Annotated in this window: 62 protein-coding genes and 1 tRNA gene (2 of these 63 running past the window's edge); 28 read left to right on the top strand and 35 right to left on the bottom strand. The window is 60.8% G+C overall.

The window, feature by feature from the left end; translation table 11 throughout:
- A protein-coding gene (locus BS630_RS11000; RefSeq protein ID WP_077977429.1) for a hypothetical protein crosses the window boundary here: on the top strand, positions 1–354 show its end. Its footprint begins 1,074 nt before the window's first position; 354 of the gene's 1,428 nt are visible here — the last part of the coding sequence; its start codon lies off the left edge, out of view; it ends in the stop codon at positions 352–354.
- A 372-nt stretch (positions 355–726) separates the two neighbouring features.
- On the top strand, positions 727–2,271 hold the full coding sequence (locus BS630_RS10995; protein ID WP_077977428.1) for a putative bifunctional diguanylate cyclase/phosphodiesterase: 1,545 nt from the start codon (positions 727–729) through the stop codon (positions 2,269–2,271).
- A 337-nt stretch (positions 2,272–2,608) separates the two neighbouring features.
- On the opposite strand, the gene BS630_RS10990 is transcribed toward BS630_RS10995, so the two are convergent.
- Complete coding sequence (locus BS630_RS10990) at positions 2,609–3,511, bottom strand: alpha/beta fold hydrolase (protein WP_077977427.1); 903 nt, start codon at positions 3,509–3,511, stop codon at positions 2,609–2,611.
- Between the two features lie 183 nt (positions 3,512–3,694).
- Here BS630_RS10990 and BS630_RS10985 point away from each other — a divergent pair, with 183 nt between their 5' ends.
- Entirely contained in the window at positions 3,695–4,276 is a 582-nt protein-coding gene (locus tag BS630_RS10985) for a TetR/AcrR family transcriptional regulator (protein WP_077977426.1), read from the top strand.
- Between the two features lie 26 nt (positions 4,277–4,302).
- Here BS630_RS10985 and BS630_RS10980 read toward each other — a convergent pair whose 3' ends face one another.
- From BS630_RS10980 to BS630_RS38415, 5 genes are all read right to left on the bottom strand, one after another.
- A complete protein-coding gene (locus BS630_RS10980) occupies positions 4,303–5,397 on the bottom strand; it encodes an alkene reductase (RefSeq protein ID WP_077977425.1) in 1,095 nt (364 codons plus the stop codon).
- 26 nt (positions 5,398–5,423) lie between these two features.
- Complete coding sequence (locus BS630_RS10975) at positions 5,424–5,942, bottom strand: DUF2147 domain-containing protein (protein ID WP_245310402.1); 519 nt, start codon at positions 5,940–5,942, stop codon at positions 5,424–5,426.
- 58 nt (positions 5,943–6,000) lie between these two features.
- Positions 6,001–7,005: an NADP-dependent oxidoreductase gene (locus BS630_RS10970; protein WP_077977423.1), complete on the bottom strand. Its 1,005-nt coding sequence runs from the start codon at positions 7,003–7,005 to the stop codon at positions 6,001–6,003.
- Positions 7,006–7,038: 33 nt separating this feature from the next.
- Entirely contained in the window at positions 7,039–7,902 is an 864-nt protein-coding gene (locus tag BS630_RS10965) for an alpha/beta fold hydrolase (RefSeq protein ID WP_077977422.1), read from the bottom strand.
- 128 nt (positions 7,903–8,030) lie between these two features.
- Positions 8,031–8,159 carry a hypothetical protein gene (locus BS630_RS38415; RefSeq protein ID WP_276508026.1) on the bottom strand — a complete coding sequence of 43 codons (129 nt, stop codon included), beginning with the start codon at positions 8,157–8,159 and terminating at the stop codon, positions 8,031–8,033.
- 156 nt (positions 8,160–8,315) lie between these two features.
- On the opposite strand from BS630_RS38415, the gene BS630_RS10955 reads away from it, so the two are divergent.
- Genes BS630_RS10955 through BS630_RS10945 form a run of 3 tightly spaced genes read left to right on the top strand, consistent with a single transcriptional unit; the run spans position 8,316 to position 9,629 of the window.
- Entirely contained in the window at positions 8,316–8,897 is a 582-nt protein-coding gene (locus BS630_RS10955; RefSeq protein ID WP_077977421.1) for a TetR/AcrR family transcriptional regulator, read from the top strand.
- Entirely contained in the window at positions 8,894–9,256 is a 363-nt protein-coding gene (locus tag BS630_RS10950) for a nuclear transport factor 2 family protein (RefSeq protein ID WP_077977420.1), read from the top strand. The genes BS630_RS10955 and BS630_RS10950 overlap by 4 nt, the downstream gene beginning before the upstream one ends.
- Complete coding sequence (locus BS630_RS10945) at positions 9,249–9,629, top strand: TfoX/Sxy family protein (RefSeq protein ID WP_077977419.1); 381 nt, start codon at positions 9,249–9,251, stop codon at positions 9,627–9,629. The genes BS630_RS10950 and BS630_RS10945 overlap by 8 nt, the downstream gene beginning before the upstream one ends.
- A 92-nt stretch (positions 9,630–9,721) precedes the next feature.
- On the opposite strand, the gene BS630_RS10940 is transcribed toward BS630_RS10945, so the two are convergent.
- The gene (locus BS630_RS10940) at positions 9,722–10,462 is read right to left on the bottom strand and encodes an SDR family NAD(P)-dependent oxidoreductase (RefSeq protein ID WP_077977418.1); all 741 of its coding nucleotides are present in this window, start codon (positions 10,460–10,462) and stop codon (positions 9,722–9,724) included.
- An 81-nt stretch (positions 10,463–10,543) separates the two neighbouring features.
- On the opposite strand from BS630_RS10940, the gene BS630_RS10935 reads away from it, so the two are divergent.
- Positions 10,544–11,212, top strand: coding sequence for a TetR/AcrR family transcriptional regulator (locus BS630_RS10935; RefSeq protein WP_183594485.1), 669 nt, complete (start codon positions 10,544–10,546; stop codon positions 11,210–11,212).
- 291 nt (positions 11,213–11,503) lie between these two features.
- Here the strand turns inward: BS630_RS10935 and BS630_RS10925 are convergent, their stop codons facing one another.
- The 10 genes from BS630_RS10925 to BS630_RS10880 all read right to left on the bottom strand — a co-directional run bounded on the left by BS630_RS10925 (position 11,504) and on the right by BS630_RS10880 (position 20,875).
- Positions 11,504–12,541, bottom strand: coding sequence for a 4-hydroxyproline epimerase (locus BS630_RS10925; RefSeq protein WP_077977416.1), 1,038 nt, complete (start codon positions 12,539–12,541; stop codon positions 11,504–11,506).
- A gap of 15 nt (positions 12,542–12,556) precedes the next feature.
- On the bottom strand, positions 12,557–13,267 hold the full coding sequence (locus BS630_RS10920) for an SDR family oxidoreductase (protein WP_077977415.1): 711 nt from the start codon (positions 13,265–13,267) through the stop codon (positions 12,557–12,559).
- A 9-nt stretch (positions 13,268–13,276) separates the two neighbouring features.
- A complete protein-coding gene (locus tag BS630_RS10915) occupies positions 13,277–14,527 on the bottom strand; it encodes an NAD(P)/FAD-dependent oxidoreductase (protein ID WP_077977414.1) in 1,251 nt (416 codons plus the stop codon).
- Positions 14,528–14,689: 162 nt separating this feature from the next.
- Complete coding sequence (locus BS630_RS10910) at positions 14,690–15,967, bottom strand: alpha/beta hydrolase (protein ID WP_017958782.1); 1,278 nt, start codon at positions 15,965–15,967, stop codon at positions 14,690–14,692.
- 712 nt (positions 15,968–16,679) lie between these two features.
- Positions 16,680–17,576 (bottom strand): aldo/keto reductase, encoded by an 897-nt coding sequence (locus tag BS630_RS10905; protein WP_077977715.1) that lies wholly within the window; start codon positions 17,574–17,576, stop codon positions 16,680–16,682.
- 310 nt (positions 17,577–17,886) lie between these two features.
- Positions 17,887–18,522, bottom strand: coding sequence for a TetR family transcriptional regulator (locus BS630_RS10900; RefSeq protein WP_077977413.1), 636 nt, complete (start codon positions 18,520–18,522; stop codon positions 17,887–17,889).
- Positions 18,523–18,534: 12 nt separating this feature from the next.
- A complete protein-coding gene (locus BS630_RS10895) occupies positions 18,535–19,212 on the bottom strand; it encodes a class I SAM-dependent methyltransferase (protein WP_065282021.1) in 678 nt (225 codons plus the stop codon).
- A gap of 324 nt (positions 19,213–19,536) precedes the next feature.
- Positions 19,537–19,839, bottom strand: coding sequence for a hypothetical protein (locus tag BS630_RS10890; RefSeq protein WP_077977412.1), 303 nt, complete (start codon positions 19,837–19,839; stop codon positions 19,537–19,539).
- Positions 19,840–19,993: 154 nt separating this feature from the next.
- Positions 19,994–20,365: a cell surface protein gene (locus BS630_RS10885; RefSeq protein WP_077977411.1), complete on the bottom strand. Its 372-nt coding sequence runs from the start codon at positions 20,363–20,365 to the stop codon at positions 19,994–19,996.
- A gap of 189 nt (positions 20,366–20,554) precedes the next feature.
- Positions 20,555–20,875 (bottom strand): hypothetical protein, encoded by a 321-nt coding sequence (locus tag BS630_RS10880; RefSeq protein ID WP_026264847.1) that lies wholly within the window; start codon positions 20,873–20,875, stop codon positions 20,555–20,557.
- 198 nt (positions 20,876–21,073) lie between these two features.
- Between BS630_RS10880 and BS630_RS10875 the strand changes: the two genes are divergently transcribed.
- Entirely contained in the window at positions 21,074–21,772 is a 699-nt protein-coding gene (locus BS630_RS10875; RefSeq protein ID WP_077977410.1) for a class I SAM-dependent methyltransferase, read from the top strand.
- Between the two features lie 89 nt (positions 21,773–21,861).
- On the opposite strand, the gene BS630_RS10870 is transcribed toward BS630_RS10875, so the two are convergent.
- The gene (locus BS630_RS10870; protein WP_077977409.1) at positions 21,862–22,449 is read right to left on the bottom strand and encodes a hypothetical protein; all 588 of its coding nucleotides are present in this window, start codon (positions 22,447–22,449) and stop codon (positions 21,862–21,864) included.
- Between the two features lie 387 nt (positions 22,450–22,836).
- Here BS630_RS10870 and BS630_RS10865 point away from each other — a divergent pair, with 387 nt between their 5' ends.
- A complete protein-coding gene (locus tag BS630_RS10865) occupies positions 22,837–24,309 on the top strand; it encodes a hypothetical protein (protein WP_077977408.1) in 1,473 nt (490 codons plus the stop codon).
- A 73-nt stretch (positions 24,310–24,382) separates the two neighbouring features.
- Here BS630_RS10865 and BS630_RS10860 read toward each other — a convergent pair whose 3' ends face one another.
- Positions 24,383–24,679 carry a hypothetical protein gene (locus BS630_RS10860; RefSeq protein ID WP_077977407.1) on the bottom strand — a complete coding sequence of 99 codons (297 nt, stop codon included), beginning with the start codon at positions 24,677–24,679 and terminating at the stop codon, positions 24,383–24,385.
- Positions 24,680–24,708: 29 nt separating this feature from the next.
- Positions 24,709–24,891: a hypothetical protein gene (locus BS630_RS10855; protein WP_017958768.1), complete on the bottom strand. Its 183-nt coding sequence runs from the start codon at positions 24,889–24,891 to the stop codon at positions 24,709–24,711.
- A gap of 196 nt (positions 24,892–25,087) precedes the next feature.
- Here BS630_RS10855 and BS630_RS10850 point away from each other — a divergent pair, with 196 nt between their 5' ends.
- Both BS630_RS10850 and BS630_RS10845 read left to right on the top strand, forming a co-directional pair.
- Positions 25,088–25,609: a hypothetical protein gene (locus BS630_RS10850; RefSeq protein WP_077977406.1), complete on the top strand. Its 522-nt coding sequence runs from the start codon at positions 25,088–25,090 to the stop codon at positions 25,607–25,609.
- 177 nt (positions 25,610–25,786) lie between these two features.
- Positions 25,787–26,032, top strand: coding sequence for a DUF982 domain-containing protein (locus BS630_RS10845; protein ID WP_012755837.1), 246 nt, complete (start codon positions 25,787–25,789; stop codon positions 26,030–26,032).
- A 308-nt stretch (positions 26,033–26,340) separates the two neighbouring features.
- On the opposite strand, the gene BS630_RS10835 is transcribed toward BS630_RS10845, so the two are convergent.
- Positions 26,341–28,212 (bottom strand): adenylate/guanylate cyclase domain-containing protein, encoded by a 1,872-nt coding sequence (locus BS630_RS10835; protein ID WP_077977405.1) that lies wholly within the window; start codon positions 28,210–28,212, stop codon positions 26,341–26,343.
- A gap of 432 nt (positions 28,213–28,644) precedes the next feature.
- Between BS630_RS10835 and BS630_RS10825 the strand changes: the two genes are divergently transcribed.
- Both BS630_RS10825 and BS630_RS36425 read left to right on the top strand, forming a co-directional pair.
- Positions 28,645–29,592 carry a hypothetical protein gene (locus tag BS630_RS10825; RefSeq protein WP_077977403.1) on the top strand — a complete coding sequence of 316 codons (948 nt, stop codon included), beginning with the start codon at positions 28,645–28,647 and terminating at the stop codon, positions 29,590–29,592.
- A gap of 151 nt (positions 29,593–29,743) precedes the next feature.
- Positions 29,744–29,968, top strand: coding sequence for a hypothetical protein (locus tag BS630_RS36425; protein ID WP_143529422.1), 225 nt, complete (start codon positions 29,744–29,746; stop codon positions 29,966–29,968).
- A 183-nt stretch (positions 29,969–30,151) separates the two neighbouring features.
- Here the strand turns inward: BS630_RS36425 and BS630_RS10815 are convergent.
- The 3 genes from BS630_RS10815 to BS630_RS10805 form a co-directional block, all read right to left on the bottom strand.
- Positions 30,152–30,228: transfer RNA gene (locus tag BS630_RS10815), tRNA-Arg, on the bottom strand.
- 122 nt (positions 30,229–30,350) lie between these two features.
- On the bottom strand, positions 30,351–31,871 hold the full coding sequence (locus tag BS630_RS10810; protein WP_077977401.1) for an ATP-binding protein: 1,521 nt from the start codon (positions 31,869–31,871) through the stop codon (positions 30,351–30,353).
- Positions 31,872–32,029: 158 nt separating this feature from the next.
- A complete protein-coding gene (locus BS630_RS10805; RefSeq protein WP_077977400.1) occupies positions 32,030–34,027 on the bottom strand; it encodes a methyl-accepting chemotaxis protein in 1,998 nt (665 codons plus the stop codon).
- A 417-nt stretch (positions 34,028–34,444) separates the two neighbouring features.
- Between BS630_RS10805 and rpmH the strand changes: the two genes are divergently transcribed.
- The 8 genes from rpmH to BS630_RS10765 all read left to right on the top strand — a co-directional run bounded on the left by rpmH (position 34,445) and on the right by BS630_RS10765 (position 40,127).
- Positions 34,445–34,579: a 50S ribosomal protein L34 gene (gene rpmH / locus BS630_RS10800; RefSeq protein ID WP_003545006.1), complete on the top strand. Its 135-nt coding sequence runs from the start codon at positions 34,445–34,447 to the stop codon at positions 34,577–34,579.
- A gap of 19 nt (positions 34,580–34,598) precedes the next feature.
- The gene (gene rnpA / locus BS630_RS10795; protein WP_077977399.1) at positions 34,599–35,000 is read left to right on the top strand and encodes a ribonuclease P protein component; all 402 of its coding nucleotides are present in this window, start codon (positions 34,599–34,601) and stop codon (positions 34,998–35,000) included.
- Positions 35,000–36,790 (top strand): membrane protein insertase YidC, encoded by a 1,791-nt coding sequence (gene yidC, locus BS630_RS10790; protein ID WP_077977398.1) that lies wholly within the window; start codon positions 35,000–35,002, stop codon positions 36,788–36,790. Before rnpA ends, yidC begins: the two co-directional genes overlap by 1 nt.
- Positions 36,791–36,944: 154 nt before the next feature.
- Positions 36,945–37,598, top strand: a complete 654-nt coding sequence (gene yihA, locus BS630_RS10785) for a ribosome biogenesis GTP-binding protein YihA/YsxC (RefSeq protein ID WP_020048239.1) — start codon at positions 36,945–36,947, stop codon at positions 37,596–37,598.
- A 266-nt stretch (positions 37,599–37,864) separates the two neighbouring features.
- Positions 37,865–38,074: a cold-shock protein gene (locus BS630_RS10780; protein WP_017958759.1), complete on the top strand. Its 210-nt coding sequence runs from the start codon at positions 37,865–37,867 to the stop codon at positions 38,072–38,074.
- Positions 38,075–38,206: 132 nt separating this feature from the next.
- The gene (locus BS630_RS37930; protein WP_027666179.1) at positions 38,207–38,431 is read left to right on the top strand and encodes a hypothetical protein; all 225 of its coding nucleotides are present in this window, start codon (positions 38,207–38,209) and stop codon (positions 38,429–38,431) included.
- Between the two features lie 117 nt (positions 38,432–38,548).
- On the top strand, positions 38,549–38,824 hold the full coding sequence (locus tag BS630_RS10770) for a hypothetical protein (RefSeq protein WP_025392943.1): 276 nt from the start codon (positions 38,549–38,551) through the stop codon (positions 38,822–38,824).
- Between the two features lie 226 nt (positions 38,825–39,050).
- Positions 39,051–40,127: a sensor histidine kinase gene (locus tag BS630_RS10765; protein WP_077977397.1), complete on the top strand. Its 1,077-nt coding sequence runs from the start codon at positions 39,051–39,053 to the stop codon at positions 40,125–40,127.
- Positions 40,128–40,187: 60 nt separating this feature from the next.
- Here the strand turns inward: BS630_RS10765 and BS630_RS10760 are convergent, their stop codons facing one another.
- The 3 genes from BS630_RS10760 to BS630_RS10750 form a co-directional block, all read right to left on the bottom strand.
- Positions 40,188–40,742 carry a fasciclin domain-containing protein gene (locus BS630_RS10760; protein ID WP_011650236.1) on the bottom strand — a complete coding sequence of 185 codons (555 nt, stop codon included), beginning with the start codon at positions 40,740–40,742 and terminating at the stop codon, positions 40,188–40,190.
- A 121-nt stretch (positions 40,743–40,863) separates the two neighbouring features.
- Complete coding sequence (locus BS630_RS10755) at positions 40,864–41,583, bottom strand: anti-sigma factor (RefSeq protein ID WP_077977396.1); 720 nt, start codon at positions 41,581–41,583, stop codon at positions 40,864–40,866.
- Positions 41,580–42,119: a sigma-70 family RNA polymerase sigma factor gene (locus BS630_RS10750; protein WP_025392940.1), complete on the bottom strand. Its 540-nt coding sequence runs from the start codon at positions 42,117–42,119 to the stop codon at positions 41,580–41,582. The genes BS630_RS10755 and BS630_RS10750 overlap by 4 nt, the downstream gene beginning before the upstream one ends.
- A 143-nt stretch (positions 42,120–42,262) precedes the next feature.
- Between BS630_RS10750 and argB the strand changes: the two genes are divergently transcribed.
- Entirely contained in the window at positions 42,263–43,150 is an 888-nt protein-coding gene (argB, locus tag BS630_RS10745; RefSeq protein WP_003556104.1) for an acetylglutamate kinase, read from the top strand.
- 69 nt (positions 43,151–43,219) lie between these two features.
- Positions 43,220–44,368, top strand: a complete 1,149-nt coding sequence (locus BS630_RS10740) for an alpha-hydroxy acid oxidase (RefSeq protein ID WP_077977395.1) — start codon at positions 43,220–43,222, stop codon at positions 44,366–44,368.
- A gap of 171 nt (positions 44,369–44,539) precedes the next feature.
- Here BS630_RS10740 and BS630_RS10735 read toward each other — a convergent pair whose 3' ends face one another.
- Both BS630_RS10735 and BS630_RS10730 read right to left on the bottom strand, forming a co-directional pair.
- Positions 44,540–45,310, bottom strand: coding sequence for an isocitrate lyase/PEP mutase family protein (locus BS630_RS10735; protein WP_077977394.1), 771 nt, complete (start codon positions 45,308–45,310; stop codon positions 44,540–44,542).
- Complete coding sequence (locus tag BS630_RS10730; protein ID WP_077977393.1) at positions 45,307–46,383, bottom strand: bifunctional transcriptional activator/DNA repair enzyme AdaA; 1,077 nt, start codon at positions 46,381–46,383, stop codon at positions 45,307–45,309. Before BS630_RS10730 ends, BS630_RS10735 begins: the two co-directional genes overlap by 4 nt.
- Before the next feature lie 102 nt (positions 46,384–46,485).
- Between BS630_RS10730 and BS630_RS10725 the strand changes: the two genes are divergently transcribed.
- Both BS630_RS10725 and BS630_RS10720 read left to right on the top strand, forming a co-directional pair.
- On the top strand, positions 46,486–47,193 hold the full coding sequence (locus BS630_RS10725) for a pyrimidine 5'-nucleotidase (protein WP_020048231.1): 708 nt from the start codon (positions 46,486–46,488) through the stop codon (positions 47,191–47,193).
- Between the two features lie 104 nt (positions 47,194–47,297).
- Positions 47,298–47,939 (top strand): EF-hand domain-containing protein, encoded by a 642-nt coding sequence (locus tag BS630_RS10720; protein WP_077977392.1) that lies wholly within the window; start codon positions 47,298–47,300, stop codon positions 47,937–47,939.
- A gap of 101 nt (positions 47,940–48,040) precedes the next feature.
- Here BS630_RS10720 and BS630_RS10715 read toward each other — a convergent pair whose 3' ends face one another.
- Complete coding sequence (locus BS630_RS10715; RefSeq protein WP_077977714.1) at positions 48,041–48,907, bottom strand: LOG family protein; 867 nt, start codon at positions 48,905–48,907, stop codon at positions 48,041–48,043.
- Positions 48,908–49,100: 193 nt separating this feature from the next.
- On the opposite strand from BS630_RS10715, the gene dapD reads away from it, so the two are divergent.
- The 3 genes from dapD to BS630_RS10700 all read left to right on the top strand — a co-directional run bounded on the left by dapD (position 49,101) and on the right by BS630_RS10700 (position 51,839).
- Entirely contained in the window at positions 49,101–49,961 is an 861-nt protein-coding gene (dapD, locus tag BS630_RS10710) for a 2,3,4,5-tetrahydropyridine-2,6-dicarboxylate N-succinyltransferase (RefSeq protein ID WP_077977391.1), read from the top strand.
- Positions 49,962–50,062: 101 nt separating this feature from the next.
- Positions 50,063–51,256, top strand: a complete 1,194-nt coding sequence (gene dapE / locus BS630_RS10705; RefSeq protein WP_077977390.1) for a succinyl-diaminopimelate desuccinylase — start codon at positions 50,063–50,065, stop codon at positions 51,254–51,256.
- Positions 51,243–51,839, top strand: coding sequence for a hypothetical protein (locus tag BS630_RS10700; protein WP_077977389.1), 597 nt, complete (start codon positions 51,243–51,245; stop codon positions 51,837–51,839). The genes dapE and BS630_RS10700 overlap by 14 nt, the downstream gene beginning before the upstream one ends.
- 6 nt (positions 51,840–51,845) lie before the next feature.
- On the opposite strand, the gene truA is transcribed toward BS630_RS10700, so the two are convergent.
- The 5 genes from truA to def all read right to left on the bottom strand — a co-directional run.
- Complete coding sequence (truA, locus tag BS630_RS10695) at positions 51,846–52,664, bottom strand: tRNA pseudouridine(38-40) synthase TruA (RefSeq protein ID WP_077977388.1); 819 nt, start codon at positions 52,662–52,664, stop codon at positions 51,846–51,848.
- Positions 52,664–53,599 carry a methionyl-tRNA formyltransferase gene (fmt, locus tag BS630_RS10690; protein ID WP_077977387.1) on the bottom strand — a complete coding sequence of 312 codons (936 nt, stop codon included), beginning with the start codon at positions 53,597–53,599 and terminating at the stop codon, positions 52,664–52,666. Before fmt ends, truA begins: the two co-directional genes overlap by 1 nt.
- 20 nt (positions 53,600–53,619) lie before the next feature.
- On the bottom strand, positions 53,620–54,042 hold the full coding sequence (locus tag BS630_RS10685; RefSeq protein ID WP_027666161.1) for a type II toxin-antitoxin system VapC family toxin: 423 nt from the start codon (positions 54,040–54,042) through the stop codon (positions 53,620–53,622).
- On the bottom strand, positions 54,039–54,323 hold the full coding sequence (locus BS630_RS38520; protein ID WP_077977386.1) for a FitA-like ribbon-helix-helix domain-containing protein: 285 nt from the start codon (positions 54,321–54,323) through the stop codon (positions 54,039–54,041). The genes BS630_RS10685 and BS630_RS38520 overlap by 4 nt, the downstream gene beginning before the upstream one ends.
- A gap of 64 nt (positions 54,324–54,387) precedes the next feature.
- Positions 54,388–54,506 carry the final stretch of a peptide deformylase gene (def, locus tag BS630_RS10675; protein WP_072640856.1) on the bottom strand. Its footprint extends 397 nt past the window's final position, so the window shows 119 of its 516 coding nt (coding positions 398–516); its start codon lies beyond the right edge, outside the window; the stop codon is at positions 54,388–54,390.

Raw genomic sequence — 54,506 nt, 5'->3', positions numbered from 1 at the left:
AATCTTGGCGATGACACGCTGCTATTGGCCGAACTGAACCGAGAGGAAGCAGGATTTCAAAAAGCGTTGAAACTTCACCGCGACGCCTACGCGATAACGGAAAAGCTGAATTCGCAAGACGCTACCGCCTATATGAATATGAAACTTGCGCTGACCCTGCAGCACTATGCAAAGGCAGAGCTTCCTTCGGTTACGAAAAACGAGAGGATCGCCATGTTGGAAGAGGCGGTCAATTTGGCTGAAGGCGTCAAGCCGCTCTTCGAACAGACCGGCACAGCACTCTACCTGCGAATGACGAATGGCGTCCTGGGTGAGGCAAACGCCCAACTCATCTCGCTCCGCCAATCGAATTAGCCTTGATAATCCGGTCCATCTTAAGGACGCTCCTGTCTTGTTCGGCGAACGGTAGACACTATGGAGCCGAATCCTCATCCGATTTACGGCAAGGATATCCATTGTGCGCAGCGAAACTCCCGTGCCTTCGTAAAGGCAACCCACCATTAACCTATCAAGCGAACAGATGATCTTTGGGATTTGTCGGTGCTGCGCGGCTTCATCAGCCACTGCGATACCGGCCCTCTTATTCCGCCCGAATGAATTGAGGCGGTCTTCGATCACGGCGTGACCGCCGATGCCGCGAAGTTGCGCCATCCGTCGTCGGCATTCGGTGATACGAGCGTACCAAACTGGCCATGACGGCTCTTCACACAACAGGAGCCTGTTCATATGCCTCGCATCCAACCAACCAGACCGCAGATGGAGATCGTTGCCTGGCTCGCGGTCTTCCTGCTTCTCTTCTGCCTATCTTGGTTCCTCCAATGGCATGAAGGGCTGGATCGGTTCATCGAGAAGCATCATGACTATCCGCTGGACCACGCGCTCCTCGCCCTCAATATCTCCGGGTTTCTCGGGCTCATTTATTCCGGGCTGAGAATCCGGGATCTTTCGAGGGAGGTCAACCGCCGGCTGCAGGCCGAAAAGAACGTGGACTGGATTGCCTGTCACGACACGCTGACCGAACTGCCTAACCGCAGGTTTCTGGATTCGGTATGCGCGCAGGCGATGACCGATCAAAGGGAAGAAACCTACGCCGTGTTCAGCATCGATCTCGACGGCTTCAAGAAGGTCAATGACCTCCTGGGGCACGATCACGGTGATGCGGTGCTGAAGACTGTTGCTCAGCGGCTCTCTTCCCTCTTTCCCCGCGAATACGTTTTCCGCCTTGGTGGAGACGAATTCGTTGTTCTGGCGCGGCGAACCGGAAATCCCGATCTTGCCGCGTTGGCGAACCGCATAGTGACCGTGATCGGCAAGCCGTTCACATTCAATGGTGTCGCCGTTGACCTCGGCGCCAGTGTCGGCTTCGCGCTTTTTCCGGAGAACGGCGATGACCTCAGTCAGGTCATTCGACACTCCGACTGTGCGATGTATGTCGCCAAAAAGCAGGGGCGCAATCTGGTGAAGCCCTTCGTGCCTTCGATGCAGGACGAGTTGGCGAAGCGGATTCGGATGGAAGCTGATCTGAGAGCAGCCATCAAGAAGGCTGAAATCGTTCCCTACTATCAACCGCTCGTGGACCTGAAAACGAATAGGATTATCGGCTTCGAGGCGCTGGCACGCTGGAAGACGGCCTCCGGCGAATTCATCCCACCGAACGACTTTATTCCGGTGGCGGAGGAAGCCGGTCTGATCGTCGGATTGACCGACCAACTGCTTCGCCACGCCTGCACCGATGCGCTTTCCTGGCCAAGTGAGCTCGTCCTGTCATTCAACCTTTCCCCGATCCAGCTGAGCGATCGGTTACTGGGGCTCAGAATTCTCAAGATATTGGGCGATGTCGGTCTGCCCGCGCACCGGGTCGAGCTGGAAGTGACGGAGAGCGCGATCATCCAGGACGCCGTTACGGCACGAATCGTCCTCGATGATCTGGTGAATGCCGGGGTCGGGATTGCTCTCGACGACTTTGGAACAGGTTATTCCAGCCTCTCACAACTATCCAACTACCGGTTCGACAAGATCAAGATCGACAGGAGTTTCGTCTCTTCATTCGAAACCGACGATAAGCAAGACAAGGTGATCAAGGCGATCATCGCTCTCGGTGTGGGACTTGGCGTGACGATAACCGCGGAGGGTATCGAAGAGGAGAGCCAGCTTCGGCGGCTTCAGGAGCTGGGTTGCGACATCGGCCAAGGTTATCTGCTTGGCAGGCCAGCGCCGGCCGAGAAGCTTGCCACAGGCCAGGTCGGCGCCAGAATTTTGCAACGCGGTTGATGGGGGCGGCGGTATGTCGGCTCTGAACCAAAGCCGACACGAGCTTACTGACTTCAAGTTACGCTTATCAATGCCTCACTTTTCGTCCGGAGCTGCTTGGCTTTGTCGGCATCGAGCGCATAGGATCTGACGCCGTCGGCAAATGGGTTGGGCGTGTCATTGATTGACGCGACGGCGCAATCCCTGACGATACGTCGCCGTTGTCGAGCAAGCCCTGTCCACCCTGGCCGACCGGCCGTTCCACTGGAGCGTGATATCGCAGGCGCTCGGAGAGCCGCTCGGGGCAGCAGTCCAAAGTTTTACAGCGTGACGGCGCGCCGGAGCAATCATCCGGACTTTACTCCGACACAGGGGTAAAAGGATGACGCCCAAGAAACGCAGCCACTTGTTCTGTAACCTCGACCGGCGCGGAGTCCGGGAAAAAATGCCCGCCTGGTACAGCGCAAGCGTCCATGGTGGTGCCGCGATCCGCCCAGGTGGCTGGAAGATCATAGAGTTTGGCCATCGCGCCGGCGGCGCCGTACAGGATCAGCGCAGGCGCCGATATACGTCTCCCTTGCTCCGCCAGATCGTCGGCGAGATCGACGGCCAGCGCCGCACGGTAATCGTTGCAGCCGCCGGCAATCGCCTTGGCATCATGCCATGAAGCCCGATAGGCCGCGAGCTGTTCGGCGTCGAAATCCTGCGGGCCTGCCGCGCCCCATCCAAACAGGCAGGTTTCATAAAAGAGATCGGGATTGGCTTCGATCATTCGCTCCGGGAAGGGCGCGGGTTGAGCGAGGAAGAACCAGTGCCAGTAGCTTTGAGCGACCTCGCGGCGCAGGTCGCCCAGCATCACCGCCGTCGGCACGATGTCCATCAGAGTGACGCTCGCCACAACAGCAGGATGGTCGAGAGCCAGCCTGTGCGCCACCCGGGCGCCGCGGTCGTGACCCGCGAGGTGAAACCGCTCGTGTCCAAGCGCTTTCATCAAACCGAGTTGATCGGCTGCCATGGCGCGGAAGCTGTAATTGGTCAGATCAGCGCGAGCCGGTGGTTTGTCGGAGGCGCCATAGCCGCGCAAATCTGCACAGATCACCCGATAGCCGAGCGCGACCAGCTCTGGTGCGATCCGTGCCCAAAGTGCCTTGGTCTGCGGAAATCCATGCAGCATCAGCAGCGGCTCCCCCGCACCCGCGGCGACATAAGCGATCTCCACGCCATCGACGGCAATCCGGTTGCTTTCAAAACCCTCAAACATACTTCGCTCCAGTGTCGCGACGATTGTGACGCCTCTGCAGCGGGTTGGATGCCGTGAGGTCCGTCTTGCCCTGATGTAATCCTTATATTGGTTGACATTATTAATGATATACGTCATCAATAAGTCAAGCTATAATGACGCACGACATCATAGTTTGGGCATGGCCGTCGAAAGGGCTGCGAAGTGCGGATCACCAAGGAAAAAAAGCAGGAAAACTACGAGCGGATTATCACCATCGCTTCCGAACTGTTTCGCGAGCGCGGGTACGATGGCGTGGCGGTGGCGGAGCTGATGGAGCGTGCCGGGCTCACTCATGGCGGCTTCTACAACCACTTCCGATCCAAGGAGGAGCTCATCGCAGCGGCGACCGCCAGGGGTTTCGGCGAGACCGCGGAACGCTACGCAGGATATGATGCGCTTGCCGCCATCGAAGCCTATATCTCGCGCGAGCACCGGGATGCGCGCGGCCAGGGATGCTCCGCTGCGGCACTGAGTTGCGAAGCAGCACGGCTGCCGGATGAGACGAGATCGGCTTTTGCCGCAGGAATCGAAAACCTGCTCAGCACGTTCGAGGGCGACATGGCGCGCGATCACGCCTCCGGCGCCGGATCTCGCGCGCTGACCATCAGCCTCCTTGCTCAGGCCGTGGGCGCCATCGTCCTTTCGAGAGCCTGCCCGGACAATTCTACCCTGGCGGATGAAATCCTGGATGCCTGCCGGGCCGACTGCCGTGATGCCATCGGAGATCACGCGCGCAACCAATAGGGCCGCGCATGGGCGGCCCCATGCAGTCAGGCGTCGACCGGCGCGGCCATGGTGGGATAGTCGGTGTAGCCCGCAGCACCTCCGCCATAGAGCGTCGCCATATCGAGATTGGCCAGCGGTGCACCGGCCTTCAGGCGTTCGACAAAATCCGGATTGGCAATGAACGGCCTGCCGAAGGCGAACAAATCCGCCAGTCCCTGCTCCAGCCTTGCCGTCGCGAGTTCCAGATCGTAGCCGTTGTTGGCGATGTAAGTGTTCTTGAACCTGCGGCGAAGCGCCTCATAGTCGAAGGGGGCAACGTCGCGCGCCCCGCCCGTCGCGCCTTCGACGACATGGAGGTAAGCAATGCCCATCTCGTCGAGCTGCTCGACGATGTAGTTGAACTGCGCCTGCGGATCGGTTGCGGAGATCCCGTTGGCCGGCGACACCGGCGAAATCCGAACGCCGGTTCGCTGCGCTCCAACTTCCTCGATGACCGCGGCCGTCACCTCCAGCGTCAGCCGGGCGCGGTTTTCGATCGAGCCGCCATAAGCGTCGACGCGGGTGTTCGATCCATCCCTGGCGAACTGGTCGAGCAGGTAGCCATTGGCGCCGTGAACTTCGACGCCATCGAAACCGGCGGCGATCGCATTGGCGGCGGCGCCACGGAAATCCTTGATAATGCCGGGGATCTCGCCCGGTTCGAGCGCCCGAGGCGCCGACACATCCACGAAGGCGTTGTTTACAAACGTCTTGGTTTCGGCCCTGATGGCGGAAGGCGCCACCGGGGGCTGCCCATCCGGCTGCAGGTCGACATGCGATACCCGACCGACATGCCAGAGCTGCAGGAAGATGTGGCCGCCCTTGGCATGCACCGCGTCGGTCACCTTACGCCAGCCGTCGATCTGCGCCTCTGTGTAGATGCCGGGCGTGTCCTGATAGCCTTGACCCTGCTGCGAAATCTGGGTCGCCTCCGAGATGATCAGTCCTGCCGAGGCCCGCTGCGCATAATATTCGGCGATGAGATCCCCCGGCATAAATCCGGCGCCCGCTCTGTTGCGCGTCAATGGCGCCATGACGATGCGGTTGGAGAGCGTGAGGGAGCCGAGTACCGAGGGCCCAAAGAGTGTCTTGCTGGTCATGTGTCACTTTCACAAAGAGTTAGAAATTATTGCTGACGTTCCCAGACCTGTGAACGTCCGAGCAACGACACGCCGATAAAGCCGCGCACGTTGAGCTTCGTGCCGCCGTTGGTGACGGAAATCTTGCTGCTGTAGACCTTGCCATTGTCTGGATCGAGAATCTGGCCACCGGTATATTCGTTGCCGTCCTTCTTCAGGCCGCTCAGGATGACCAAGCCAACGACCGGCGCGTTCTTGAGCGCGCCTTCGCATTTCGCGCAGGTCGGGCTTTCGTTCGCGGCGAGAAAGACTTTTTCGATCCTGCCCTGCAATGTGCCATTTGACTCGGTAATTCGGATCAAGGCCCTCGGCTTGCCGCTGACGTCATCGACATTCCGCCACAAGCCAACAGGCGAGCTATTGTCAGCCCATGCCGCCGATGACATGAGGGCCGCAACGGCGGTGAGTGCGAAGACGGTGGACCTTCTTAATATATGCAATGCTGTCAGCTCCTTGAATTGCGTTGAACGCGTGTGTTGCTGGATAGGCGTAAAGTCGGCTGGCAAGGGGCCAGCGTCGCAGAGGTCATGAAAATCCGGTGAGCCGCTGAGCTCTCCAAGGGTTCTAGTCTGCGACCGTGATGACCACCTTGCCCTTCGCACGCCCGGTCTCGACATAGGCCAGCGCATCCCCGGTCTTCTCAAACGGGAACACCTTGTCGACGACCGGGCGGATCGCGCCCGATTCGATCAGCGAGGTGATTTGATCCAATTGCTGCCCTTCGGCGCGCATGAACAGGAACGAGTAGCGAATGCCGAGACGCTTGGCTTTTTTTCGGACTCCTCGGCTCAGCAGGCGCAGCACCAGTTTCAGAAACAGGTTCAGGCCGAGCTTCCCGGCGAAAGCGGGATCGGGCGGACCGGAAATGGAAATGAGCTGGCCGCCCGGCTTCAGCACAGCCAGGGATTTTTCGAGCGTCTTTGGATCCTGGCTGTTCAGCACGAGATCGTAACCCGACAAGACCTTCTCGAAATCCTGTGTCTTGTAATCGATCACCACATCCGCCCCGAGGCTTCTGGCCAGCTCGGCATTGCCAGCGCTCGTCGTCGTCGCGACGGTCGCGCCGAGATGCTTGCCGAGCTGAATGGCGAAAGTCCCGACCCCGCCGGAACCGGCCTGGATGAAGACCTTCTCGCCGGGTTTCACCTTGCCCACCTCGACCAGCGCCTGCCACGCGGTCAGCCCCACCAGCGGGATGGACGCCGCTTCCGTCATGCTGAGGTTGTTCGGCTTCAGCGCCACGTCGGCTTCATCGACGGCAATGAATTCGGCAAATGTGCCGACCCGATGATCGCGCGGCCGTGCATAGACCTGATCCCCCACCTTGAACCGCCTGACGCCGGATCCGGCTTTGACGACCGTTCCGGCAACGTCGTGCCCCAGGACGAAGGGTGGGCGATAGGGAAGGATAAGCTTGAACTCTCCATCCCGGACCTTGGAGTCCAGGAGGTTTACGGCCGTGGCCTGAATCCGGACCAGGACATCATTATCCTGCAATTCCGGTTCGGGCAGGTTGGCCAGACGCAAAGCGCCCTTCTTCTTGTACTTATCAACGACGAATGCCCTCACGAGGCTTTCTCCAATTCGAAGTCTATTGCGGTATCAGGCGCCAAGGAAGGACAAAGCCTTCGGCACGAAATCGGCGTAGTTCTGGAAAATCCCACCATGCCCGGCGTCCTTGTAGACAACCAGCTCTGCTTCGGGGATGCGCTGAGCCATATCGGCGCTGTTGACGGCCGGAACCATGATGTCATCGTCGCCATTGGCGATCAGGACCGGGATAGTGATACGGTCGAGATCCTGAGGCGCCTGCCGCCCCCAGGCTTTGATCGCCTGGAGTTGCCGCAGGAAAGCCCTTGGAGTTGGCCCCTTGTCCCTTCCCGCCTTCCGCTCTTTCAGTCGATCCAGAAAGGCTTTCGCGGCTTGGCGACCATTGGCGGTAGACGTGAAGAACAGATAGGTTTTTGGGTCGCGCAACGTCAGCAGACCTTTGATAATGAGTGGCCAGGATATCGCTCCCACCTTCTCGATGCCCCGGCCTCCGGCGGGGCCGGTACCGGCTAAAATAAGTTTGCGCACGAGATCGGGGGCTTTCAGCGTGATGTCCTGCGCGACAAATCCCCCGAGAGAAAATCCAAGCAGATCGACTTTTTTGAACCCAAGCGTTCGGATCAACGCGATCGTGTCGCGTGCCATCTCGTCGATGGTCAGAGGGGCCGTACCGCCTGAGGCGCCGATACCTCTGTAATTGGTGGCGATTACGTGATGCCTGGTGGCGAGACCATCGACAATGCGGGGATCGAAATTGTCCAACACCGCGCCCCAATGGTTGAGAAGAATGATCGGCACGCCACCCTGGGGGCCAAGGTCGCGATAGGCAAAAGGGGTTTCCCCAACATTGATCCAGAGGTTGGGCGCCTCGGCATAACACGTCGCAGACCGAAGATATCTTACAGAAGTGTTCATCGTTTACTCCAATATCCGGCCCGAACCGGCAGGGCTGGGTCGGAGAGAAAGCACCCAGCTTCGGTCGCTCTACATTTTAATGACAACTGTCATCATAATAGGATTAATGATACTCGTCATCAAAGTTGTCAAGCGGAATTTTTCTCAGCCGAATCAAACACCATCTCCCGCAGGCTGGTACGCGGATCGCTCGAGCCAGGAAGGGTGCAAAGATCACCACGGTCGGGATGGTCTATTCTCACTTCAAACTTCGTCATGAGCCCGAGTCGCTCCTCGCTACATGCCGATCCCGCGCTCGCCGGCGATGACCGAACTCGACCGGGCCGAGATTTTTCGCCGAAAGTCACCGAGACCGTTGCATTTCCATTCTTGAGCAGTCATTCTAGAACAATTGATAAAGAATCGGGGCGACAATGGGCCGAACGCGGGAATTCGATGAGGAGGCGGTGCTGAAGGGGGCGATGCACATCTTTCGCAAGCACGGCTATCAAGGGGCGTCGATCCGGGATCTCGAGGAGGCGACCGGGCTCAAAGGCGGAAGCATCTATCACGCTTTCGGCGACAAGGCCGGCCTCTTCGACGCGGCGTTCGGGCATTACAACTGCACGGTGCTGGAGGGACGGATCGAGCGGTTTGCGCCGCCGGGAAGCGGGCTTAAAGGCTTGCGCGAATTGTTCCTTTCGCTCCTGCATGAGCCCGACGATGGCTCGCTCGGCTGCCTGATCACCAATATGGCGGTGGAATTCGGCGGTGGTGCCGATCCGCACCCCCGTGTCGAGGCGGCGCTCGGCCTCCTTCGCACCACATTCCGCTCAAGGCTGACCGAGGCATCGACCTTCGTTCGGGACGCCGATGGCGCCAAGGCGGACAGAACAGCCACCCGCCTTCTGGCCTTCTATCAGGGTCTTCTCGTGCTCATTCGCGGCGGTGACGACAAGGCCGGGCTGCGGCAGGCGATAGAAGATGAATTCAATCAATTGGAGACGATGTTATGACACCTGAGGCCCTCTGGAATCGATATGCAGCCATCTGGTCGCTGGATGCTTCCGCTCGCGAGCCGGAAATGCTGGCTTGCCTCGCTGACGATGTGACCTATTGCGACCCGAATGGAACGATCGCCGGGCGCGCCGGTCTCTCGGCTTACATGGCCGGCTTCAAGGAGAGCATGCCGGGAGGCTGGTTCAAGATATTGAGCGTCCTCCACCATAATGACCGTTCGCTGGCGCGCTGGGCACTGCGCCAGGAAGACGAGAGGGTCTTGCAGACCGGCACGAGCTTCGGGGTGATTTCCGATGGCCGGCTCGGCGCGATCACCGGCTTCTTCGATCCTCTGGCGGAGCAGCACCATGAATAGCGAGGCGACACGCCAGGTGGCGCTCGACTTTGCGAGCCAGATTGCCCCAGCCGGATGCATCGATATCAGGCGCTTCTTCGGCGGCTCCGCCCTGGTTCGAAACGGCGCGCAGTTCGGGTTCGTCATGAAGGGCACTTTGTATCTCCGCGTCGACGCAGCGATGGGCGCGGAGTTCGAGGCAGATGGCTGCGAGCCGTTCAGCTACCGCGCTGCCGGCCGGACGGTCACGGTTCGCCGCTACTACGCCGTTCCCGCACATGTGATCGATGATCCCGCGCTGCTGCACAGCTACGCGGAGCGTGCATTGCACGCAACCGCCACGCCCGGCCACCGGCTCGCCGATACGCTCCAGGCCGCCACCACGTCTGGCTGATACCCAGCCCGGCGCTCGCAATCGGGGCGAAAAGAGGGACCGACATCGCTCGCCCCCCTCTTTTGCAGGCGCCGGAGGCAACATATCCCAATTCAGGTATTCAGGCCGCCATCCACTGTGAGGATGGTTCCGGTGATGTGCCTTGCAGCCGGACTTGCGAGGAAAGCCACGGCCGCTGCCACATCTTCCGGCGTACCGTAACGGCCAAGTGGGATCAGGGCACGCTGGAAGTCGGCGAAGTCGCCATTGGCGGGATTCATATCGGTGTCGGTCGAACCCGGCTGGACCAGGTTTACGGTGATATCGCGAGATCCGAGTTCCCGCGCGAGGCCGCGGGTAAATGAGTGGAGCGCGGATTTTGTCATGAAATAGACCGTGCCGGTGTCACCGACGATGCGTTCGGCGCCGACCGAGCCGATCGTAATGACGCGGCCTCCCGCCTGCAGATAGGGAATGGCGGCCTGCGAAGCGAGCAGAGGCGACCGCACATTGACATCAAGCAGCGCGTCGATCTGCTCGACGCTGACATCGGCGATCGCACCGTAAAGTGCGATTGCTGCATTGTTGACGAGAATGTCGAGACCGCCAAGTGCCCGGGCCGCCTCGTCGACCGAGCGCTTCACGGCCGCCGGATCGGCGCTGTCGGCCTGAATGGCAAGTGCTTTGCGGCCCTTGCCCTCGACCGCCTGCACGACTTCGGCGGCGCGATCGGCCGAACGCTCATAGGTGATGGCGACATCAGCCCCCTTGTCGGCAAGCGCCAATGCGATGGCGGCGCCAATGCCACGCGAGCCACCGGTGACGAGGGCACGCTTTCCAGCCAGTTCTGTCATGATCTTCTCTTTCTGTAGTGATCGACACATAAATAGCTAGGCACGTTGCGGTGGGGTGTCAATGGGTTTATATAATGATCGATGCAAAAATCGGATGAGATGTCGAACGTCAACGAAACCCCTGCCCGCAGTCGCGGGCGGCCGCGGGCGTTCGACCGGGAAGCAGCCTTGGCGCAAGCGACCCGGCTGTTCTGGATCAAGGGCTTCGAGGCGACTTCGATTGCCGATCTCACCGAGGCGATGGGGATCGGATCACCGAGCCTTTACGCGGCATTCGTGTCGAAGGAGGCGCTCTATGCCGAGGCGCTGCGCCACTATCGCGATAACAACGAGGCGCTCGTCTGGGCAGGCTTCTTTTCCGCGGGCACGGCGCGTGAAGCGGTGATGTCGTTGCTGATGGATTCGGCCGCTGCCCTGACCGGCTGTGTCGCGGATATTCCCCGCGGCTGCATGGTGACGCTCTCCTCGGTCGGCAGCGAAGGCCATGTGGAACTTGGCGAACTCGTGCGAACTGCCCGCGCCATCACGCTCGACCGCCTGAAGGCGCGCCTGAACCAGGCGATATCAGCAGGCGAAATTCCAGCCTCGACCGACGTCCATGCGCTCTCCCGCTTCGTCCAGACCGTTCAGAACGGCATGTCGATCCTGGCCCGCGACGGAGCGACCCGCGGCGAACTGGAGGCAGTCGCCGAGCTGGCCATGCTGGGTTGGGACACACGAACCGGGGCTGCTGAACGCAGGCAAGGCTGACCGCATTTCGAATAGCGTTACGCGGATGCTCATGCGTCACCTTTGGTCAGTCGGTCGCGGAAGCTTCGTAGGATCGCTGGAGCGTGCTGCTGCCCCTCATCCGGCTGCCGCCACCTTCTCCCCGCAAGCGGGGAGAAGGGCATATGCCGCACTCTCTCGGTTCCTCTCCCGCCTCTCGCAAGGCACGTCCCCTCTCCCCGTTTTTACGGGGAGAGGGTTAGGGTGAGGGGCAGCCATTCGCGCCAACCGTCCGGGAAACCGCTCGCACTTTCCGGCATCAACCCTGAACGATCAAATCTCCCTAGCCGATGGCCCCCAGACGTCCGTCAGCGCAAAACCGTTCGGATGCGGGTCAAAGGGGTCGAGGGCTACCTGGGTCAGGCCGAACGTGAAGCCGCGGCCGGTGATGGTGGGGATGACGGCGGGGCGGCCGGCCACCTCGGTTACTGCCTGGAGGCCGACCTCGAATTCGGAGCCGATGATCGATTTCGAGGTGAAGATATCGCCGACCTTGGCCTTGCCGCGGGCATAAAGCGTGGCGAGATTGGCGGAGTTGCCGGTGCCGCAGGGCGAGCGGTCGGCCCGGCCCGGCCACATGGTGGTGCAGGTGCGCACCGTGCCGTCGGCTTCGGTATCACGGAACATGACATAGGCGACGCCCGATATCGCCGGGATCTCGGGATGGACGACCTTGATGTCGCGGTTGATCAGCTCCTTGAGGATCATGCCGGCCTGGACGAGGCCGGCGGCATTGGCCTTCTCGATCGTCAGACCGATCTGGCCGACATCGACCAACGCATAGAAGATGCCGCCGTAGCAGATATCGGCCTTGATCCTTCCCCAATGCGGCGTGTCGATCCCGACATCGAGCTCCTGCACGAAGGAGGGCACCATGGTCAGCCTGACCTTCTCGCAGCGCCCGTCGCGGCAGGTTGCCGTCGCCTTGACAAGACCGGCGGCCGTTTCGAGCGTCACGATCGTCTCCGGCTCCTGCATCTCGACGATGCCGGATTCGAGGAGCGCCGTGGTGACGCAGATCGAGTTCGAGCCGGAACTCGCATGCGCCTGGTCGGGCTGCAGGACGATGAAGGCGGCGTCGGCCTCCGGGTGCCGTGCCGGCAGCAACAGGTTGACCGAGCCAATGGGCGCGCCGCGCGGCTCCAGGCAAAGGAAGCGGCGCAGTTCGTCGCCCTTCGGATCGGTGTTCAGCCAGTGCAGCTGGGCAGCGATGGTATCGCCGGGGATCTTCGGCACGCCGCCGATCGCCACACGGCCGATCTCGCCTTCGGCATGGACATCCAGCAGCTGGATCGTGCGCTTCCATCTCATATCGAAAACTCCAGATCAGACGTGACGGGTGACGCCGCCATCGACGCGGATATTCTGGCCGGTGATGTAACCGGCGCCATCGGAGAGCAGGAAGGCCGCGGTCTTGGCGATCTCCTCCACATGGCCGATGCGCTTCATCGGGACCGTCTCGGCGGTCCCGGGCTTGTGGTTCAGGCTATCGATATAACCCGGCAGGATGCAGTTCATGCGGATATTGTCGGCCGCATAACGATCGGAATAGAGCTTGGTGAAGGCGCCGGCAGCGGCGCGGTAGGTGCAGGAAACCGGGAAGACCAGCGTCGGCTCGTAGGCGGCGAAAGTGGTGATGTTGACGAAGGCGCCCTTGCCCTGTTTCAGCATGACCGGTGTGACCAGGCGGGCCATGCGCACCAGCGACAGGATCATCATGTCGGAACCGAGCGTCCAGTTCTCGTCCGATATATCGAGCAGGTCGCCCTTCGGCGGATGGCCGCTCAGGTTGACGACGGCGTCGATGCGGCCATAAGTCTTCATCGTCAGGTCGAAGATCGCCTTCAGATCCTCGGCCTTTTCGGCCACGCCACGCGAGGCGACGCCGCCAAGTTCGGCCGCCAGTTTCTCACAGCTTTCCGACGGCGACATCAGCGCCAGCCGATAGCCCTGGGCGGAAAGCTCGCGGGCGATTGCCTCGCCCATGCCGCGGCCGCCGCCGGTGATCAGCGCTACGGGTTTGGTGGTTTCGGACATCGGGGCCTCCTAATAACGGTCTATGCGGAACGGGGTCATGTCGAGGGATGGTTTGAGCCCGGTTACCATATCGGCGATCACGAGCGCTGTCGTTGCCGAAAAGGTCAGGCCGAGATGGCCGTGGCCGGTCGCATAAAAAACGCCCGGCATTTTCGACGAGGGCGAGATGATCGGGATCGTATCGGGCAGCGCCGGACGATGCCCCATCCATTCCGTCGTCTCCTCGACCTTCAGGCCGGGCAGCGCGCGCTGGGCATGGCGCACCAGCACCCGCGGACGGCGGAAATCGGGCGCGGCATCGAGACCGGCGAGCTCGACATTGCCGCCGACACGGATGCCGCCCGCCGTCGGCGTCACCATGAAAGCGCGATGCGGCCAGATCACTGAATAGCGCATGGATATGCCGGGCTTCATGATCTGCGTGTGATAGCCGCGCTCGGTTTCGAGCGGGATCGGCTCGCCGAGCTTTTCGGCAAGGAAACGGGTGTGGACGCCGGCGGCGAGCACGACCGAACCCGCCTCGATCCGTCTGCCATCCTCGAGGAGAACGACGGCGGTGCCATCGCCCCGGCGCTCGATATTCCGCACAGTGCCGGAGACGAAGGTCGTGCCTGCAGCCTTTGCGGCGTCGGTGAGTTTCACCACCAGCTTGTAGGGGTCGCGGATCGATTTGTTGTCGGGGAGCAGCACGGCTTTGGCAATCGCCGGCGAAAGTGTGGGTTCGTAATATTGGATGGCGCCGTTGCTCAAAACCTCGAATTCGAGGCCGTAGCGCTGCATCATGGCGAGATGGCCGCGATCGGCGGCAAATTCCGCCTCCGTCTCGTAGATCGCGAGACAGCCCTCCTCGGTAATCAAGTCGGGTGCGCCGATCGCCTCCAGCATCTCTCTGAAATCGCCGAGCGCGCGGTTCGACAGGCTCATGCCGGCATCCTCGATCTCTCGGAGACGCGAGGGCCGGCCGGCGGCGAGGAAGCGGAGGAACCAGGGCAGCATCCTGGCGGCATAGGAAGGCCGCAGCCAGACCGGGCCTTCGGGATCGAGCAGCCAGCCGGGGATCTTCTTCCAGGTCGAAGGGCCGGAACCGGCGGCAAAATCAAGCGCGATGCTCGCCATATTGCCGAAAGAGGTGCCGCGGCCGGGCTCGCCCTTGTCGATCAGCGTCACTTCAAGGCCGCGCCGCTGCAGCTCGAAGGCGATCGAGGCGCCGATCACGCCTGCGCCGACGACCGCCACACTCTTCTTCGTCTCATCCGCCATGCCATCAATCCATCGCACGGCAGACAGAAGTGCCGTCGTGAATCTGATATATCACATCAAGATGCGATGCCTAGAGAATTTCCGTTTTTTCCGAATCACGGAAATTCGCGATTCCGAAAGCAAAACCGCTGTGCGCTTTGCTTGAATTGCTCTGTGGAATTTTTACTGGCTTTCCGGCAGGCCGGCGCCGACGCTGTCGCCGACCGAACCGACGGTGTTGTTCATCGACTGGCCGAGACGCTTCAGCTGGGCGTCGTAGTTGCGCCGGGTGCGCGGATCGAAGATCGCAATCGGCGTGCTGACCGCAACACTGACAGCACTTCCGGCGGTCTGGGCAGCGCCCATCGCCACGGCGCCGACGGCCTCGCCGAGGCCGACATTGGAATCGGTGATCGTCTGGCCGGCAATCAGCCGGTCGCCGATCAGCTTTACCACCTCGGGGCTTTCGGCGAACTTGCCGTGGTTCAGCCGGTCGCCGCCCTTGAGCTTGGTGAGGTCGAGCACGGTGATGCCGGCCGCCTCGAGCTTGCTGCGGTAGGGTTCGACGGAGGGATCGATCTGGCCGAGCCGGTCGACATTGCCCGAGATGCGTCGCGACAGCGCCAAAGCGCGATCGTCCTGCGAGACGAAGATGGTGAAGTGCGGCCTTTCCTTGCCGAGGCTTGCGAACTGGCGGCCGAAGACATCGACATCGAGATCCGGCGAGGCAAGGATGACATTGTTGATCTTCGGTGCGACATGGCCGTTGCGGATCGCCATCTGCCTGAGCGCTTCGACGGTCAGCCAGGTGCCCATCGAATGCGCCATGATGGTGATGTCGCTGACGGCCGGATTGGCGGCGGTGCGGGTCAGCAGTTCCTCCAGCGCGTCGCGGGAATAGTTGGTGCTTTCCTTGTCGTAATTATAATCGAAGATGCTGCCGCGCGACGGCCAGGTGAAGACGACCGGAGCGACGTCGGCATGCGAATCATGAACGATCTGCGCGAAGCGGTAGACGGCGTCCTCATAGCGATTGTTGAAGCCGTGGACGAAGACCAGTACCCGGCGGCTCTTCGGCATATGGGTCTTCAGCCAGGTTTCGCCGGCCCGCTCGCCTTCCAGCGGATCGACGGAGACGGTGACGAAATCGCGTAGCGGATCGGCGGGCAGGCGGCTTGGCCATTGCACCTGGCCGGCCTTGCGATTGGCTTCCGGCGGGATCGAGACGTCGACGGCATTGACCGCGAGCCCGGTGCCGCGCTCGCCGGAGAAAAGCACGGCAGGATTGTCGTCGGCAGCGCGCGTCGTCGCGACGAGAAGATCGACCTTCGACGTGCCGGGGGCCGCGGTGCCGGCCGCCTGCATGACACCGACCGGCCTGCCGCCGCAGCCGGCGAGCGCCATCGTTGCAATCAGAAGACCTGTCAGAGCCGCGGGCAAGCCGCGTCTTTTGCCGATCATGACCAACTCCAATCGGTTCACGCACCGGACAGGCGGCGCCCGTCCAAATAGTCCGACGAGGCTTGCCGAGTCAAACCGCGGGAAGTGAAAGCCTTTTTGGGCATGAGAAAATAGAGACTTGGGAAAAAAGAAAAAAGCCCGACGCGGGAGGAGGTGCGCCGGGCTCTTGATCCTGACTGACAACTGGGAGGAGGAGTGTTGTCAGTCCGATGTAAGAGCGCTGGGAGGAGGAGTGCGCTGCTTACGAAGATAGTAATAGCCAATTCTTTTGATTCGGAATAGCGAAAATGCCGCAATGCAGCAATGCGCTGAGCGCAATGCTTGCCTCCTAAACGGCACACCACCGCCTCATTTTGCAGCATGCTTGACCAGATGGTCAAAATTATGCCGAAAATTGCGGCCTCGGGATCGCGTGCGGGGAGACGGGTATATGCCGCAACGTCTCGATTCCCTCTTCTCCCCAGCGGGGAGAAGGTGCCCGTAGGGCGGATGAGGGGCCGGCGAAGCCGGTCTTTCTTACAACCCGTGCAGGTTTCGGCCGCAATGACATCGTCTCAAACGTATTCAGGGCGCTGGGAAACGGCGTTGCCGTCGGAGTACCGGAATAGATTTTACGTGAAGGGCGTGCCGTGTGGCCCCCTCATCCGCCTGCCTGCACCTTCTCCCCGAGGGGAGAAGGGAATACGCCGCACCCTCTCCGTTCTTCGCCCCGTCAAGCGGCCTTGAAGACCTTGCTGCCCTCGGCGTCGAGGGCGGAGAATTCTTCGTTCGAGACGGTGATCTCGACGGCAGCGACGTTTTCCTCGAGATGCTTGACCTTGGAGGTGCCGGGGATCGGCAGCATGACCGGGCTGCGCTTGAGCACCCAGGCGAGTGCGATCTGGCTGGGTGCTGCATTGTGCTTTTTGGCGATGGTATCGAGCAGCGAGCCCGGCTTGGCGAGGTCGCCGGCTGCCAACGGATACCACGGGATGAAGCCGATATTGTGCTTGGTGCAATAATCGAGCACGTCCTCGCTGGTGCGGTCGACGAGATTGTAGCGGTTCTGGACGGTCGCGACCTTGAAATGCTTCGAGGCGGCCTCGATGTCGGCAACGGATACTTCGCTCAGGCCCGCATGGCGGATGAGGCCGGTATCGAGCAGCGATTTGATCGCATCGAATTGTTCCTTGGCCGGCACCTTCGGATCGATCCTATGCAGCTGCCAGAGATCGATCTGCTCGACGCCGAGATTGCGCAGGCTCTTATGCACTTGCTGGATCAGATATTCCGGACGTCCGACGGGCAGCCAGATATCGGGGCCATGGCGGGTCAGGCCGCCCTTGGTGGCGATGACAGACTTGCCGCCATAGGGATGCAGGGCTTCCTTAATCAGCCATTCGGAGACATCGGGGCCGTAGGAATCGGCCGTATCGATGAAGTTGACGCCGAGTTCCGGCAGGCGCTTCAGCGTGCGGATGGATTCGGCATGATCGGAAGGCTCGCCCCAGATGCCCTTGCCGGTGACGCGCATGGCGCCGAAACCGAGACGGTTGACCTCGATATCGCCGCCGATCTTGAAGGTGCCTGACTTTGCCGCGTTGTATTGGGCTGCGTTGTGACTGGACATGGTCTTTCCTCTCTTATCAATCAAATATTGAAATCGGTGGAACGGTCGGAGGCGGTTGAACAGCCGCGGCACGGATGCCGCGGCTTTCGGAGATGCCTTCGAGCGCGAATGTCTGCCCTGATCGAAAGCGATGCCCGGCATGGTGAAGATCTGCCTATCGCGGGGATCATCAGAATGTGGCCGCTACGACGCTTGCAGATATAGGACGGCCCGGTTCCGATAACAGGGCCTGATCACAGGGATGGAGCGGAAACATCGACATCGAGCTGATCTGGTCGGAAGTGCACACGGAGGCGCAGGCGGGCCCGCGTCAACGCCTGGTCTTTGCCTCGTCGCCGAATTCCGCCAGCATCTTCCAAAGGTCGGTGAAAATCTCCCGGGCGAAATCCTGCGGCGAAGCACTTGGCGGGCGCTGCTGCCAGAGCTCAGCCCCGACGCGCAGCGCACCGATGACGATGGCCGCAAGGACGCGCATGCGGGGCCGCTCAAGCGGATCACCTCCCTTGCGTAGAAGCAGCGCCTCGGCGAGCTTCTGTTCGAGCTTGGCGTATTTCAGCTGGTCGCGGGCCTTCAGCGCCGGCGTGCGATGGATGAGTTCGCCTAACGCCAGGCCAGGCTCGTCGACTGCCGCAATGACGGTTGCGGTGATCGCCGCCTCGACCACGGTGACGGAGGATTCGTCCGCCGGCCTTGCGGCGATTGCCGCCATCAGGCGATCGGCGAAGGCATCCTGCCAGGCGAAAACCACCTCTTCCTTGGAGGGGAAATAATCGAAGAAACTGCGTTTGGAGACATCGGCCGCCTCGGTGATGTTCTCGATCGTCGTCGCCTCGAAGCCGCGCTGCAGAAAGAGGGTCATCGCCGCCTGCTCGATGCGCTCGCGCGTCTGCCGCCGCTTGCGTTCCCGCCTGCCTTCCGTCGTCTCCGTCCGCTTGTTCTCAGCCATTCCTGCCCGGCATCATCGTTCAGCCGCCGTTTCGTTGGAAAAGGCCGCGATATCGTCGATCTCAGTGTCACTTTCACGATAGCTAAAGCGCTCGCGCGACAGTTCCAGCGGCTTGCGGCGCGAAATCCGGTAGACGGAGGCCGGCGGCAGGTTGCGCACCGTACCGCCGATGCGCACTGCCTTCAGGCCCAAACGGTCGAGGATCGGCCGCGGCACCGGGCAGCGCGGGCCATAGGTGAACTGATAGACGGCGCCGCCCGGCCGCATATAGGCGAAGGCGCCGGCCAGGATCGACACGATCTTGCGCGGCGACATGGACAAGAGCGGCAGGCCACTGACAACCGCGCCGACCGGTTCGCCCTCGAAAATATCGGCATCGGCGAGATGGGCGGCGTCCATCTGCAACACACGCGCCGTCGGAAAACGCGCCTGCAGCGATGAGATGAATTCCGGACCGTACTCGATCAGGGTCAGATCCGCTTCGCTGACCCCGCGCGCCAGCAGCGCCCGGGTGAAAACGCCGGTTCCCGGGCCGAGCTCGATGATCGGACCGTCGAGTGCGGCAATTTCACTGGTCATGATCCTGGCAAGCGAATCCCCCGACGGCGCGATGGCCGCGACCCGAAGCGGGTTGCTGATCCAGGAGCGGAAAAAATGCAGGAAATCGGTGCATGCGGCCTTTGCAGTCATGACTATCCCACCTGTCTGAAATTCGATTGAATATGAAAAGCGACCATCGCGGCGAGCATGGCAATTCCAAGGCAGAGGCGTCAATCGCTCGTCGCTGCGGCCTTTCGCAACACCCGCGCGCCAACAGTCTGCTTGATTTTTTACTTACTGCATTTTTGCATTTAATGCAACGCTGTGCGAACGACAGCTGGGGAAGGACATGCTGGCAAGGCCGAGGATGGCGCCGAAGGAAGAGCGAGGTCTGCCAACAAGCTGATGGCGGCTCGGAGGCCGCCCTTCAGCTCCGACGGGGCCGCTCGCGGTTGCGAACGGCCGAGCGTCTCGTCAGTAGTTGCAGCTGGAGCCGCTCCCGGGGTTGAAGCCGAGCTTGCAATCCCTCTTGAGGGGCTTCTTCGGATCCATCATGTAATGTGTCGAGCCCGTGGTTCCCGAGGCGCGATAGCCGATCGAACCGGTCGTGCGCCTGTCGTGCTCAACCGTGGTTTCTTGTGGGGCAACCGGACGCTCGGCTGCACCCTGCTCTGTCGCGCTCGACTGGAGGGGAGCTGCCGTGGCCGAGAAGGCCGAAAGGCCGAGGATTGCGCCGAAGGCAGCGGCCATCAGGCCGGTCTTGAAAGTCGTGGTCATAATCGTCTCCTTGGGAGGATTCGTGGAATTTACGCCCAGGAGCTAGGAAGCGGATCTGTCACATACTACGGCACCGCAACTGCCATCACAGACATGTGAGCAGTGGCCCGATCAAGGAAGAGGCGGCTCATCGCCGCCTCTTTCATTTGCCGGCTCAATAGCCATTATCACAGGGCATGCTGCCGGGACCGATCGATCCTGTAAACGTAGGGTTGCACATTGGCGGGGCTGCCGCCCTGTTGACCGGGTGGCGGACGATGGAGCCCGTGGTATTGGCCTCAATGCCAAAGGCGGCAAGCGGATACCAGTAGCCATCGGAATGGCGGCGGGTGCCGACGTGCTCCGTGCGAAAGCCGCGATAGCCATGCCACGTACCGGCATGTGGTTTATATTGCACCATTTTCACGTCCGAAGCAGCAGGCGGCCGAGTCGTCTGAACGGGTGCCGCCTGCGCGGGGATGATCGACGCGAGGGCGAGAAGGGCGCCGAGCGCGGCGGCGGATGGGGCAAGTCTGAACATCTTCATGATAAACCCTCCTTATGGATTTATCTTGGAAGAATGCCGTTCAGACCAGCGGAGTTCCGCGACTCGACCGCAATTCCAAAACTCGTGATTGCAGGCGATCCGGCGTGACTAAATCGCCAAAAAACGTGAAAGGTCGCGATCAGGAAAGGGCTCCAACGGCGCTGGTGACGAAACGTGAATTCTCTGTTCTCAATTCGCGTATAATGTCCGGTAACCCTGGCCGGAGAGGCAAGCGACATATTGCCGGTGGGCGGCAGCGCGCGCCGTGGTTTCGGCTTCCAACTCATCGGCCCCGGCATAGCCGGTCAGCTGGGCGCGCAGCTGATACTGCTTCCTCGCCTCGTCATACATGGCGTTGCCGTCGGTCATGCAAAGGCCGTGCGCAACGACCGGCGGATTGACCGGCACGCCGACCGCCAGGAGCACGGGATCATTGGCATGGTCGATGCAGCCGCCAAGACCCGTCATCATCGCCAGGACAGCCAGAGCCCGAAAAATTCCCACCGCCATGCATTCCTCCGGCTGAAACGCCCTAAAGATCATCAGACCTGCGGATACATCAGGAAGGTTGCGCGAAACTAGGCTGATGGGCTTGCCTGCCATTCCGGCCGGACGCGCCACTTGACTAGTCATGTTGAAATATTGCTAAAATATTATATCAATGCTTACTTACAGTCGTAAACGCTAATCTTTCGGGAGGGAAAGATTATGGCTTCGCCGTGGGTAAACGACGCGCTCTCGCACGCACAATCAGCATTTTCCAGCAAGACTGATACAAATATCCTTGAGGTCGGAGGCGGCTCTCGCACGCATATCCCCTTGAAAGGAGCGCGATATACCGTTGTCGACATCTCCAAAGAGCAACTCGAAAAGAACCAGGACGCCGCCGAGAGGATCCTCGGCGATGCTCAGACCATCGACTATGGAGATCGTCACTTCGACGCCTGCGTCTTCTGGGACGTTCTCGAGCATTTGGAAAGCCCACGCTCGGCCTTGTTGAGAGCCCATGACACCCTGTCTCCCGGTGGTCTGGTGTTCGTCAAGGGTCCGATCCTGAATTCAGCCAAGGGGATCTTTACCGACCTGACGCCCTGGTGGACACACGTCTTGTTCTATCGCTACGTGTTGCGGCAGAAAAACGCCGGAAAGCCGGGCTATGCCCCATTCCGCGTCGAGCACGCCGCAGAGGCATCCCATTCGGAGATTGCTGGGACATTGAAAGACCTCGGCATGGATGTCGTCTTCGTCGGCGAGTATGTGTCGACGCAGGTGCATGCGCTCAAGGACCGAATTCCCCCGCTGTATTGGCTCTACGAGGCTTTCGGCCTGCTGCTTCGCACGACTTCGGGTGGAAAGATCGGAGGGCGGGAGACAGAGTTCCTGATCGTGGCAAAGTGCCTTCGTTAGGCACTCCCCACCAAGATCTATATAGCACTTCGGAATGCCGAAATTGGTTGCGGCGTTGAAATCATTCAATGTTTCCTCATATCAACATCTCACGAAGCGCGACGAATTTCGGAATCCCGAAGCGGGGGGATTTCGGAATTCCGAAGTGGGACTTTTTTCTTCCTGCCGACGCGTCCGCGTTTGTCGGCGGCAATCTTGCGGTCGGTTTCGGACCACTTCCGGCACCTCTCTGCCGTGCATCGCTTCCACTCGTCGGTGGGCGGCGCACCCTCGTGGTCACCGACAAAGGTCAGCGTGAACCGGTTGGGATGCGCGACACCGCTGCCCGCTCGGCCGCGGCGAATTTTTATCAGTCCTTTATATTCGAGCTCATCGATCGCATCGGCCACATATTCGCCGGTCACGCCGTAAGATACGAACTGAGGATGGGTCACGATCAGCTTGCCGTTTTCCAAGCCGGCATGCGACGTGTGCTCGATGACGATGCGGAAGAAGGCACGGCAGGCATTCGCGCTCAATGTGGTGAAGGCCGCAGATTCCAGCAACTGAATGGTGAACCATTGCCAGCGAAGGCTGCCGTCATCCGTCCCGCTCGGCGGAGCGGTATGCTTGCGCACCATCGCCCGCGTCTTTCCCTGACTGGTTCGGCTTTTGTCGCGAGGGTTAAATTCGGCCATCAGCCCCTCGCCTCGGACCCATTGCGGGAACCCTGATCACACCGTGCGCGACGGCCAGGGCTCGTTGACGCGATCACATCGCCGATAGAGAAAAACTTGCTCGACATCCGCCAGTCCAAGGTTGCAATTGCGGATAAGCTAACGCAAGAACGGCCCGTCGACTAGGAAAATATTCTTAGGTTGTATCTTTATGTCACCCGATCCCTTCTGCTAGATTTTCGGCAATGATTCACGCAGTGAGCGCGATACCGAATGAAAACTTGAATCAGTTTCGCGCAGGACGATTATCGCATCGCCGGCACTACCCATTCTCTTCATCAGCAAATAAGCTCGCGACCGGCGACCGGAAGGCGCCGCATAAGCTTCAATCTTCAGGGCCCTGTCAGCATGACATCATTGTACTGGAAGAGTTTTGCCTCCGCTTGCCTGTGCGTCACGCTCTCCCATCCGGCATGGTCGGCCGGCGGTATCGAGATCCCGGGTTACGCGCCGGCGACGGGAGTCGAGCGTAGCTATCGCGTGCTAAAAGCAACCGAAACCGATATGTCGTTCTGGTTCGACAAGCCAGGCGCCTCGGCCATGACGATGCGCGGCGCGTTTCGCCAGCGTATGACGGTCCTGTCTCGGGATGAAGACGGCATGCGGGTCCGCTGGTCCCTCAGCGCCGACTTGCCGGAAGGCATTGCGGGCCTTGCCGACAGCTATCAGATGAACCTGCTCTATCGAAATTCCCTCACGGCCTATGGCACCGCTGCGCTCGAACTCGAAACCGACCTGAACGGCAACCCGCGCGATCTCTCCGGTGTCGATCAGATCGTGACGCACATGCGGGAGATGGCGGCCAATGGACCGGGTGGAGTTCCCGCGGCGGGGGAAAGCGGGGTCTATGACATCATCGCCAAGCTGGAGGCAAACCCTCTTCAGATCATTGCCGCCTTGGTGCCGGAGGCGCAACTGCTTGCCACGGGACAATCCTATCAGGCGGAGACCATGGAGATTGGTCAGGCTTCGGCGACCTCGCGAGACGAGGATTATGGCGGCGTCAGTGTTCCGGTGACGTCGACCTGGACCCTGGAATCGACCGACGCAACCGCACGCACGGCAACCCTTTCCCTGTCGGAGGAAGCCGACGCCGCAGCATTCAGCCAGTCGCAGCAGCCGGCGATCGCAAATTTGATCAGCGGCTTTGCCGAGCGGGCAAAGAACCTCACCGCCGATCAGCTGGCTTCCGTCAAACGCGCCAGCAAGAGCCGAAGCGTCAAGCTCGTGGTGTCCCTGAACGATGGCTCGACGCTCGAAGCGTCGGAGATCGTGACGGTCGCGTCAGGAGGGACGACGTTGCGCACATACACCCACATCCAACGCGAGGACATGCCGGCCAGCCTGCAGCTTCCCACCGTGCTGACAGCAAAGGACTTGCAGACGCCCGACTTGCACATCGAGCCGCTGCCATCGTCCAAAGTCGGACCAGGCATTCTGGATGAGCTTTCGATACCGCCTGCCCCACGGAAGGCATCGCAGACCGTGGCTCCAGACAATGACGGACCGAAGGCGATCGCGCCTGTCTCGCTCGAAGTGAAGAGCGCGAAGGTGGTTTCGGCCCCCACTTCTTTTGGATCTGAGTTGGATATCATGCTCACACCCGAAAGCGCTGCAAAATTTCAGGATTTTACGCAGGCGGCGGTGGGAGAAATAACGCAGGTGCTGATTAACGACAAGGTCGTCATCGAACCCCGGATCCTGACGCCGATCACGGGCGGCCATCTTGTGATAAGCGAACCGGACTCGAAGCTATTGCAAGACATGGCGGAACAGTTGACCCTCCCCGAAGCCAAGATTCTCGTCCGGTTACGCCCATGAGGGCGCCCCCTCCCAGCTGCCGGCTCGATCGCAACCGCAAAGTGAAACGGCTAAGCCAACGCTAAGGCGGACTTCAATCTCTCACGTCGGAGATCAGACGTATCAGAGTCCCGTCACTCGCCGCAGCGCTGATTGCCGTTGCGATCTGCCGGAACGGTCCACGCGCGACGAGCATCTCTGGCGATGGGCGTTTTCCGGGACCCGGATCGATAAAGGCCGAACACTGATGATCCGAGTCGAGCATCGCCATGAAGGATGTCGCGACAATCATTTCGCCGCAAGCGGCGCATCGAAGAATGTAAGAACCGCGGTGGACGATCGATTCTGTTTTGTCCAATCCGCACGACGGACAGGCCAGCATATTGGTCATTGCTTCACCCCTAGCATGAGCACGCGCCTCTAGGAGGCGGCGGCCAGAACGATGGCGATGGCGAGCAGCAAGGGACCCATCCACTTGAAATGGCGAACCAATGGCGGCCGGCTGGCCGGCTTGCCTGGATATGGCAGATAACCAAAGCCGACGGATGTCATCCATAGGCCGGCGCAAAACATGATGATTTCATCGATATAGGCTGCGATCATGACTTTCCTGCCCTCGGATCGACCCAGTGATATCTCCGTCTCGGCGTCCGATACCACTCATCCTACCCATCAGTGCGGCCAGACGGAAGAGAAGAGTGGAGCTGAGAGATTAAACTTCGGGTAGCATAACTACTTCGAATCCCCTAGGCATTCGCAACACGCGAATCCACGACAGCCACTTTCTCGGGAATGTCTCATGCACAACGCCAAATTCATTCGCTACGCCGCCTTCTCTGCGTGCGTCGCTTTTGCGACATTTCAGGCCGGACAGGTTCTTGCCGATTCGGCCGATGACCAGTTCTTTGACGCAGCCCTTTGCAAGCCGCCCTACACGATGACATCGGCAATGGACATCTATGATGTCGTGGAAGCTCTGGCCAAGCCGGATACGTCGTCCTTGGGTGCGGCGATCTACAAACTCCCGAACCAGATAGGCCGTGACGGCTTTAAGTCGACCGAGGTTTTCTTTGCAAGCAACGCTGTTGGCGTCTTGATCGAAGGCGAGCGTGCTGACGATCTCGCCGCAAAATACGGCTTGAAGCCGGAGACTTCGGACCTGTTTGGCACATCCACCAAGGGCTATTCGATTGAACTTCCTGCAGATCTGCAGCCGGAACCCGGAATGGCCGGGCCTGGAAAAGTCTCTATCATTGCTCGCCAAGGCAACGCCCTGCCCGGCAAAACCTTGCTGGCGTGTGAATTCGTGCAGGAGTTCTAAGAGGCGTCGCATAAGCGCGCAAAACGGCGGCACGAAACCCCTTCTCGAAAAGCACATCCCAGCAGTTCGCTGACCGAGAAAGGCATCTCGTTCATACTGCGCCTCGCCACGCCGGATGAATCGCCCTATGTGTGCAGGCTGCAACGGCAGAGAGCACGCAGCGGAGGTCCTGAGATCATGCAAACCATTTGGAAGAAGCCGGTAACGCTCGCCCTTGAAGGCCCGGATCAGTGGGTGGTGATCCAGACGACCCAGGCCGCGACATGGGCACTGGTCGAAGACTGGCCGACCGAAGAAGGCCCCGCCTTGGATAGGGCCTGCGCGGTTTGCGCGGATGTGATGTCGGGAAAACGAAACCGGGAAGAGGCGCGACAGGCGTTCATCGACGCTGCAATCGAAGCCGGAATCCCGATTAAGGAGTAAGCCACGACCCGTGCGGCGCCTATTTGGCGCTGGACGGCGAGCGGTCATCTCGGCTCGCCATCCAGCGTGATGACGCAGAGATTATACGCAATCAGCCATCATAATGGCCAGACAATGCTGCCTCCGCAGACTTGACAACCACGGCCAGATTGAAGCCCTTCGTCACAAGTGAAGGTCGGTCACCGCTTTCAGCCAGCCCGACTTGGGAGACGGAAGAGGCACGACCGTGCCGGCGTGCAGATCAGCGACCCAGAGATCATGTCGCCTTCAGTCCACGAACTTCTAAAACCGCGACGCTGACAGCAACGTCAAGCCGTCTCCGGGGCTTTGGCTCTCGCCAGGTCTTGCAGGAACTCTTCCATCAAGGGTTCGTCGCCGAACCGGCGATAAGCCCTTTCCGCTTCCAGCGAGAATGCCGGATGGGCTTCAACAAGGCTCGCCATGGTAGCCTGCGCCTTTTCAAGCTCTCCGCTTCCACCCTGCAACGCGGCTTGGATGAGAAGGCAATTCGCGTCGCGGGGCGCTCTGACAAGGCACTCGCTGATGACCGTGGCCGCCTCTTCGCGGCGACCATCGGCATAAAGCGCCTGACCATGCACATAGGCATAGTATTCCGGTGCCATGGGGTGCAGTCGGCGCGCCCGCTCCGCATTGGCGACAGCGTCCGGATAGTCTCCGAACCGGACCTGCGCTTTGGCCAGCGCAATCATACTGTCGGGATCGTTGGGGTTCAGTTCGACCGCACGCTGCGCCGCCTGAAGTCCGCCGGAATAGTCCGCCTGCAGGGCAAGTCCAAAACTGATTACCTGATATCCAAAACCGAGATTGGGATCGAGCCGCACGGCCTGCCGCGCCTCACTGAGACCCAGATCCAGTTCGGGCGCGTCGGCCTGACCGCCGGTCCTTTGCGCCACTTCGCCGATGTAGGTCAACGCAAGGCCTGCGCGGGCTGCGGCATAAGCCGGGTCCATTTCGAGGGCGCGCTGATACAGGCCACGGGCATCGAGTATAGCGTTCTGGTCAGCGGCGCCGTGCCGGTAACGGTCGCGGGCCTGCAAGACGAGATCATAGGCCTGCAGACTATCCGTCGGCCGCAGCGCCGCCGCTGCCGCTTCGCTTCGGCCGATATAGGGCGCGAGTTGCGCGACGATTTCCGTGGTGAGCTCGCTCTGGACGGTGAAAACGTCAGCAACCTTCTTGTCGAAGCTGCGCGACCATAAGTGCGCGCCCGTGCCTACATCAATGAGCTGTGCCGAAACGCGGAGCTGGTCGCCTTCCCGGCGCGCGCTGCCTTCAACCACGTAATCAACGCCAAGCTTTGCCGCGAGCTTACGCACATCCGTCTCCTGACTGCGCACGGCATAAGTGGAATCGCGGGCGATGACCTGAAGCTCGGGATTACGAGCGAGCGCCGTGGTCACGTCCTCGGTCAGTCCGTCCGCAAAGTAAGGCTGGTTGCCGCTGCCGCTCATGGTTGCGAACGGCATGACGGCAATCGAGGGCCTGGGGTCTGCACGGGTCTGATCTAGAGAGAGTGCAGCCGGGATGCCGCTCACCATCGCTGCCAGCGGAAGAGGTGAAATCTGGGTGCCGATGAGAATGAGAGCGATGGCAGCAACGCCATAAGACCAGCGCGCCGCGCTGCAGCGCAGGACATGCGGCACCTGCCGCCAGATCGACCAGGAAGAGCCCACCCGCCTTACGCGGTACACTTCAAGCAGCTCGGGAATATTCTTGGCGCGCCTGCGGCCGACTCGGGCGAACAGATCACCGCGGTTGCGCTCGGCGGCCATCACCACAGCGCCGCTGACGAATATCTGGCCGGGCTCGGCCATGGCCTCAAGCCGGGCCGCAACGTTCACCCCATCGCCATAGACATCGCCATTATCCTCGATGACATCACCGAGATTGATGCCGATACGCAGCTTGAAAGGCCCGTCGTCAAAACCTTGTTGGATGGCAAGTGCCGCATCAACGGCCGCGTTGACGCTCGGGAACATCGCAAGGAAGCCGTCACCTGTCGTTTTGAAGGTGGCTCCGCCATGGCGGGCGACAGTGGGCTCGATCAGGTTGTCAAAAACAGTGCGCAGCTCTGCATAGGTAGAAGACTCGTCCTCGGCCATCAGCCGGCTATAGCCGACGATATCAGCGGCCATGATTGCAGCGAGCTTGCGTTGCATTTCAGTCTCCCAACGGAGTGGCTTGGCACACAGCCGGCACTGCTAACAAATTAGTGCGCAGCGATCATTCAGACTAGTCCTGCAATTCGGGAAGCGGTTATCACTACAGCTCATAAATGCGTGAATATTGAGACGGTCCTCAATTGGCGGTCCGCCGGCCGCTACTTCGTCGGGAGCCGTTCCATCGCCTCACCGATGAGGGCGAGCGCGATCACGCGAAGGCCGCGCTGGAGTGGGCGTTCGCGGCGTTGCGTCTTGACACGCGCGGGACTGAGGAGAAGATCGACGCGTTCGCCCGCCTCATGCGGGAGAAGGCAACGCAAGCGTCCGTTTGCGGGGTATGGCTACGCACAGCAGTTTGCGGCTTAGAACTAATGTATTCACCCAGCCGTTAGGCCCGATATTCGCCAATAAGTGGGGTTAGGAAGTAAAATGTTACATGCCTCAGAAGACGAAAAGGCGAATATCGTCCGCTACTTTCTTTCGCAATCTTCGTCAGATTCTCGTGTTGACTTCCTCCAGAAGGTCTATGCAGAAACGCTGATGGGTCATCGGCATGATGTCTGGGACTTGCATACAAGCGAAGGCCGATGGTGGGTCATCACCAATCCGACAAACCTCTACTCCCAAGACCAATTCCCGAACATGGACCTTGCTGTCACTTTCCATATGGGGTTGTGCCTCCGCATCCCACGGACCCAGCGACAGCGCATCGAAAGCCGTCGCGTGCTGCCATTTGGGGAAGTGTTCAACAAGTTACGCGAAGCGAACGACGCCCTCCATCAGGCGCATAACGTGGCGGACTATCAGGCTATTGGTGTGCGAAGCCGAGAAGCACTTCTTGCGTACGTCGCCGCTGCACAAGACGCCTCTGAGTGGCCTGTAGAGCAACCGCCAAAACGAGCAGACTTTCGGGGATGGAATGATGTCATCTGCGACACAATCCTCTCTGGCGGCTCACAGAAGGACCGCAGACACCTATTCAAGTCGCTCCTTTGCGATGCATGGAGTTTCGCGAATTGGTTGACACACGCTCACTCAGCGACGTGGCACGACGCAGAAGCCGCTCTGTCGACCGTCGAACATGGCCTTGGCTTAGCCACCTCTCTAGTCCTGCGACACATCCGTATGGTCCCCGAAGAATGTCCCGACTGTGGCTCGCCGCACCTATCTCCACAGGAAGGTTATAATGACGAGCTTCCAGAGGTGGTTTGGGAGCGACCTACTTGCGAGGACTGCAGGTGGACGGGCAAGCCGGTTCCCGTGGGTGAGCTTGATGCCGATGATGGACTATTCCGCAGGGAGGGTGGGTCTGATAGCGACGAATGCATTGTGATGGAGGTTCCCCTACGTGATCTCAAGAAGCCGAATACTACTTAGCTGGGGTCGAGCACGGTCGGGGTCTCAGGATCGATTTGGCGATCTGAAAATGGGCGAAATTTCTGAGACCTCCAACTAGACGGTTTTGGAATCGCGTGCCCCCATATGGTCGCCGCCCTATAGCCACCAAGGTCCGGTTTCCCCTTTTTGTATGAACCTTCTCGTTCCTGGCGCTCCCTCGTCCACCGTTCAGATCGGCAGCCTTTCGCTCGGCCAGTTCATGAGCTTCCAGAGCCGTAAGATTGGCCCTGTTGTGGGCGAAGTTCCTGAACTCCTCGATAAGTCGTTCATGAAAGGCATGGGTCTCAGGGTAGTTCCGCAGAGCTTCACGTTCGCTCTTGCCCAAGAATCTCTTGAACTCGGTCTGTCCGGTTGAAACGGCCATGTCCTTGGGGACACGCCTTCGATAGTGAAACGTACCCGAGCTGGTGACCTTAACGTACTTCAAGGTTAAACCCATAATTGACCTTCCGTGGAGCCCGCGTGGACCCCGTTGTGGACCAGAATGATCGACTAGGCCTTGAGGCCGTTGATAAATTTGGGATTTATAGGAAAAGAATGGCGCACCCGAAGAGATTCGAACTCCTGACCCCCAGATTCGTAGTCTGGTGCTCTATCCAGCTGAGCTACGGGTGCGTGCAAAATGCGGCGGTGCCGCTTGCGTGGCGATCCTCTAAAACGTCCTTCAGGACAATGCAAGAGCATTTCTGAAAAAATCGCGTCTTTGTCTGCGGGCAGCCGCGCCTTGCCAAACCCCGTCACTTTTCAATATGCGTCCGGCTGCGGTAATCCTCCAGCGAAACCGGGCGATCGGGGATCTCGATGCGGAACTGCGTGCCGACCGTCGGTTTTTCCACCAGCGCGATCGTGCCGCCATGGGCGAGCACCAGCTCACGGGCGATGGTGAGGCCGAGGCCGGTGCCGCCGGAGCGGGCGGAGCCGCGGAAGGCGGCAAAGAGGTTCTGGCGCGCCTTCAGCGGCATGCCGGGACCGGTATCATCCACCGTGATGCTGACGACGCTGCCGACGCGCTGGGCGGAGACGGTGATCCGCTTGACGGAGCCCGGGCCGCCCTCGCCCGGCGACGTCAGCGCCTGCAGCGCGTTGCGGCAGAGATTGTGGATGACGCGGAAAAGCTGCTCGCCATCGGCATCGACCTCAAGCTCGGCGCCGATCTGCTCTGCGAATTCGATGCCGCTTTGCGGATCGATCGCCAGCATGTCCTTGACGTCCTGGGTGAGTTCCAACAGGCGGATATGGCGGCGGCGCGGCGCGGATTCGCTCGCCTTTCCGTAGGACAGCACCTCGGTGGTGTAACCGACGGCGCGGTCGATGGTGCGCAAGAGTTTCGGGGCAAAGCTTTTCACCATCGGGTCGTCGACATCGACCAGCCGATCTGACATCAGCTGCGCAGAGGCCAGGATATTGCGCATGTCGTGATTGATCTTGGAGACCGCGAGGCCGAGAGCGGCAAGGTTCTTCTGCTGCTTCAGCGTCTTTTGCAGCTCCATCTGCATCGAGGTGAGGTTGCGGCCGGCGACCGCCAGTTCGTCGCGGCCGCCGTCGCCGATATAGATATGGGCGGGGTTCTCGGGATCGGAGGAGAATTGCTGCATGCTGCCGGTCAGCCGGCGGATCGGGCCGATGAGGATACGGTTGATCGCAAAGAAGATCAGCGTCGCCGTGAACAGCGAGATCAGCACCGACAGCAACAGGACGTTGCGGGAATAGGCGAACATCGCCGTGCGCAACTGCCGGTCCTTCATCACCACCTCGACGCCGGTGTTGGTGTCACCGACGGGGCCGTAGACGCGGATTATCCTGCTGCCGCCGAAGACCAGCGTGTCGAGTGCGTCGCGTATCGCCGTCACCGGCGGCACGTCAGTGAGATCATAGGCTTCATCGACGGAGGCCGGCATATCGGTCGTCGCCAAGAGCCGCGAGGTGCCCTCCTTGCGCAGCACGATGGCCTTGGTGCCGGTCGCTTCCAGCGTTTCCTTCTGCAGCGCCCGCGGCAGCTCGACGGGCTGCAGCCCATCGATGACGATGGCGGCGGCAGCGGCGGTGTTCAGCCTGTCCTGCAGCCAGCGCAACCGCATGCTGGCAACCGAGGGAAAGAAGATCAGGATTTCGGCGAGCATGATAAAGAATACGGTGAGCCAGAGCAGCTTGCCGGAGAGGCCGCCGAACATGCGGGCAGGCGGGCACCGCGCCCTTGCAGCCTCGCCGGCCGCGGGGATTTCCGCCGAAGGATTGTCGCCCTGGTCTCTTATCGGCATTCTCGTCTCGCCCGATCGGCAGCACTTCAGCCGCCCTTACCGTTGAGCTCTATATTAGACCAAGATGCTCCGCTTTCAAATCTTTGCGAGCAGCGTCACGTCGTCACAAAGAAACGCCGCCCGGAGGCGGCGTTAGAGTGGCGAGTGATCAGTAAAGCTTAGAACTCTTCCCAGCTCTGCTCGGCTGCGGCCGCGTTGCCGCCGAAGGCGCGGGCGACCTTGGCGATCGCCCGGCGGGCGGGCGAAGCGACCGGCCTTTGCGGCTCGTTGCGGACGAGCGCCACAGGTGCCGGCGCATCATCCGACAACTTGAAGCGGGCAATGAGGCGCACCAGGCCACCGGCTTCGGCTGAAAGCCTGTGCGTGGCGGCGGAGGTCTCTTCCACCATCGCAGCATTCTGCTGGGTCACCTGGTCCATCTGGTTGACGGCGGTATTGACTTCCTTAAGGCCGGTCGACTGTTCGGTCGCGGCGGTGGCGATCGAATGGATATGGTCGTTGATGGCGATAACGCGGGTGCCGATTTCGGCCAGCGCCTCGCCGGTCGCCTGAACGAGCTTGACGCCAACCTGCACTTCGTTGCCTGACTTAGTGATCAGCGCCTTGATGTCCTTGGCGGCCTTTGCCGAGCGCTGGGCGAGTTCGCGCACTTCCTGGGCGACCACCGCAAAACCCTTTCCGGCATCGCCGGCGCGGGCCGCCTCGACGCCGGCATTCAGCGCCAAGAGGTTGGTCTGGAAGGCGATCTCGTCGATGACGTTGATGATCTGGCTGATTTCGCGCGAGGCCTGTTCGATGCGGCCCATGGCCTCGACGGCATTGCCCACGACGACGCCGGAGCGGCCGGCATTCTCCTTGGCCTCGGACACCATGATGGTGGCTTCATGCGCCCGCTCGGTGGAATTCTGGACGACGGCGGTGATCTCATCGAGGGCCGCTGAGGTCTCCTCGAGGGCGGCCGCCTGCTGCTCGGTGCGCTTCGACAGGTCGTCGCTGGCATTGCGCAGCTCGGCGGTGTTGCCGTTCATCGCTTCGGTCGTCTCGCGCACTTCGCGCATCGTCGCCTGCAGGGTGACAAAGGTATTGTTGACGTTCTGCTGCAGCTCGGCGAAGGCGCCCTGGAAGTTGCCGCTCATCGTCTGGGTGAGATCGCCTTCGGCAAGGCTTGCGATGACGCGGCGGGTCTCGCCGATGCCGGCATCGACGCTCGCCAGCAGCGTATTGATGTTGCCGGCGAACTGGTTGAGGTTGTCGTCCTCGTAGTCCTTGCTGATGCGGTGGCCGAAATCGCCGGCCGCAGCCGCAGCCACGACGACGGACATGCTCGACTGCAGGTCGTCGCTCTTGGCGCGCATCGCCGCCTCCTGGGCGTTCAGGCGCTTGACGGCCAGGCCGTTCGCCTTGAAGACCGCAACAGCTGCGGCCATCTCGCCGATTTCGTCCGGACGGCCGGCAAAGGGGACCTCAGCGTCGAAATTGCCGTCGGCGACTTCCTTGATGGCATGGGTGACGCGCTTGATCGGGCGGCTCAAATGGCTGGTGCCGATATAGAAGCCCATGCCGATGCCGACCGCGATGCCGATGCCGGTAATGCTGAGCACGAGCATCAGCACCCAGGAGCGGAAGCTCTCGATCTCGGCATTCACGGTCTCCAGCGCTGCCTTGTCGGTGGCGACGACGGCATCGATTTCCGCCTGGAACGCCTTGCGGTTGGCGCGGTTGGCGTCGTTGTTGCCCTGTTGGCCGGCGGCTTCGGGGCCGACTTCCGTGCCGAGGCGGGCCGTTTCCGTGCGGAAGGTGCGGAATTCCGCGGCGCGGGCGACCAGCTTGGCAAAATCGGCCTTCTGGCTCTCGGGAACGAGCGGCGCCCAGCCCGAGATGACCTTGTCGATCTCGTCGAGGCCGGCCATCAGGCCCTTGGCGAAGTTCGGCGTATCCTTGATCGTTTTGGCGGCATAGATGCCGCGCGATTCCATGACCACGGCGGTGACGAAACGATTGAGGCGTTCGCCGGCATAGGCGCGGCTGGCGGCATGCTCATAAGCCGTCAGGTTGCGACTGTATTCGTGCATGGCGGACAACGCCGTTGCGCCGATCAGAAGTGCCACCGCGCCCATCACGCAAACCAGCAGATTAATTTTGCCCCGGATCTTCAATGCAATGCTCCTAGCTACGCCACTGCCTGGAAAGCAAATTCCCAGTCGATGCATTGAATATCGGCGAAATTTATTAAAGTTAGATTTCTAATATTTACGATTATGGCTTCGGAAGTGATCCATGCCGAATGCGGCGAGGACGCTTAAGCGCCTGAAAACCGGGGCTATCGATCTGCCTCGACGAATTTACAACCACTCGGGGCAGGCCTAATTATTAATACCAGAGTGCGAAAATACCTTCCGAACCAGCAGCGCAGAGTGAAATTATCCGGCATAATTGACTTTTATGGGGTTCGTCCTTATAAGCCCGCGCACGTCCGGTCACGCAAGCCTTTCATTGGCCCGCCCGTTCGAAAAACAACGCTCCTTGCATTATGCAAATTCAAGAAGGGCCGCACTCCGCGGTGTTTAAAATAAATGAAGCGTACCTACCAACCATCCAAGCTTGTTCGCAAGCGTCGCCACGGTTTCCGTGCCCGCATGTCCACGAAGGGTGGCCGCAAGGTCATCGCAGCCCGCCGCGCGCAGGGCCGCAATCGTCTGTCGGCGTAAGCCGGGTTGCCCGGTAAAGATGGCGGGCGAATTGACGATCAGTGAGAAGAAACACACTGTCGGGCGGCTGAAGAGCCGCCCGCAGTTTCTTGCCGTGCGCGAGGGCGAAAAACGCCGGGGCGGCTTCTTCCTTCTCGAAGTCCTCGACCGGAAGGAACCGGACAGCCAGGCACGCGTCGGTTTTACAGTCACCAAAAAACATGGCAACGCGGTCGAACGGAACCGCATGCGCCGCCGCCTAAAAGAGGCGGTGCGGCTTCATGCGGGGTTTGCAATGCAGCCCGGACACGACTATGTGGTTGTCGCGCGCAGGGACGTGCTTGACGCGTCCTTCCAGGAATTGGCCGCGGAACTGAAATCCCGCGTGGAAACCAGGCCGAAACACCGGCGCTCCGAAGACGGACGCCCCAGGAACGTATGATGGAAAACAACCGCAATTATTTCATTGCGATCGCTCTCTCGGTGCTGATCGTCCTCGGCTGGCAGTTTCTCTATATGAATCCGCGCATCGAGGCCCAGCGCAAGGCGCAGGAAGCCCAGAAGGCGCAGCAACAGACCGAGCAGGTGCAGCAGCCGGCAGCCGGCGGCGAGACGCCGGCCCAGCCGAGCGGTACGGCCCCTTCAGGCCAGGCAGCCGCGACAGCGACGCTCGAGCAGGCGCTGACAAAGACCCCGCGCGTCGCCATCGATACGCCGGCACTTTCCGGCTCTATCAACCTTGCCGGCGCCCGTCTCGACGATCTGAAGCTCAAGGGTTATCACGAGACCGTTGACGACTCGAGCCCGATCATCACGCTGTTCAGCCCGGCCGAGACCAAGGACGGCTATTTCACCGAACTCGGCTATATCGGCAGCGACGCGACAGGCGCCGTTCCGGGTGCCTCGACGCTCTGGACCGCGCCCGAGGGCGCCAAGCTCACCGAAAAGACGCCGGTGACGCTCTCCTACACCAATGACAAGGGCCTGACCTTCACCCGCACCATCTCCGTCGACGAACGCTACATGTTCACCGTCGCCGACAAGATCGAGAATACCGGCCAGGCGCCCGCATCGCTGTCTTCCTACGGCCGGGTGACGCGCTACAACAAGCCGACGACGCCCTCCGTCTACGTGCTGCATGAAGGCTTCATCGGCGTGATCGGCGACGGCCTGATCGAAACCAAATACAGCGCCGTCGAAGAGGAAGCCGTCACGCCGGCGAAATCCACCGGCGGCTGGCTTGGCATCACCGACAAATATTGGGCGGCGACGATCGTTCCACCGCAAAGTGCCGCCTATGAGGCGCGCTTCTCGCACTTTGCCGATGGCCAACCGCGCTATCAGGCCGATTACAAGGATGATGCCTTCACCGTTGCGCCGGGCCAATCGCTCGAGCTCAAGAACCTCGTCTTCGCCGGCGCCAAGGAAGTGCCTGTTATCGACGGTTACGAGGCCAGCTACTCGATCCCGAAGTTCGACCGGCTGATCGACTGGGGCTGGTTCTATTTCATCACAAAGCCGATGTTCAAGCTGATGGACTTCTTCTTCCGCTACTTCGGCAATTTCGGCGTGGCGATCCTGTGCACGACCATCGTCGTCAAGCTCCTGTTCTTCCCGCTCGCCAGCAAGCAGTACGCTTCGATGGCGAACATGAAGCGCATGCAGCCGAAGATGGAGGAGTTGAAGGCAAAATTCGGCGACGACCGCATGGGGCTGCAGCAGGCGATGATGCAGCTCTACAAGGAAGAGAAGATCAATCCGATCGCCGGCTGCTGGCCGGTGGCGCTGCAGATCCCGATCTTTTTCTCGCTCTACAAGGTGATCTACATCACCATCGAAATGCGGCATGCACCCTTCTTCGGCTGGATCAAGGACCTTTCGGCGCCGGATCCGACGACGATCGTCAATCTGTTCGGCCTGCTGCCTTTCGAGGGGCCGGCGCTGCTGCACCTCGGCGTCTGGCCGTTGATCATGGGCATCACCATGTTCGTGCAGATGCGCATGAACCCGACGCCGCCCGATCCGACACAGGCGATGATCTTCAACTGGATGCCGCTGGTGTTCATGTTCATGCTGGCAAGCTTCCCGGCCGGCCTGGTCATCTACTGGGCCTGGAATAACACGCTCTCGGTGGCGCAGCAGGGGCTGATCATGAAGCGCCACGGCGTCAAGGTCGAACTCTTCGACAATCTGAAGGGTCTGTTCCGACGAAAAGAAGTGCCGTCGAAATGACGCTTGCCAAGCCCCGCTCCGGCGGGGCTTTTCATTTCCGGGCGGCGGACGAAGGAAACAAGGCATGCCGCGCAGGCGCCCGTCAAAGCTTGACATCCGCCCACAAAACCACGAAGCCCGGTAAAAGATCGAACCCAGAGATTGCAGAACCCGCATGTCCGACATCGAAAAGCCGCTCTTCGGCCACCCATGGATCTTCATCCGCGGCGTGCCGTCCCTGAATTTCCTGCCGCCGGAAGGGCCGCTGGAAGTGGCTTTTGCCGGTCGCTCGAATGTCGGCAAGTCCTCGCTGATCAATGCGCTGGTCGGCCAGAAGGGCTTGGCGCGCACCTCGAACACGCCGGGACGCACGCAGGAACTGAACTATTTCGTTCCGGACGGTTATTCCGGCGAAGGCGGCGACCTGCCGCCGACTGCGATCGTCGACATGCCGGGCTATGGTTATGCGCAAGCACCGAAGGAGCAGGTCGACAAGTGGACCAAGCTCGTCTTCGATTATCTGCGCGGCCGCGCGACGCTGAAGCGCGTCTATGTGCTGATCGACAGCCGCCACGGCATCAAGAAGAACGACGACGACGTGCTTGATCTGCTCGACAAGGCCGCCGTGTCCTACCAGATCGTGCTGACCAAGACCGACAAGATCAAGGCGGCCGGTGTGCCGAAGCTCATTGCCGAAACGGCGGAAAAGATCCGCAAGCGCCCGGCCGCCTATCCGGGCGTGCTGTCCACCTCGTCCGAAAAGGGCGATGGGTTGGACGAACTGCGCCAGGCGATCGCCGAAACTGTGGGCATCGCCCGCTGGAAGTAGAGGCCTACGCGCCCCGGACGCGACGTCCAATTTGGTGCAAAGATCTCTGCGGCACCTCAAAGTTGAACGTGGCATCGACAGAAAACTAACAGTTGACGAAGCAAGCTTGATGAGCTAGATAGCGAGCATCGAATTTTGCTTGCTGGCTTGGTTATCGCGCGATTGGCACCGCGCCCTGAACGAACTTCCTTTCAAAAATCGCTATCATCATCCGCATCGCCTTGGCGTTGCGGTTCTTCAATATTGCTATGAAAGGGTTCATCATCATGACCACTGGCACAGTTAAATGGTTCAATTCCACCAAAGGCTTCGGCTTCATTCAGCCTGATAATGGCGGCGACGACGCCTTCGTTCACATCTCCGCTGTCGAGCGCGCCGGAATGCGCGAACTCGTCGAAGGCCAGAAGATCGGCTTCGACCTCGAGCGTGACAACAAGTCGGGCAAGATGTCCGCTTGCAATCTCCAGAACGCTTAAATCGGTATCTGCTTCCCTTTGACCACGGATGTACTGGCACTGCCGGAAGCACGTTATCAATCCAAGGCCAGGCGATTTGCCTGGCCTTTTTCGTTTTCGCTCGCGTGTCGAGCCCGCAGTATCGGACCCAAGATGACAGAGACATACAGCAAATCTCGCCAGCGGGCGGAGATAGCCTTCGGTAACGTCCAGACCCAGTTCTTCGCGAAGAACCAGGCGGCCGAAGAGCTCGAATCCGACGCCCAATCGCAACAGGCAAAGACGTTGCGGCTTCGGGAAGCCCGGCTTGCGCGGGAACATAGTAACCGGGTGTCGGCAACCTCTGCCCTCATTGCGAAACGCGCCCGAGCCCGCTGAGCAAGCCGATCGACAAGGCTCGATATTTAAAACGCGCCTGAAGTGACGGGCTTGCAGATCACGCGCTGCAGCATGGCCGGAGGCGTGCTGGAATTCACTCGCATTAAGGAAGCGTCAATGGCAGAGACTGCGAACGAAATTCAATCGATCAATACGGCATGGCAGATCGCCATTCAGGAAATCCTGCGCATGGTGATCAGAGACATGTATCACGGCGGCGGCGAAGCTTCGTTCAGGAGCCATATCAAGCGTATCGAAGAAGCGGCCGTCGATAGTATTCACACGGATCTGCGGCTACGCGGGACTGATGAATGGACGGAAGTCCTGGTCAAGGAAAGGGCAAGCAATTTCGTCACGACCCTGCTGACATCTTTTACGTATGACAGAGCTTAAAAATGTCGCGCACGACTATGCAGAAAACAAGGACCTAAAGCGCGAAGAGCTTTGGCTCAGAGTGGCTGTTCCGCGCCGTTTTGCAGCACTCCAGAAAGACGCCGACAGATAATCGGTGCGATCGCGGAGGCTGGTCAGCACCGATTGCGCTTGCCTCCGCCCGTTTTTTCAAGCAACCGTCAAATCTCGCCCGTGCAAGAAAAGTCGCCCCCTTGAGTGATCGTCGATGACTAACACCAAAGACCAGCCCCTTTCGCCCGAAGGTGTGGGCAACCTGCCTCACCTTGCCGAAGCCCTCGATGATAGCCGGTTTCGACACTTTCTCGATCATGTGCCATTCGCGGTGGCTGTCTCCGAACTCGCCGGCAACGAGCCGCTGATTTACGTCAACCTGGAATTCGAACGGCTGACGGCGCTTGAGGCAAAGCAGGTCCAGGGGAAGCCTTGGTCGGAAATCGAATTGAATTCAACGTCCATCTCCGGAGACGTGCCGCTCACAACCGCGGTGACCTCTGCGGAGGAGTATATCGGTGCCTTCTCGCTAGTGCTCGAACCCGAGAGCACCGTGATCATCGATGTCTGGTCGAATACCATCATCGACGATGACGACACGCCGCTTTTCCGACTGGTGGCCTTTGCCGCCCGCAACGAGGCGACCGGCGCGGAGAGCTTCAGCGCATTGCTGACGGAGAAGGATGTCCTTCTGCGGGAACTTCAGCATCGCGTGAAGAACAATCTTCAGATGATCACGGCGCTCATCCGAATGGAGGCGCGCAATGCTCAACAGAACGAGGAAAGCGAGAGATTTGCGCGGCTTGCCGGGCGGATTGAAGCCTTGGCCCTGCTCTATCGCTCGCTGTCGGACGAAGAGAAAAACGCCACGGTCGATCTTGGCACCTATGTCAGCCAGATTGCCGCCTCGGTGATGGCGGCCCATGCCGTGGAAGGGATCCGGCTGGACATGAAAGTCGATACCTGGCCGGTTTCGGTCGATGTCGCCATGCCGGCCGGCCTCGTCATCAACGAACTCCTCACCAATACGCTGAAGCATGCCTTCCTCGGACGCGATGGCGGCGAGATCACGCTCCGCTGTGTCGTCGGCGAAACCGGATGCAGGATCACCGTTGCTGACAATGGAGTCGGTCTTCCCCGGGATGTCACCTGGCCGCAGCCGGGAAAGCTGAGCGCGATGATCGTACAGTCGCTGAAACAGAATGCCCGCGCCGAGGTTGAAGTCAGCTCGTCCCCTGACGCCGGCATGAGTGTCTCCCTCGTCTTCCCGAGAGCCGAAGCGGCCCGATAGAGCGCCTATGTTTGGGGCCCCCCGAAGAGCGCCCCAATGCGTCTGCCGATATGAGCGGGCTTACATCTTCGGCAGCAGCACCTTGTCGACGACATGGATGACGCCGTTCGACTGTTTGACGTCGGCGATCGTCACATGGGAGACGCCGCCGTTTTCATCAGTCAGGGTGATCTTGCCCATGCTTTCCTTGGCTTTCAGCACGCAGCCGCCGACGGTCTTGATGTCGTGCTCGCCGCCGTCATCCTTGATCATCTTGGCAACGGTCTTGGCCATCGCATCGGCGGCAACGACGTGGCAGGTCAGAACCTTGGTGAGCGTCGCTTTGTTTTCCGGCTTCAGCAGCGTATCGACGGTGCCCTTCGGCAGGGCGGCGAAAGCTTCGTTGGTCGGCGCGAAGACGGTGAAGGGGCCTTTACCCTCGAGGGTGCCGACCAGGCCGGCTGCCTTGACGGCTGCGACCAACGTCGTGTGATCCTTGGAGTTCACGGCGTTCTCGATGATGTTCTTGCTATCAAACATCGCCGCACCGCCGACCGTCGGGTTTTTCGCGGCGGCGAAGGCGACGGCTGACATGGCGGTGGCAAGCGCGAAGCCGCGCAATACGGACTTGATCATGATTTTCTCCTCACCGGAAACCGTCCGCCGGCTTCATGCCTCAGCGTCGTCCGGACATTTTGAACTACGGAAGGCGGCGCCAAGAGTTTCAGAGAGGAGACATAATTTACGGCCGGCGCGATTATGGCCGGCGCAGGGGACCGCTTGCGATCACCGGACCGGTCGCCTGGCCGGTCGGCGAGCCGCCGAAGGGTTCGAGACTGACGGCAAGCGTTGCGCCATCGGCTATCATGCTGCGCAGTTCGGCGGGAATGACGAGTTCACCGCTTTCGCCCGGCTGGAAGACGCCGAGCGATCTCGTCATGCCGCTGCCCGGCACCAGCCAAAGTTCCAGCGATTTCTCCTCCGGCTTGCCGGCGGCGACCGGCACGATCTTCAGCCGGCCGCTCTGAAGCTCGTAGGAGGCAAGAAGATTGATGGTGCTGTTCTGGCCCGAAAGCGAGGCCACCAGTGGTGCAGGCCCCTGCGGCTCCGGCACCACGCCGGAGGCGAAGATGACGGCGCTGACGGCAACGACGATGCAGGCGAAGCTCAGCGAGCGCCAGAAAACGGCGGAATTCCAGAGCCCCTGCGAAAAGGAGGGGGGCTTTTGGCCATCGCCGAACAGTCGCGCCTCGATCTGCTTGAAGGTTTCCCGGTTCGGAGCAACACCTTCGTACTCGTCGTTGAAGGCGGAGAGGTTGGTTTCCCAGCGGCTGACGATTGCAGCGAAGGGGCGGTCGTGGCGCATGCGCTCTTCCACCACCCGGCGATCCTGCAACGACAGGACGCCAAGCACATATTCGCCGGCGAGAACCTCGTCGCGGGAGCGGTCTCCCTTGCTTTTGTCGGGCGATGTCATCGTTCCATGCACTCTCTCAGTTTCAAGAGGCTGCGCCTAAGCCAGGTCCGCATCGTGTTCAGCGGGACACCAAACTGATCGGCCAGTTCCTGATAGCTCAGCCCTTCGACATAAGCCCGTTTCACCGCGACCGCACGATCAGCTTCCAACTCTTCCATGCAGGTGTCAATCCGCCTTCCTTCATCCTTGGTCACCGTCTGCATTTCCGGGTCGGGTCCGGCATCGGCCAGATCGTAGACCGTGTCCAATTCGTCGGCGACGGGCTTGCGCGCTCGCAGCGCATCGATCGACCGGTTGCGGGCAATTGCGGCCAGCCATGCCGAGGACGAACCCGAGGAGACAGAGAAGCTGCGAGCGCGTTGCCAGATGCTGATATAGACTTCCTGCAGGGCTTCTTCGGCTTCCGTGCGATCCTTCAAGATACGCAGGCAGATCGAGAAAAGTTTCGGTCCGGTCTGATTGTAGAGTGCCACGAAAGCCCTGCGATCGCCGAGTGCGACGCGGCCGATCAAGTCTGCGATCTCATCGCCTTGCATGCCGTTCCTCATCTCAAGCTTGCGTGCGCCAGACGGTAACGACGTCCGGCTCCGCGACAGATACGAAAAACTATTGCCCTCTGGATTATTCCCTCCGTCAGAAACTTGCGATAAAAGGCCGCGAACAATTCTGCGGGGTTCCCATGAACGAAACCGAAAGCGAAATGCAGGCACGGCTTCTGGCCAAGGCACTGCCCTTCATGCAGCGTTACGAGAACAAGACGATTGTCGTGAAATATGGCGGCCACGCCATGGGCAATCCCGAGCTCGGCAAGGCCTTTGCCAGCGACATCGCGCTCTTGAAGCAATCGGGCGTCAATCCGATCGTCGTTCATGGCGGCGGCCCGCAGATCGGCGCCATGCTGAGCAAGATGGGCATCGAATCAAAATTCGAGGGCGGCCTTCGCGTCACCGACCAGAAAACGGTCGAGATCGTCGAGATGGTGCTCGCCGGCTCGATCAACAAGGAAATCGTCGCGCTCATCAACCAGACCGGCGAATGGGCGATCGGCCTTTGCGGCAAGGACGGCAACATGGTCTTCGCCGAAAAGGCGCGCAAGACCATCAAGGATCCGGATTCGAACATCGAGCGCGTGCTCGATCTCGGCTTCGTCGGCGAAGTGGTCGAGGTCGACCGGACGCTGCTCGATCTGCTTGCCCGCTCCGAAATGATCCCGGTCATCGCCCCCGTGGCGCCTGGCCGCGACGGCGCCACCTACAATATCAATGCCGACACGTTCGCCGGCGCTATTGCCGGCGCGCTGAACGCCACCCGGCTGCTGTTCCTGACCGATGTGCCCGGCGTGCTTGACAAGAACGGCCAGCTCATCAAGGAGCTTTCCGTCGCCGAAGCACATGCGCTGATCGCCGATGGCACGATTTCCGGCGGCATGATCCCGAAGGTCGAGACCTGCATCGATGCGATCAAGGCCGGCGTGCAGGGTGTCGTCATCCTGAACGGCAAGACCGCCCATTCCGTCCTGCTGGAGATCTTCACCGAGCACGGCGTCGGAACGCTGATCGTTCCCTGAACGAGGCTGCGCCCTTCACTTGCGAAGGGCGGATCTTCCTGGCACGGAAACAGGGTATCGAGGAACGAAATGCGCCTGACAGACTGCTATAATTTTCACGATTTCCGGCGCATGGCCAAACGGCGTCTTCCCGGGCCGATATTCGACTACATAGACGGCGGCGCCGATGACGAGGTGACGTACCGGCGCAATACAGCGGCCTTCGAGGCCTGCGATCTGGTGCCCGACGTCTTGCGCGGTGTGGCCGATGTCGACATGTCGGTGACCGTCATGGGGCAGAAGCTCGCAATGCCGATCTATTGCTCACCAACGGCGTTGCAGCGCCTTTTCCACCACCAGGGAGAGCGGGCGGTCGCGGCAGCGGCGGCAAAACACGGCACGATGTTCGGCGTCTCCTCGCTCGGCACGATCAGCCTGGAGGAAGCGAGACAGATCAGCAACGGGCCGCAGGTTTATCAGTTCTATTTTCACAAGGACCGCGGCCTCAACCGCGAGATGATGGCGCGAGCGAAAAATGCCGGCGTGCAGGCGATGATGCTGACGGTCGACAGCATCACCGGCGGCAACCGCGAGCGCGACAAGCGCACGGGCTTTGCCATTCCCTTCAAGCTCAATCTTGCCGGCATGACCCAGTTCGCGATCAAGCCTTCCTGGGCGATCGACTGGCTGACACACGAGCGCTTCCGGCTGCCGCAGCTCGAAAACCACGTCAAGATGGATGGCGGCGCGCTGTCGATCAGCCGATACTTCACCGAGATGCTGGACCCCTCGATGTCCTGGGACGACGTGGCGGAGATGGTGCGCGAATGGGGCGGACCATTCTGCCTTAAGGGCATCATGTCGGTGGAAGACGCCAAGCGCGCGGCCGAGATCGGCTGCAGCGGCATCGTGCTTTCCAATCATGGCGGGCGCCAGCTCGACGGCTCGCGCAGCGCATTCGACCAACTGGCCGAGATCGTCGACGCCGTGGGTGACCGGATCGACGTGATGATGGATGGCGGCGTGCAGCGGGGAACGCATGTTCTTAAAGCGCTGTCGCTGGGGGCGAAGGCCGTCGGGCTCGGGCGCTACTATCTCTTCCCGCTTGCCGCTGCCGGACAGCCCGGCGTCGAACGGGCGCTGGAGACGATGCGCACCGAGATCGAGCGCGGCATGAAGCTGATGGGCTGCACCTCGGTCAGCCAGCTCAGCCGGCGGAATCTGCGCTTCCGTTCCTGAGCGGAACGGGATTTCATTTCAGGCCGCAGCCTTTCGTACTAAAGCGCGTCGCGATCTTTCGGGTTCGCTCGTCGCGCTTTAGCTCTTTGTTTTTACGCGTGCCGTTGTCGCAAAACCGCTGCACACTTTTGCCCGACATGCTTTAGATCTGCGGCCCTCGGGCTTTCGACGTCAGAGCGGGCTATAAATCGCCGCAGCCTCCTGCTTCAACTTTTCCATCATTGACCGGTAAGGCCCCGGACCATAACTGACGCGGCCGACACCGAGTTTTGCCAGCGTCTTCACGTCCGGGGCGCCTGTCCGCATCATGATGTTGACCGGCAGCGGCGATGTCGCGCAGATCTTTTCGATCAAGGCGGGATCGATCAAACCAGGGACGAAGAAGCCGCTGCCGCCGGCGGCCGCATAGGCCTTGCCGCGCTCGATCGCCTCTTCCACCAGACCGGCATGTTTGGAAAGATCGCTCTCGGCCAGGAAGAGATCGGTGCGGGCGTTGATGAAGAAGGGGACGCCCTTCCCTTCGGCCATGGCGCGAATGGCGCTGATGCGGGCCGCCTGCCTCTCGATGGGATAGAGGCCATCGCCGCCGACCACCTGATCCTCGAAATTGATGCCGACGACGCCGGCCTCCACCAGCTTGGCGACATTGGCGGCGGCACCCTCAGCCTCGGCCGAATAGGCACCTTCAAAATCGACCGAAAGCGGCAGGTCGACGGCAGCGATGATGGATTTCGCCGTCTCCACCAGTACCGACATCGGCAGCTTCTCGCCGTCGGCATAACCATGGGCAGCGGCGACCGACCAGCTTCCCGTCGCAAGCGCCTTGGCGCCGGCGTCGGCGACAGCCTTGGCCGTGCCGGCATCCCAGATATTGTAGAGAACAACCGGGTCGCCCTTGCGGTGCAGTGCGCCGAATGCCTGGGCCTTTTCGTTCTGGTTCATGCAGTCTCCTCCATGTTGGGTGCTTGTGCTCTGACCTTCTCTTCATGCCGCAGCAGCCATTGCTTGCGCCAGAGCCCGCCGCCATAGCCGGTCAACGAACCATCCGCCCCGAGGACCCGATGGCAGGGCACGATGATGGCAAGCTGGTTGGCGCCATTGGCGCGACCGACGGCACGCACGACCTCCGGCCTTTCCATCTCCCTGGCAAGATCGCCATAGGCGCGCGTCTGGCCGACAGGAATCTCCATGAGCTTTGCCCAGACATGTTTTTCGAAGGGCGTGCCGCCGAGCGCCAACGGCGTCTTGAAGACGGTGAGCCGCCCTTCGAAATAATCCCGGATCTCCGCCGCGATCTGGTCGATCGCCGGGGTGCGGCCGATCGCGACCGACGAGCGGACGCGCTTCTGCAGCGCCTCGAGCTCGGTCGGCAGCGCCTTACGGTCGTGGAATTCGAGAAGATGCAGATGCGTCTTGTCGGCAACGGCCACCATCGGACCGAGCGGGGTGTCGAACCAGTCGGCAAAGAGCAGTTCGCGGTTCTGCGACAGCGCCGGCGCCTTGCCGACCAGCCGCTGGAAAGCCGCCCGGAAACCGCTTGGGGAGTCATATCCCGCATCGAGCTGCGCATCGATGACGCGCGCGCCGTCGGCCAGTTGCCGGGCCGCCTCTCCCAGCCGGCGATATCGCACTATATCGTGGAAGGTCATGCCGAGCCCGCGTTTGAAGGCGCGGCGCACGGTCGAAGGATCGTGGCCGCGGCGCACAAGCTCATCCTCGGTCCAGCGCAGCTGCGGCTCGCGGTCGAGTGCGGCAAGCAGTTCGTCGACGATCGGTTCCCTGCCCGGCTGCTCCAGCGGTCTGCAGCGCTGGCACGGGCGGAAGCCCGAATGCATGCAGGCGGCGATCGTGTCGAAGAAGAGCGTATTTTCCCGCTTCGGCTTGCGCGCCGGGCAGGTCAGACGGCAGAAGATGCCTGTCGTCTTGACGCAGACATAGGCCTGCCCCTCATAATCGGCACTGCGGGCGATCAGGGCATCATAAAGCGTATCATCATCGGGGCGTTCGAAAAGCATGACCGCTTTCTAGCATTCCGTGCCTGCGCCGTCCGCCGAAAATCGGGCGTCTATTCCTTCTTGCCGATTTCCTTGGCGGATCAGCCGTGCCATAAGACCGCCATGAACAAGATCGATCGCACGCCTGATAGAGCCGATTTCCAGCACATCACCGACTGGGTCTTCGACCTCGACAACACGCTCTATCCGCATCATGTCAATCTCTTCGCACAGATCGACAAGAACATGACCGCCTATGTTGCGGCACTCCTGCAGATGGAGCGGGAAGAGGCGCGCAAGCTGCAGAAGCAATATTACCTCGAGCATGGCACGACGCTGCAGGGCCTGATGATCCATCACGGCATCGACCCGAATGATTTCCTCGAAAAGGCGCATGCGATCGACTACACGGCGCTGACGCCGCAGCCGGAACTCGGCGAAGCGATCAAGGCGCTGCCGGGGCGCAAGTTCATCTTCACCAATGGCAGCGTCAAGCATGCCGAAATGACGGCGGAGGCGCTCGGCATCCTCGAGCATTTCGACGATATTTTCGATATCGTCGCTGCCGATTATGTGCCGAAGCCGGCGCAGGCGACCTACGACAAATTCACGGCGCTGAAGCGGGTCGAAACCACCAAGGCGGCGATGTTCGAGGATCTGCCGCGCAACCTGACGGTGCCGAAGGCGCTCGGCATGCAGACCGTACTGCTGGTGCCGCGCAATCTGGAAGAGACAGTCGTCGAATGGTGGGAAAAGACCAGCGGCGATGAGGATCACATCGATTTCGTCACCGACGACCTCGCCGCTTTTCTCGGCAAGATTACCGGCTGAAGCATTACCAAGTTTTCACTCAGCTTACCGATGTTTAACTGGGTTTTCCGGGGCTGCGGCCATATCTTCTTTCGTGAAGGGACACCTTACGAAAGGCAAGTACTATGTACCGCAACAAGCTGATACTGGCAGCGCTTTCCTCCACCCTCATCTTCGGCGCAGCCGCCGGGGCAGGCTTTGCCGCACCGGGCGACGGACCGCGCCAGCATGCCGGCATGGGCCGACCCGGTCCGGGCGCCGCTGCCTTCCGCGAAATCACCTATGTCCGCATGCTGAAGCAGTTCGACACGAACAAGGATGGACAGATCTCCAAGGACGAGGCGACCGCAGGCATCGACAAGATCTTCGCTGCGATCGACACCAACAAGGACGGTTCGCTGACACCGGGTGAAATCCGTACGTACCGGAGAACGCAGATGCAGGCGATGAGAGACCAGCGCAAGCAGGAGGCCGGCGAAAACAAGGATGCGAACGCCGCACCCACGGCACCTGATACCGCCGACAACAATGACCAGGGACGGCCGCCGCGCGACGGCCACGACGGTCGTGACGGACATCGCTGGATGCGCCATGGCGGCAACTTCATGCGCGCCTCGCTGATGATGCAACGGATCGACACCGACCAGAACGGCCAGATCTCCAAACAGGAAGCCACAGCCGCCTTCGACAAGCTGTTTGCGCGAATGGACCGCAACAAGGACGGCGTCATCTCGATCGACGACATGCCGGACCGGCCGCTCCTGTAAGGCCGCACGAACCGTTCCTCCCGCTCCCTTCCCGCTCCGGTGGGAAGGAGCGGGAGGAATTGTGAATGCGTGTCGTTCGGCCGAAGCGCCCGCTTGAGCCCCTACTCGCGGTGTTCGTAGAAATCCTGCACGATCTTCCATGCCGCTTCTGCCGTATCGACGAAGCTGATCAGCTTGACATCGTCGGGCGCGATCGTGCCGAATTCGGCCAATGCCTCGAAATTGATGATCCTCCTCCAGAACGTCTCTCCGAAGAGGATCAGCGGCAGGCGCTCCATGCGGCCGGTCTGGATCAGCGTCAGGCATTCGAAGAATTCGTCGAGCGTGCCGAAGCCGCCCGGAAAGACCGCGATCGCCTTGGCGCGCACCATGAAATGCATCTTGCGGATGGCGAAATAGTGGAAGTTGAAGCTGAGCTCCGGCGTCACATAGGCGTTCGGCGCCTGCTCGTGCGGCAGCACGATGTTGAGGCCGATCGACGGCGCACCCTCGTCGGCCGCGCCGCGATTGCCCGCCTCCATCACACCGGGGCCGCCGCCGGTGACGATGACATATTCGTGGAAATTCAAGGTGGCCGAATATTTCGAGCAGAGCCGGGCGAATTTGCGCGCCTCGTCATAATAGACCGACGCCGCCTCCAGGTTGATGCGCTGGATATCGTTGCGGGCTGCCCAGGCGCTCTGGCCGGGAGCGGGAATGCGGGCGCCGCCGAACATGACGACGGTCGACTTGATGCCGCGTTCGGTCAGCATCATCTCCGTCTTCAACAGCTCCAGCTGCAGGCGGATCGGCCGCAATTCCTCGCGGCAGAGGAAATCCTCGTCGACATAGGCAAGGCGATAGGCAGGCGACATCGTCTGCGGCGTCTTCGGCACGGCTTCGGCGCGCTGCCTGTCGGTCGAGCTGCTCTTCAGCGGGTCCCATACGCCATCCTTGCGCCGCGAACCGCCGTTTCGTCCCTTCGCCATGTCGAAATGCCTTTCAGTATTGCCGGCTACGAAGCCGGATATGTCGCTATAACGCCTTGAATCCAGATATGATCTTGTCGGAAAAATCATTCCGTTCTACGGGTTCATGTTGTAGAGCAGGATACATCCCCGCCAACCGCATTCCGGAGACCCCGCCGTCTCCACGATAAAGATCGAAGTTTAAGGAATTCTCATGAGCGCCACCGACCTCGCATCCCTCGAAAAGATCATCGAAGCCGCCTTCGACAATCGCGACAATGTGAACACGTCGACGAAGGGCGAGATTCGTGATGCGGTCGAAGCAGCGCTCGATCTGCTCGATGCCGGCAAGGCCCGTGTCGCCGAACGTAGCTCAGACGGTGCCTGGACGGTCAATCAGTGGCTGAAGAAGGCCGTGCTGCTGTCCTTCCGCCTCAACGACATGGACGTGGTGAAGGGCGGCTCGGGCAACTCGACCTGGTGGGACAAGGTTCCTTCGAAGTTCGAAAACTGGGGTGAGAACCAGTTCCGCGCCGCCGGCTTCCGCGCCGTGCCGAACTGCGTCGTGCGCCGCTCGGCTTACATCGCCCCGAACGCGATCCTGATGCCTTCCTTCGTCAATCTCGGCGCCTATGTCGGCGAAGGCACGATGGTCGATACCTGGGCAACGGTCGGCTCCTGCGCGCAGATCGGCAAACATGTGCATCTCTCCGGCGGCGTCGGCATTGGCGGCGTGTTGGAGCCGATGCAGGCGGGCCCGACGATCATCGAGGACAATTGCTTCATCGGCGCTCGTTCGGAGGTGGTCGAAGGCTGCATCATCCGCGAAGGCTCGGTGCTCGGCATGGGCGTCTTTATCGGCAAGTCGACCAAGATCGTCGACCGCACCACCGGCGAGGTGACCTACGGCGAAGTGCCGCCCTATTCCGTCGTCGTCGCCGGCTCGATGCCGTCGGGCAATGCGACGATGGGCAACGGCCAGCCGGCGCCGCATCTCTACTGCGCCGTCATCGTCAAGCGCGTCGATGAAAAGACCCGCTCGAAGACCGGTATCAACGAGCTGCTCAGAGATTGATGACACCGGGACGTTGATCCGGTAAACAGACGGCGTCTTTTTACGCGAGGCGGCCCCGCCTTGCCATGTCTTTGCCATTCCCGCCGGATAGTTCGACCGCCATGACCGCTACCGACCCCGTCGCCAATCTCCAGACGCTGATTCGCTGCCCGTCCGTGACGCCCGCCGAAGGCGGCGCGCTCACGGCGCTGGAGGCGATGCTTGCGTCGCTCGGCTTTACCGTCGACAGGGTGAAGGCGAGCGAGGTCGGAACACCCGACATCGAAAACCTCTATGCCCGCCTCGGCAAGGACGGTCCGCATCTGATGTTTGCCGGCCATACCGATGTCGTGCCGGTCGGCGACGAAGGCGCCTGGACGCATCCGCCCTTTGAGGCCCAGATTTCGAAGGGCGAGCTTTTTGGCCGCGGCGCCGTCGACATGAAGGGCGGCATCGCCTGTTTCGTCGCCGCCGTCGCCCGCCATATCGAGAAAAGCGGGCCACCCAAGGGCTCGATCTCCTTTCTTATCACCGGCGACGAGGAAGGCCCGGCGATCAACGGCACGATCAAGCTGCTGCAATGGGCGGCCGAGCGCGGCGAGCGCTGGGATGCCTGCCTTGTCGGCGAGCCGACCAATCCTGACAGGTTGGGCGACATGATCAAGATCGGCCGGCGCGGCTCGCTGTCGGGTAAAATCACCGTTCACGGCGTGCAGGGCCATGCCGCCTATCCGCATCTTGCCGACAATCCGGTGCGCGGCATGCTGCAGCTGACGCAGGCGCTGATGGACCCGCCGTTTGACGGCGGCACCGACGATTTCCAGCCGTCGAACCTCGAAGTGACCACGGTTGACGTCGGCAATCCGGCGACCAACGTCATTCCGGCCAAAGCATCGGCAAGCTTCAACATCCGCTTCAACGACAGCTGGACCGTCGAAACGCTGCGTGCCGAAATCCTGCGCCGTCTGGAAGCCGCCGCAGGCAACGGCGCGTTGCGGCCGGGCCGCGAACCGGTGGCCTACGATATCACCTGGGCCGACCGGCCGAGCCATGTCTTCCTGACGCGCAACAATGCGCTGATCGCCTCGCTGTCATCGGCCGTCGAAAGCGTTGCCGGCCAGTCGCCTAAATTGTCGACCACCGGCGGCACGTCGGATGCGCGCTTCATCAAGGATTATTGCCCGGTCGTCGAGTTCGGCCTCGTCGGCCAGACGATGCACATGGTCGACGAGCGGGTCGCTGTCGCCGATCTGGCGACGCTGACGGCGATCTACGAAACCTTCATCGCCCGCTGGTTCGCCAATGCCGGGCTTTAGGGAAGTTCAATATTATCTGGCCGGCCTCTGGCTGCTGATCCGGCTGGATCCGCGCGGCTTCCGCTACCTCGACATGTCGGAGCGCGGCGTCAACCGCTCGTTCTGGGCGATGCTCTGGTGCCTGCCGCCGATGGGTATTTCCTGGCTCTGGTGGCGACAGGCCTTCCTGCGATCGATGCCGCCGAAAGCCGATGTCGATTTTGCCTTCTATATCAGGCTCGGCCTTGTCGAGGTCGCCAACTGGTTCGTGCCGCTGATCTTTGCCGGGTTGCTGCTGCTTGCCTTCCGCATGGGCGAGCGTTTCGCGCCCGTCGTCGTCAGCATCAACTGGCTCGGCGTGCCGCTTTCCTATATCAACGGGCTGCTGCTGGCGCTGGTGTTCTTCCTGCCGGGATCCGTCGGCCTCGTCTCGCTGCTGCTGCTCGCCTTCATGCTGGCGCAGGTCTTCGTGCTGGCGCGCATTCTCCGGATGATCTGCCATGGTCATGCGCTGATGACCGGGGCGCTGACACTGGTGCTGCTCGTGCCATCGATGATCCTTTCGGAATATCTGCAGCACTTCCTCGGCATCTATCCCGTCTGAGCAGGTTTACGAGGGATCGTCAGCATTCCCGTCATTGGCATCGGTATCGGCGACCAGTCTTCGGCGATCGGGGATCACCTCGGGATAATCCACCTGCATGAAATAGAGCCCGTCCGGCGGCGCCACCGGGCCGCAGGCCTTGCGGTCGCGTGCCGCCAGCGCCGCCTCGACATCATCAGGTGTCCATTTGCCTTCGCCGGCGAGCTTTAGCGTGCCGGCGAACGAACGGATCTGGTTATGGAGAAAACTCTGCGCCGTGGCGCGGATCTCGATCAGCTCGCCGTTGCGCGTCACATCCAGTCGGTCGAGCGTGCGCACCGGGCTGTTTGCCTGGCAATGGGCGGCGCGGAAGGTGGAAAAATCGTGCCGGCCGACCAGCCTCTGGGCAGCGGCATGCATGACCTCGTGATCGAGCACCTTCGGCACCCACCAGGCCTTGCCGGCTTCGAGCGCCAGCGGCGCCCGGCGGCTGACGATGCGATAGAGGTAATGGCGCCGCAGCGCCGAAAAACGGGCATCGAAGAATTCGGCAGCCGCCTCGACGTCGAGAATGGAGACGCGCTCGCCGGCAAGCCTCAGATGCGCGTTCAAGGCATTCTGCAGCTGGTAGGGCGACCACTCCTTCGAAAGATCGGCATGGATCACCTGCCCCATGGCGTGGACGCCGGAATCGGTGCGTCCGGCGCCGCGGACCGACACCGTCTCGCCGGTCAGCGACAGCAGCGCGGCCTCGATCGCACCCTGCACCGAGGGACCGTTCTCCTGCCGCTGCCAGCCGACATAGGGGCCGCCGTCATATTCGACGGTCATGCGGAAACGCGGCATCAGGAAAGCCTCGTGCCCGCCGCAAGCGGCGTGCCCCTGAGGAAATCGGCCGCCGCCAGCGGCTTGCCGCCGGCCTTCTGCAGCCTGGTGAGCCGCACCGCACCCGAGCCGCAAGCGACCACGAGATCATCCGTCAGCAATTGCCCGGCAGCACCCTGCCCTTCAGCCAGTTCGGACGCCAGCACCTTCACCCGCTCCGGCTTGCCGCCGATTTCGAGCGCGAACCAGGCGCCCGGAATCGGCGCCAGGCCACGGATGTGATTGTGCACGTCGCTGACATCCCTGGAAAAATCGATGCGCGTCTCAGCCTTGTCGATCTTGGCGGCATATAGCACGCCCTCTTCCGGCTGCGGCGTCAGCGGCAGGTCGTTCATTTCGAGTTTCACCATGGCCTCCGCCATCGCCTTGGCGCCGACCAACATCAGCCGGTCGTGCAACTCGCCGGCCGTCATGTTCGGGCCGATCTCGACTTCGCGGGTCAGTGCCACGGCGCCGGTATCCAGACCTTTGTCCATCTTCATCACCATCATGCCGGTCTTTGCGTCGCCGGCCATGATCGCCCGCTGGATGGGTGCCGCACCCCGCCAGCGCGGCAGCAGCGAGGCATGGCCGTTGTAGCAGCCATCCCTTGTGCCGTTCAAAATCGCCTCTGGCAGCAGCAATCCGTAAGCAACGACGACGCCGACATCGGCCTTCAGGCCTCGAAACCTCTCACGTTCCTCGGGATCCTTGAAATTGACCGGGGTGAAGACCGGGAGGCCCAGCAGTTCGGCCGCCTGATGCACCGGCGATTTCTGCAGATCGAGGCCGCGCCGCCCGCCCGGCCGTGGCGGCTGCGTATAGACCGCAACGATCCTGTGACCGGCATCGACGAGCAGGCGCAGGGTCGGAACCGAGAACTCCGGGGTTCCCATGAAGATGATGCGAAGAGACATTTTATCTCGCCAATTGAGGATCAACCGTCTTCAAACGGGTTTACGAGCTTGAGATCAAGCCCCTCGAAATCTCGGGTATTGCGGGTCGCAAGCGTTGCGCCGTTTGCAAGGCAGATGGCGGCTATCATGGCATCCTGGACCGAAATCGGCCGCCCCATATTTTCGCGTTTCGCCCGCAAGCGTCCGGTTGCCATGGCCGTTTCCAAATCCCAGCCGACGATACGATCGCGAAACTGGCCTTTCACCAAATTCTCGATCGCGCGAAAGAAGCGGTCCGATCCTGTCTTCAAGAAAGCCCTTTCAGCTCCGTAAATCTGCTCCATCAAGCCGACCGTGCAAAGCCAGATTCTCGAGCCATCCTGCTGCAATATCCAGGCCTTCACCTTTTCACTCGGCAATGGCCTGGCGAACTCGGAAATCACATTCGTATCGAGAACGATCATTCGAAATCCTCGAACGGCCGACCGAAATCCTTTTTCCGCGCGGCCTCGATTTCGTCCATGATTGCAGCAAATTCATCGTCGACTGCGTTTTCGCTGACGAAAGCGGCGCGTATTGCGTCATACGCCGACAAAGTCTCGGGCTTTGTTTCGGTTTTTCTTTTCAGCGCTTCCCGCAAAAGCTCCTTGGCCTCGTCCGAAAGGCTGTTTCCGCTCCGCTGCGCCGATTGCGCAATGTCTCGCTTCAATGCTTCAGAAATGTTTCTGATCAGAAAATCACCCATTCGGCACCTCCACTATGATATCAGTGATATCATAGTTTCTCGCCGATGAATTTTCAACGCAGCGTCAGAGTGCCTTGGACTTCGCCGCCTTGGTGAACTTCTTGATCACCATCTCCCGCTTCAGCCGCGAGATGTAATCGATGAAGAGCACGCCGTTCAGGTGGTCGATCTCGTGCTGCAGGC

The sequence above is a fragment of the Rhizobium laguerreae genome, from assembly GCF_002008165.1.
GTDB classification, from domain to species: Bacteria; Pseudomonadota; Alphaproteobacteria; order Rhizobiales; family Rhizobiaceae; genus Rhizobium; species Rhizobium laguerreae.
Note: the sequence above shows the minus strand (reverse complement) of the source record. Positions and strands in the feature narration are given on the sequence as shown.

Coding starts and splice junctions, on each gene's coding strand:
- BS630_RS10995 (WP_077977428.1), top strand. CDS start 727: ATGCCTCGCATCCAACCAACCAGACCGCAGATGGAGATCGTTGCCTGG.
- BS630_RS10990 (WP_077977427.1), bottom strand. CDS start 3,511: ATGTTTGAGGGTTTTGAAAGCAACCGGATTGCCGTCGATGGCGTGGAG.
- BS630_RS10980 (WP_077977425.1), bottom strand. CDS start 5,397: ATGACCAGCAAGACACTCTTTGGGCCCTCGGTACTCGGCTCCCTCACG.
- BS630_RS10965 (WP_077977422.1), bottom strand. CDS start 7,902: ATGAACACTTCTGTAAGATATCTTCGGTCTGCGACGTGTTATGCCGAG.
- BS630_RS38415 (WP_276508026.1), bottom strand. CDS start 8,159: ATGACGAAGTTTGAAGTGAGAATAGACCATCCCGACCGTGGTGATCTT.
- BS630_RS10955 (WP_077977421.1), top strand. CDS start 8,316: ATGGGCCGAACGCGGGAATTCGATGAGGAGGCGGTGCTGAAGGGGGCG.
- BS630_RS10950 (WP_077977420.1), top strand. CDS start 8,894: ATGACACCTGAGGCCCTCTGGAATCGATATGCAGCCATCTGGTCGCTG.
- BS630_RS10945 (WP_077977419.1), top strand. CDS start 9,249: ATGAATAGCGAGGCGACACGCCAGGTGGCGCTCGACTTTGCGAGCCAG.
- BS630_RS10940 (WP_077977418.1), bottom strand. CDS start 10,462: ATGACAGAACTGGCTGGAAAGCGTGCCCTCGTCACCGGTGGCTCGCGT.
- BS630_RS10935 (WP_183594485.1), top strand. CDS start 10,544: ATGCAAAAATCGGATGAGATGTCGAACGTCAACGAAACCCCTGCCCGC.
- BS630_RS10925 (WP_077977416.1), bottom strand. CDS start 12,541: ATGAGATGGAAGCGCACGATCCAGCTGCTGGATGTCCATGCCGAAGGC.
- BS630_RS10920 (WP_077977415.1), bottom strand. CDS start 13,267: ATGTCCGAAACCACCAAACCCGTAGCGCTGATCACCGGCGGCGGCCGC.
- BS630_RS10915 (WP_077977414.1), bottom strand. CDS start 14,527: ATGGCGGATGAGACGAAGAAGAGTGTGGCGGTCGTCGGCGCAGGCGTG.
- BS630_RS10910 (WP_017958782.1), bottom strand. CDS start 15,967: ATGATCGGCAAAAGACGCGGCTTGCCCGCGGCTCTGACAGGTCTTCTG.
- BS630_RS10905 (WP_077977715.1), bottom strand. CDS start 17,576: ATGTCCAGTCACAACGCAGCCCAATACAACGCGGCAAAGTCAGGCACC.
- BS630_RS10900 (WP_077977413.1), bottom strand. CDS start 18,522: ATGGCTGAGAACAAGCGGACGGAGACGACGGAAGGCAGGCGGGAACGC.
- BS630_RS10895 (WP_065282021.1), bottom strand. CDS start 19,212: ATGACTGCAAAGGCCGCATGCACCGATTTCCTGCATTTTTTCCGCTCC.
- BS630_RS10890 (WP_077977412.1), bottom strand. CDS start 19,839: ATGACCACGACTTTCAAGACCGGCCTGATGGCCGCTGCCTTCGGCGCA.
- BS630_RS10885 (WP_077977411.1), bottom strand. CDS start 20,365: ATGAAGATGTTCAGACTTGCCCCATCCGCCGCCGCGCTCGGCGCCCTT.
- BS630_RS10880 (WP_026264847.1), bottom strand. CDS start 20,875: ATGGCGGTGGGAATTTTTCGGGCTCTGGCTGTCCTGGCGATGATGACG.
- BS630_RS10875 (WP_077977410.1), top strand. CDS start 21,074: ATGGCTTCGCCGTGGGTAAACGACGCGCTCTCGCACGCACAATCAGCA.
- BS630_RS10870 (WP_077977409.1), bottom strand. CDS start 22,449: ATGGCCGAATTTAACCCTCGCGACAAAAGCCGAACCAGTCAGGGAAAG.
- BS630_RS10865 (WP_077977408.1), top strand. CDS start 22,837: ATGACATCATTGTACTGGAAGAGTTTTGCCTCCGCTTGCCTGTGCGTC.
- BS630_RS10860 (WP_077977407.1), bottom strand. CDS start 24,679: ATGACCAATATGCTGGCCTGTCCGTCGTGCGGATTGGACAAAACAGAA.
- BS630_RS10855 (WP_017958768.1), bottom strand. CDS start 24,891: ATGATCGCAGCCTATATCGATGAAATCATCATGTTTTGCGCCGGCCTA.
- BS630_RS10850 (WP_077977406.1), top strand. CDS start 25,088: ATGCACAACGCCAAATTCATTCGCTACGCCGCCTTCTCTGCGTGCGTC.
- BS630_RS10845 (WP_012755837.1), top strand. CDS start 25,787: ATGCAAACCATTTGGAAGAAGCCGGTAACGCTCGCCCTTGAAGGCCCG.
- BS630_RS10835 (WP_077977405.1), bottom strand. CDS start 28,212: ATGCAACGCAAGCTCGCTGCAATCATGGCCGCTGATATCGTCGGCTAT.
- BS630_RS10825 (WP_077977403.1), top strand. CDS start 28,645: ATGTTACATGCCTCAGAAGACGAAAAGGCGAATATCGTCCGCTACTTT.
- BS630_RS36425 (WP_143529422.1), top strand. CDS start 29,744: ATGAACCTTCTCGTTCCTGGCGCTCCCTCGTCCACCGTTCAGATCGGC.
- BS630_RS10810 (WP_077977401.1), bottom strand. CDS start 31,871: ATGCCGATAAGAGACCAGGGCGACAATCCTTCGGCGGAAATCCCCGCG.
- rpmH (WP_003545006.1), top strand. CDS start 34,445: ATGAAGCGTACCTACCAACCATCCAAGCTTGTTCGCAAGCGTCGCCAC.
- rnpA (WP_077977399.1), top strand. CDS start 34,599: ATGGCGGGCGAATTGACGATCAGTGAGAAGAAACACACTGTCGGGCGG.
- yidC (WP_077977398.1), top strand. CDS start 35,000: ATGGAAAACAACCGCAATTATTTCATTGCGATCGCTCTCTCGGTGCTG.
- yihA (WP_020048239.1), top strand. CDS start 36,945: ATGTCCGACATCGAAAAGCCGCTCTTCGGCCACCCATGGATCTTCATC.
- BS630_RS10780 (WP_017958759.1), top strand. CDS start 37,865: ATGACCACTGGCACAGTTAAATGGTTCAATTCCACCAAAGGCTTCGGC.
- BS630_RS37930 (WP_027666179.1), top strand. CDS start 38,207: ATGACAGAGACATACAGCAAATCTCGCCAGCGGGCGGAGATAGCCTTC.
- BS630_RS10770 (WP_025392943.1), top strand. CDS start 38,549: ATGGCAGAGACTGCGAACGAAATTCAATCGATCAATACGGCATGGCAG.
- BS630_RS10765 (WP_077977397.1), top strand. CDS start 39,051: ATGACTAACACCAAAGACCAGCCCCTTTCGCCCGAAGGTGTGGGCAAC.
- BS630_RS10760 (WP_011650236.1), bottom strand. CDS start 40,742: ATGATCAAGTCCGTATTGCGCGGCTTCGCGCTTGCCACCGCCATGTCA.
- BS630_RS10755 (WP_077977396.1), bottom strand. CDS start 41,583: ATGACATCGCCCGACAAAAGCAAGGGAGACCGCTCCCGCGACGAGGTT.
- BS630_RS10750 (WP_025392940.1), bottom strand. CDS start 42,119: ATGCAAGGCGATGAGATCGCAGACTTGATCGGCCGCGTCGCACTCGGC.
- argB (WP_003556104.1), top strand. CDS start 42,263: ATGAACGAAACCGAAAGCGAAATGCAGGCACGGCTTCTGGCCAAGGCA.
- BS630_RS10740 (WP_077977395.1), top strand. CDS start 43,220: ATGCGCCTGACAGACTGCTATAATTTTCACGATTTCCGGCGCATGGCC.
- BS630_RS10735 (WP_077977394.1), bottom strand. CDS start 45,310: ATGAACCAGAACGAAAAGGCCCAGGCATTCGGCGCACTGCACCGCAAG.
- BS630_RS10730 (WP_077977393.1), bottom strand. CDS start 46,383: ATGCTTTTCGAACGCCCCGATGATGATACGCTTTATGATGCCCTGATC.
- BS630_RS10725 (WP_020048231.1), top strand. CDS start 46,486: ATGAACAAGATCGATCGCACGCCTGATAGAGCCGATTTCCAGCACATC.
- BS630_RS10720 (WP_077977392.1), top strand. CDS start 47,298: ATGTACCGCAACAAGCTGATACTGGCAGCGCTTTCCTCCACCCTCATC.
- BS630_RS10715 (WP_077977714.1), bottom strand. CDS start 48,907: ATGGCGAAGGGACGAAACGGCGGTTCGCGGCGCAAGGATGGCGTATGG.
- dapD (WP_077977391.1), top strand. CDS start 49,101: ATGAGCGCCACCGACCTCGCATCCCTCGAAAAGATCATCGAAGCCGCC.
- dapE (WP_077977390.1), top strand. CDS start 50,063: ATGACCGCTACCGACCCCGTCGCCAATCTCCAGACGCTGATTCGCTGC.
- BS630_RS10700 (WP_077977389.1), top strand. CDS start 51,243: ATGCCGGGCTTTAGGGAAGTTCAATATTATCTGGCCGGCCTCTGGCTG.
- truA (WP_077977388.1), bottom strand. CDS start 52,664: ATGCCGCGTTTCCGCATGACCGTCGAATATGACGGCGGCCCCTATGTC.
- fmt (WP_077977387.1), bottom strand. CDS start 53,599: ATGTCTCTTCGCATCATCTTCATGGGAACCCCGGAGTTCTCGGTTCCG.
- BS630_RS10685 (WP_027666161.1), bottom strand. CDS start 54,042: ATGATCGTTCTCGATACGAATGTGATTTCCGAGTTCGCCAGGCCATTG.
- BS630_RS38520 (WP_077977386.1), bottom strand. CDS start 54,323: ATGGGTGATTTTCTGATCAGAAACATTTCTGAAGCATTGAAGCGAGAC.